The sequence below is a fragment of the Stenotrophomonas panacihumi genome, assembly GCF_001431645.1.
In the GTDB taxonomy this organism is placed as follows: domain Bacteria; phylum Pseudomonadota; class Gammaproteobacteria; order Xanthomonadales; family Xanthomonadaceae; genus Stenotrophomonas_A; species Stenotrophomonas_A panacihumi.
The window spans coordinates 1-49,040 of the sequence record NZ_LLXU01000087.1 but is presented as its reverse complement, the minus strand read 5'-3'; the positions used below and the strand labels follow the sequence as shown (position 1 = coordinate 49,040).

Sequence of the window (49,040 nt, the reverse complement as noted above, 5' to 3'; positions counted from 1 at the left end):
GATGTCGAGCGACGGGGCGGCTACGGGCTTGGGCTTGGGCGGGGCGAACGCCGGGTCGGCATCCATCTCGGCGAGCATGGCGGCCATGTTGGCGTCGAGGTCGAGCGCTACCGGTGCAGGCGCGGCTTCAACCGCGACCAGGGGCGCCTGTTCGGTCGTGGCCGGTGCCGCGCCCGCAGGGGCATCCAGCGTGGCATCGGCGGTGACATCCGCGGCATCGACGGCCATCGGCGCATCGGACGCCGCCGCCGCCACGGGCGCAGCCGCCGGCACCGCGTCGGCCAGCAGGTCGAGCAGGTAGTCATCCAGGGCTTCGACGCCGTTCATGCCGCCTGCTCCATCGCCTGCGCGTCCTCGGCCAGGATCCACTCCAGCGCACGGCGATAGGCCGACAGCCCGCGGCCCGGGTATTCGCCCGGCGCGCCCGGCTGGGTGAGCGTCTCCACCGCGCAGATGCGCGTGTCCACCGGGATGGCGTCTTCCCACACGCGCTCGCCGTAGCTGTCCTGCATCTGCTTCAGCGTCTCGGTGCCGGCGCGGGTGCGGCGGTCGAACAACGTCGGCAGGATCGACACCGGCAGCGGACGGCGACGCGAGCGTTCGACCATGTCGGCCGTGCGGCTCATGCCGGCCAGGCCGTGCAGCGCGAGCGGCTCGGCCTGGGTCGGGATGACCAGGCGGTCGGCCGCGGCCAGCGCGTTGATCATCAGCAGGCCCAGCGTGGGCGGGCAGTCGAGCAGGATGTAGTCGTGGTGCCGCGCGTGGCGGGTCAACGCGTTCTGCAGCGCCAGGCCCAGGCCGGGCTGGTTGGCGCTGCGGCGTTCCAGCGTGGCCAGCGCCGTCTGCGCGCACACGTAGGACAGGCCCGGGATGCCGCTCTCGCGCAGCAGGCCGGAGAGATCGGCCGGCGGCGTGGAGAACAGGTCCAGCACGCCCTTCGGCGGCGGATCCAGCGGCACGCCGAAGGCGCGGGTCAGCGAGGAGTGCGGGTCCAGGTCGATCAGCAGCACGCGATGACCGAGCGCGGCCAGGCCACGGCCCAGCGCGAGGGTCGTGGTGGTCTTGCCTACGCCACCTTTCTGGTTGGCGATCGCCCAGATGCGCATCAGTTCACTCCTTCGGTCACGGCAGGAGCCACGGCAGGACCGTGGCCCGGATTCAACGGGCCGCCCGCCACCGGGACCGGGGGCAGGTCGGGGCCGGCCTGCAGTTGCGGCGGTGCCGGGGGTTCCGGCGCCAGGTTCGCTGCCGAGTCGGCGAGGATGATCAACACCACCCGCCGGTTGGCATTGCGGCCAGCCTCGGTGGAGTTATCGGCACGCGGTCGGAATTCTCCATAGCCCACCATCGCCAGACGGCCCGGGCTCAGGCCCTGGTCGGCGAACAGATGCACCACCGAGGCCGCGCGCGCCGCCGACAGCTCCCAGTTGGAGGGGAACTGCGAGGTGGCGATGGGCTGGTTGTCGGTGTAGCCCTCCACGCGCACGCCGTTCGGGGTCTGCCGCAGCACGTTGGCCAGCAGCGAGAGCGTCTGACGCGCGCTCTGGTCCAGGCTCGCCGAGCCGGTGTTGAACAGGATGTCGCTGTGGATCTCCACCTCGATCCACAGTTCCGAGCGGCGCACGCTGATCAGGTTCTTCTCGATCAGCGGCGACAGCGCCTGGCTCAGCTGCGCGCTCACCGCGTCGAGCTGGCGCTGGGCGCGGGCGAGCTGGTCCTGGTTGCGCAGCGACACCGGCATGCGCATCTGCGAGGCCATCGAGGGCAGCAGGGTCGGGTCGGGGCTGGGCGAGGGCGCGGTCGGCCCGCTCTTGGCGCCGGACTTGATCGGCGAGGGGCGGTCCCAGTTGGCGCCCTGCAGCTGGTTGTTGCCGACCTGCACCGGGTTGATCGTGCGCGGCGCGCCGCCGAACGCGGCGGTGAGCGCATCGGCCATCACGCGGTACTTGCCTTCGTTGAGCGAGGAGATGGCGTACATCACCACGAAGAAGGCCAGCAGCAACGTCATCAGGTCGGCATAGGGGATCGCCCAGGCCTCGTGGTTGGCGTGCTCTTCGTGGGTGTGGCGACGACGGGCCATGGCTCAGTGCAGGTAGCCGTTGAGCTTGGATTCGATGTTGCGCGGGTTCTCGCCCTGGGCGATGGCGATCAGCCCCTCGATGATCATCTCGCGCTCGCCGCTGCTGCCGTGGATGACGCTCTTGAGCTTGGCGGCGATCGGCAGGAACAGCAGGTTCGCCGAGGCGATGCCGTAGATGGTGGCGGTGAACGCCGCGGCGATGCCGTGGCCGAGCTTGCTGGGATCGGCGAGGTTCTTCATCACCGCGATCAGGCCCAGCACCGCGCCGATGATGCCCAGCGTCGGCGCGTAGATGCCCATGCTCTCGAACACGCGCGCGGCGGCGAGGTCGTGCTTCTCCTGCTGCTCGACCTCGATCTCCAGCATGCGCCGCATCTGCTCCGGCTCCACGCCGTCGACCAGCATCTGCAGGCCCTTGCGCAGGAACGCGTCGTCCTGGCGGGTGACCTGGCTCTCCAGGCCGAGCAGGCCCTGGCGGCGGGCGATGTTGCTCCATTCGACGATCTGGTTGATCAGCTCCTCGCGGTCGCTGGCCGGCGGGCTGAACACCCAGCCCACGATCTGGAAGGCGCGCTTGAACACCGCCGGGGCGGTGTGCAACAGGATCGCGGCGATCGTGCCGATAATCACGATCACGAACGCGGCCGGCGACCACAGCGAGGCGATGCCGGCGCCCTTGAGCACGCTGCCGCCGACCAGGGCGGCCAACGCGAGCACGATTCCAGTGAGGCTGAGCTTGTCCATGAACCGGTTATCGGCGGCAGGCGGCCGCGCTTGAAGGTTTAGTCGGCGGGGGAGGACGAGCGTCACAGTTCCGGGTATGCGGGTTCCGTCCGGGAAGGTGGCGTGGGAAGCTCGGCGCGGGGATGTGCCGGGGATGGACGATGGATACGAAGACGGGCCGGCGTGCGCGCTGGCCGGCTTATCTGCTGTGCGTGCAATGGGGCGTGGGGGCGCTCGCGTTGTGCTGCACGGCGTGGTGGGGAGAATTGGGCGCGGGCGGCTGGGCGATCTGGGCGCTGATGGCGGTGGCGGCGGTGGCGCTGGTGGGCTGGTTCACCGGCCGGCGCTGGGGGCCGCGGCTGGCGATGCTGCAGTGGGCGGTGCAGATCCCGGTGCTGGCGACGGGTTCGTTCCAGTATTTCCTGTGGTTCGGCTTGCAGCTGCACCTGAAGATCGAAGTGGGCTCGGCGCTGCTGGGGGTGAACATCTATGCGCTGGCCTTGCTGCTATGGACGGCCTACTTGCAGCAGCAGGTCGCGGGCCAGGCGGCTGCGAAGCGCCCGGGCATGCCGGCGGTGGCCAAGGCGGAAGGGTGAGCGATAGATTCGCGGAAAGGAACGGACATGGAATTCGTGGCTCAACTGCTGTTCGAGCTCGTCCTGCAGGTGGTGATGGAGCTGCTGGTCGAACTGGGCGCGCATGGCCTGAAGGGCAAGCGGCCACCGCTGCACCCCGCGGTGGCATTCGGGGTGTACGTGCTGCTCGGCGCGGGGAGCGGGGCGTTGTCGGTCGTGTTTTTCCATCAACGGTTCCTGGAGGAAGCTTGGGCCGCCTACGCCAACCTCCTGTTCACCCCGCTCGCCGTGGGCGCGGTGATGGGGGCCATCGGCGCATGGCGGCGTCGTCGCGGCGACAGCCTCGTGCGGTTGGACCAGTTCCTCTATGGCTACACGTTCGCGTTGAGCTTTGCGCTGGCGCGGCTGTGGCTGTCGGCGTCGTCATGACGCCTGTCGATGCGGAATGTACCGACAGCGATGTGCGCAGGTTTCCGCTTGAGCCGAGGGTTTCCGCTCAATAGGCTGACCTCCATCGAAGCAGGGCATGAAGCTATGGACTGGGACGCGTTGTACAAGAGCATCGACATCAGCAAGGATCAGCATGTTTCCCCGACGTTGAATGGCGGTTGGGGCGTGCGCCGCACGGGCACCAAGAAGTGTTACCGGGTGTACCGCACCAAGGCCGAAGCCTTCCGTCATGCGACCGAGATTGCCCGCCGCAAGCGCGTGCGCCTCATCGTCCATGACCAGCGCGGCATGCTGCAGGAGTGGCGAGATTTCGCAGAGGGGCCGCGTGCACGCTGGCATCGGGTCTTCGAGCGCTGAGGACAGCGTTTTCATCAACTGCCCGTTCGACGCCGCTTACCAGCCGCTGCTGCAGGCCTTGCTGTTCACCACGGTCTATCTCGGGCTGCGGCCGCGCATCGCGCTGGAGCGTTCGGATTCGGGTGAGTCGCGCATCAGCAAGATCCTCGAACTGATCCGGGAATCGCGCTATGCCATCCACGATCTGTCGCGAATGCAGGCCCGGGAGGCGGGAGAGTACTACCGGCTCAACATGCCGTTCGAGCTGGGGCTCGATGTGGGGTGCAGGCATTTCGGCACGGACGCACTCGCGCAAAAGCGCTGTCTGATCATGGAGTCGGAGCGCTATCGCTACCAGGTGGCACTGTCTGACTTGGCGGGCTCCGATATTGCCGCGCACGAAGACGAGCCCCGGCGGGTGGTGACGGAAGTCCGGAATTGGTTGGCGATGCAGTGTCGGCCAGGCGCGCCCGGGCCCACCGAAGTCTGGGGCGCTTATGCGGATTTCAGTACGTGGTACAAAATGTCGCTGACATGCCAGGGCTTCTCTGGCGAGGACGCATCGGACCTGCCGGTCCCCGAGCTATTGCACAGCATCCGCCGGTGGCTCGAACTGCCTGCTTGAGGCCAGCACCCGTCAGCCTCAATCGCTGGCGCGCAACCCGTCCACGTCCAGGATCAACGCCATTCGCCCATCGCCGATCAACGTCGCGCCGGCATAACCCGGCAGTCCGCGCAGTGCCCGCGGCAGCGGCTTGATCACCACTTCCTCGCGGCCGCGGACCTGGTCCACCACCAGCCCGAAGCGGGCTTCACCGGCCTGCAGCAGTACCACCGTCAGCAATGCGGCCGGCGAGGGCTCCACGCCCAGCCAGCGGCGCAGGTCGATCAGCGGCAGGGTGTGCGAACGACGGTCCAGCACCGCGCGGCCGTCGAACCAGCCCAGCGAGGTCTGCGGCGCGTGCAGCACTTCCACCACGCGGGCCAGCGGCAATGCGTAGACGTGCTCACCGGCCTGCACCAGCAGGGTCGGCAGGATGGCCAGGGTCAGTGGCACGCGGATCATGAAGCGGCTGCCACGGCCCAGCTCGGACTGGATCTGGATCGTGCCGCTCAGCTCGCGGATGCGCGATTGCACCACGTCCATGCCGACACCGCGGCCGGAGATGTCGGTGACTTCGGCCTTGGTCGAAAAGCCCGGCAGGAAGATCAGGTGCAGGCATTCGTCGGTGCTCAGCCGCGCGGCGGCCTCGGCATCGATCAAACCCTTCTCGCGTGCCTTCTCGCGCAGGCGCTCCGGGTCGATGCCGGCACCGTCGTCCTGCACTTCGATGCTGACGTAGTCGCCTTCCTGCTGCGCCGACAGCCGCACATGGCCACTGCGCGGCTTGCCGGAGGCCTCGCGCAGCGCGGGCGATTCGACGCCATGGTCGATCGCATTGCGCACCAGGTGGACGAGCGGGTCGGCGAGCGCTTCGACCAGGTTGCGGTCCAGCTCGGTTTCCGCGCCAATCAGTTCCAGGTCCACTTCCTTCTGCAGCGAACGCGCGACGTCGCGCGCCACCTTCGGGAAGCGTGAGAACACCTTGCCGACGGGCTGCATGCGCGTGCGCATCACCGCCGATTGCAGGCGCGCGGTGGCAATGTCGAGCGTGCTGACCGCGCGGTCCAGTTCCTCGTCGCGCAGGCGCGTGCGCAGCGTCTTCAGACGGTTGCGCGAAAGCACCAGCTCGCCGATCAGGTTGACGATCGCATCCAGGCGCTTGGTATCCACGCGCACGGTGTGTTCGACTTCCGCGGCCGGCTTGGCCGCGGCGGCGGCTTTCGGCGCGGCCGGGCTCGCCGCCGCCGGCGACGGGCTCGCCGGCAGGGCCTTGGCGCCCGGCGCCGCGTCGCCGTGCAACGCATCGAGCAGGTGTTCGAACTCGTCTTCGCTGATGAGATCGCCCCCGCCCGCGGCGGCAGCCACCGGGGTGGCGATCACCGGTGGCGCGCCATGCGCGTCGAACTGCGCGATCAGCGCCGGCGGCGCGTGCGTGGGTTCACGCCCGGCCGACACCGCATCGAGCATCGATTGCAGGTAGTCCAGCGACTGCTGGGCGGCATCGAAATGCTGCGCCAGCAGGGTGATCTCGCCCGAGCGCGCCTTGCCCAGCGTGTCTTCCGCCGCGTGGCACAGTTCGACCATCGCGTGGATCGCCAGGAAGCCGGCGCCGCCCTTGAGCGTGTGGAAGCCGCGGAACACGGCATTGAGCTGGTCCGCGTCTTCCGGTGCCTGTTCCAGCGACACCAGCTGTTCGCCGAGGCGGTCCAGGATCTCCTGGGCCTCGATGATGAAATCCGCTGCGATGTCGTCCGGCACGGCACTCATGGTTTACAGCCCCAACGTGGAAAGCAGGTCGTCGGCGTCCACCTGCGAGACGGCGTGGCGATCCAGGCCGCTCACGGCCGGGCCCGCCAGGCCACTCTTCTCGCCCGGGGTTTCCTTGGGCGGCAGGCCGAGCGCGCCGAAGCCCTCGTGGACGCGGCGCACGATGCCGGCGACGCGGCGGATGATCTGGCCGGTGAGGTCCTGGAAGCTCTGGGTGAGCGCCATCTCGGTCAGGTTGTGGCGGATCTTCTCGAGCAGTTCGGTCTGTTCGCCCTGCAGGCCGCCGGCGGCGAGCTGGTCGGCCAGCTTGCGGCATTCCTCGGCCAGGTCCAGCGTGCGGTGGCTGGCCTGTTCGGTCATCGCCACGACGTGGTCCAGGCGCGCGCAGGCGTCATCCAGTTCGCCGGCCTCGGTCGGCACGGTCGGCAGCTCGCCCAGCGCCTGGCCGAGTTCGCGGGCGAGCCGGCTCAGGCCCTGCATCATCGGGCGCGTGCGCCATGCGGCGAGCGTGTCGATTTCCCGGCGCCAGGCACTTTCATCGCCGCTTTCCAGCGCATCCAGTGCCCCCTGCAGCCGCTCGATCAGCAGCCGGCGCTCTTCCTGGGCGTCGATCGTGGTCATCAGGCGGTGGCCGTCAGGCGTTCGAAGATCTTGCCGAGCTTCTCTTCCAGCGTCTGCGCGGTGAACGGCTTGATGATGTAGCCGTTCACGCCGCTCTGCGCCGCTTCGATGATCTGTTCGCGCTTGGCCTCGGCGGTCACCATCAGCACCGGCAACGTGCGCAGCTTCTCGTCGGCGCGGATCGCCTTGAGCAGCTCGATGCCGGTCATGCCCGGCATGTTCCAGTCGGTGACGACGAAATCGAACGGGCCCGAACGCAGCGCGGCGAGGGCGCTGTTGCCGTCCTCGGCCTCGGCGGTATTGGTGAAACCCAGATCGGCGAGCAGGTTCTTGACGATGCGACGCATCGTCGAGAAGTCGTCCACGATCAGGATCCGCATGTTCTTGTTCACTTCAGGCTCCAAAAGCGTTGGGAAGGGGAAGGAAGGGAAAGGTAGCCGCCAAGCATACGGTGCTGGCGCGCGTCGATCCCGGTTCCGCGTTCCGTTTCATTACTCGTCGTCTTCCACGCCGGCATCGGCCAGCTCGAAGGTCTTCAGCCGTCCGCGCAGGCGCACTACCGCCTGGCCGTGGATCTGGCACACGCGCGATTCGCTCACGCCGAGCACGGCGCCGATTTCCTTCAGGTTCAATTCCTGCTCGTAATACAGAGACAGCACCAACTGCTCGCGCTCGGGCAACTGGCCGATGGCCTTGCCCAGTTCGCGCCCGAACTCGCCGCGCTCGAACAGCTGCTGCGGGTTGGGGCCGCCGCGGGCGATGGTGTCCAGCTCGCCGTGGTCTTCCACGCGCGACTCCAGGCTCAGCACCTGGCCGCGCGCGGCGTCTTCCATCAGCCGCAGGTATTCGGGCAGCGGCATGTCCATCGCGGCGGCCACCTCGGTGGCGGCGGCGGCGCGGCCGGTGCTCTGCTCGATCTTGCGGATCGTGGCGGCGGCATCGCGCGCGCGGCGGTGTACCGAACGCGGTACCCAGTCGCCCCGGCGGATCTCGTCGATCATCGAACCGCGGATGCGGATCGAGGCATAGGTCTCGAACGAAGCGCCCTGTTCGGCGTCGTAGGAGCGCGAGGCTTCGATCAGGCCGATCATGCCGGCCTGGATCAGGTCGTCGACTTCCACGCTGGCGGGCAGTCGCGCGGCCAGGTGGTGGGCGATGCGGCGCACCAGGTCGGCGTGCTGGGTGACGCAGTCGGTCGCGTCGCTGGCACGCTGCACGGCGCGGTACTGCGCGGCGGCGTTCATGCCGCCACCCCGCGCTGGATGATGCGCTCGACGAAGAACTCCACGTTGCCGCGCGGCGCGGTGGGGGCCTGCCAGCGCGAGGTGCGGCGGGCGATCTCGGCGATCGCCTGCGCCGACGGGCTGGCCGGGTAGGCCTTGATGACGGGTTGCTGGCGCTGCACCGACAGGCGCAGCCAGTCGTCCTGGGGCACGTGGCCGAGGTAGTTCAGCGAGACATCGCCAAGGAACTTCTCGCACACGCGCGAGAGCTTGTCGTACAGCAGGCGGCCCTCGTTGGGGTCGCGCACCATGTTGGCGACGATCTGCAGGCGGTCCACGCCGCGTTCGCGCGAGAGCACCTTGATCAGCGCGTAGGCGTCGGTGATCGAGGCCGGCTCGTCGCAGACCACCACCACGGTGTCCTGCGCGGCCTGGCAGAAGGTCAGCACGCTGTCGGTGATGCCGGCGGCGGTGTCGATGACCATCACGTCCAGGTCGCGTTCCAGTTCGGAGAACACGTTGACCAGGCCGACGTGCTGCGCCGGGGCCAGTTCGGCCATGTGCCGGCGGCCGGAGGCGGCCGGTACCACCAGCACGCCGCCGGGGCCTTCGAGCAGCACTTCTTCCAGCGTGCAGCGGCCGGCGATCAGGTCGGCCAGGGTGAACTTCGGCGACAGGCCGAGGACCACGTCCAGGTTGGCCAGGCCCAGGTCGGCGTCCAGCAGCAGGGTGCGCTTGCCCATGTCGGCCAGCGCCACGGCCAGGTTCGCCGACAGGTTGGTCTTGCCGACGCCGCCCTTGCCGCCGGTCACGGCGATGGTGCGCACCGGGCCCAGGGGCTCGCTACGGGTCGCACTCAGCGGGAAGGCGTTGGTCAGGTGGGCGTATTCACGCGACGGCATGGTTCTGCTCCGGAGTACAGGGCTTATCGGCAGCGCGGCGCAAATCTTCAAGGCGCAGCACCAGGCTGGCCGCATTGGCCCGGTGGAGGTCGTCGGGGACGCGCTGGCCGTCGGTGACCCAGGTGATCGGCAGCTGGTGGTCCACGACCACCGACAGGGCGCTGCCGAAGCGGCCGGTCTCGTCCAGCTTGGTCAGCACCACGCCCTGCGGGCGGGCGGCGGCGAAGCGGCGGACGACCTCGTCCAGGTCGGCGAAGTGGGCGTTGGCCGGCAGCACCAGCAGCGAGGTCACCTGGCGCGCGCCGCGCAGCCAGTTGAGCTGGGCGGCCAGGGCGCGGTCGCGCTGGCCCATGCCGGCGGTGTCGATCAGCACCAGCTTGTAGTCGGCCAGGCGCTCGAGCAGTTCGATCAGGCCCTGGTCGCTGTCGGCTTCGTGCACGGCGATGCCGAGCTGGCGGCCGTAGCTGTAGAGCTGTTCGCGGCCGCCGACGCGCTGGGTGTCGGTGGTGACCAGCGCCACGTCGCGCGGGGCGTGCTCGGCGGCGAAGCGCGAGGCGAGCTTGGCGATGGTGGTGGTCTTGCCGGCGCCGGTCGGGCCGACCAGGGCGATGACGCCGCCGGTCTGCAGCGGATCGATCGGGGCGATCGGCAGGCGCTTGGAGAGCAGGCCCAGCATCAGCCCGCGGCCACGCGGCAATTCGGTTTCCGGCGGGATCTGCAGGGCGATGTCGCGGGTGAGGCCGTTGTCGAAGCCGTAGTCGTCCAGCAGCTCCAGCGCCTGGGCGCGCACCGGCGAGCCACGCAGGCGTTCGTCGGTGAGGCGGTTCATCTCGCGCTCGATCATCTGGCGCATCAGCGCCAGCTCGTCGCGCAGCTGCGCCAATTGTTCGTCGCTCTGCGGCGCCGGGGTCGCCGGCACGGCGGCCAGCGCCGGGGCGGCAGGGGCCACCGGTACTTCCGGCGCGAGCGGCGCGGGCATAGCGATGCGCGGCAGGGTGGTGCCGAGGTCGAAGTCGTTGTCGGCGGCGGCTTCGGCGCGACGCTTGGCCGGCGTCGGCTGCTCGTCCGCCTGCGTGGCGATGGCCGGGGCGGCCACGGCGGGCGCGGCGGCGCGCGGGGCGGCGGCCTGCGCGAAGGTGGCGAAGATCTCTTCCGGAATGCCGCCGGCGGCAGCCTGCTCCAGCGCCGGCATCGGCGGCACCGGGAACACGGCGCGCTGGCCGGTCGAGGTCGAGGCCGAGGTCGTGGCGGTGGCGCGGGCCGGCTGGCGCTCGGCCATCGCGGCGATCAGCGCGTCGGCCGGCGAGGGCGTGCGGCGCGCCGGCGCCGCGGCGGCCTGGGCGATGGCGGGGGCCGGCTCGGCCTGCACCTGCGGCGCGGTGGCGCGTGCGGGCACGATGGCCGCGGTGGCCTTCTGCTCGGCGCGGGCGTTGTCGAGCGCGCGCATCACCAGTTCTTCGTCGTAATTGCTGGCGGCGACGATCTCCACGCCTTCGTCGGTACGACGGTTGGACAGGATCACTGCGTCCGGGCCGTGCTCTTCGCGCACCAGGCGGAAGGCGGTGCGCATGTCGGGGGCGACGAAGCGTTTGATTTTCATGTCAGGGCCGGAAGTGGTGTTCGGGTTCGGTGTTCGGGGTTACTTCGCTTTCAACTGCCATCAACTGATCGTGCCGACGAGCTTGAGCCGCTTGTCCTCCGGCACTTCGCCGTAGGCCAGGACCGACAGCGAGGGCACGCTGTGGCGGACCAGGCGGGCCAGGGCGGCGCGGACCGTTCCCGGTACCAGCACCACCGCCGGCTCGTTGCGCGCCTCTTGCTTGCCGACGCACTCGGCCAGGCTCTGGTGCAGGCGCTCGGCGAGGCCGGGTTCCAGGGCCACGCCGTTGCCCTGCGTGGAGTCTTGCAAGACGCGTTCCAATTGCGGGGCCAGGGTGAATACCGGCAGCTCCGGCGACATCCCGGCGATCTCCTGGACGATGAAACGGCCCAGCGAAGTGCGCACGGCGGCGGTGAGCGCGGCCGGGTCCTGGCTGTGCGGGGCGTGTTCGACCAGCGCCTCGACGATCTTGCGCAGCTGGCGGATCGGGATGCGCTCCACCAGCAGGTTCTGCAGCACGCGCACCACCACCGAGAGCGGCAGCGCCTTGGGCGTGAGGTCTTCCACCAGCTTGGGCGCGCTCTTGGTGAGCGTGGCCAGCAGCTGCTGCACTTCCTCGTGGCCGAGCAGTTCCGGGGCGTGTTCGCGGATCAGGTGCGACAGATGCGTGGCCACCACCGTCGCCGGGTCCACCACCGTGTAGCCCACCGATTCGGCATGGGCGCGCTGGTGCGGCTGGATCCACACCGCGTCCAGGCCGAACGCCGGATCCTTGCCGGGAATGCCGTCCAGGGCGCCGAGCGCGCCGCCCGGGTCCAGCGCCAGTTCGCGGTCCGGGTGGATCTCGGCGGTCGCCACCGGCACGCCGTGCACCAGCAGGCGGTAGGCGGTGGCGCTGAGTTCGAGGTTGTCGCGGATGTGCACCGGCGGGATCAGGAAGCCGATGTCCTGGGTGAGCTTGCGGCGCACGCCCTTGATGCGCGCCATCAACTCGCCACCCTGGGCCTTGTCCACCAGCGGGATCAGCCGGTAGCCGACCTCCAGGCCCAGCGGGTCGATCGGGCGCAGCTCGTCCCAGCTCAGTTCGGCGGTGGGCGAGGGCGCCGCGCCCGGGGCGCCCGGCGCGCGGGTGGCCGCTTCCGGGCCGTTGCCCTCGGCATCCACCGGCCCGCGCTTGTGCAGCTTCCAGGCGACGAAGCCCAGGATCAGCGCCAGCGTCAAAAAGGCGACATTGGGCATGCCCGGCACCAGGCCGACCAGGCCCAGGATCGCCGCGGCCACCGCCAGTGCGCGGTGCTGGCCGAACACCTGGCCGACCATCGCCTGGCTCATGTCCTGCGCGCGCGAGGCCCGCGTGACCAGCATCGCCACCGCCGAGGACACCAGCAGCGCCGGCAGCTGCGCCACCAGGCCGTCACCGATGGAGAGCAGCGTGTAGGTGGAGGCCGCGTCGGCGAAGGCCATGCCGTGCTGGAACATGCCCACGGCCAGGCCGCCGAGCAGGTTGATGAACAGGATCAGGATGCCGGCCACGGCATCGCCGCGGATGAACTTGCTGGCACCGTCCATCGCGCCGTAGAAGTCGGCTTCCTCGCGCACTTCCTCGCGGCGGAGCTTGGCTTCCTCGCGGGTCAGCAGGCCGGCGTTGAGGTCGGCGTCGATGGCCATCTGCTTGCCGGGCATGGCGTCGAGGATGAAGCGCGCGGTCACTTCCGACACGCGCCCGGCACCCTTGGTGATGACCACGAAGTTGATGATGGTCAGGATCGCGAACACCACGATGCCGACCGCGTAGTTGCCGCCGATCACGAACTCGCCGAACGCGGCGATGACCTTGCCGGCCGCGTCATGGCCGCCCTGGCCGTGCAGCAGGATCACGCGGGTGGAGGCCACGTTCAGCGCCAGGCGCAGCATCGTGGTCATCAGCAGCACGATCGGGAAGATCGTGAATTCCAGCGGCCGCTTCACGTACACCACGGCCAGCAGCACCATCAGCGAGATGGCGATGTTGAAGGTGAACAGCGCATCGAGCACCGGCGCGGCCAGCGGCACGACCACCATGGCCAGCATCGCCAGCACCACCAGCGGCGCGCCGAGGCCGCCGCGGATCAGTTCCATCACGCGGCGGGCGTTCATCGGTTGCGGCTGGGCGCTCATGCCTGTCCTCCGGGCCTGGCGAACTCATCCATGTCGATGGGCGGCAGGTCCGGCATCGGGCCGGCGCGCCAGGCCCGCAGCTGGTAGACGTAGGACAGCACCTGGGCGACGGCCGAATACAGTCTCACGGGGATTTCCTTGCCGAGTTGGGCTTCCCGATACAAGGCGCGTGCCAAAGGCGGCGCCGAGACGATCGCCACCCGGTGGCGCTCGCCGGCCTCGCGGATGCGGAAGGCCATTTCGTCCACGCCCTTGGCCACCACCACCGGGGCGCGCATCTGCCCGCCCTCGTACTTGAGGGCCACGGCGTAGTGGGTGGGGTTGACCAGCACGACGTCGGCGGTGGGCACCGCTTCCATCATCCGGCGCTGGGACAGCTGCATCTGCATCTGCCGGATGCGGCCCTTGACCTCCGGGCTGCCCTCGCTTTCCTTCATTTCCCGCTTGATCTCCTCGCGGGTCATCTTCAGCTTCCGCAGCCAGTTCCACTTCTGGTACGGCGCATCCACCGCCGCCAGCAGGGCCAGCGCGCCGGCGGTGGCCAGCAGCAGGCGCATCGTGAAGCCCAGGCCATCGACGATGGCCGCTTCCAGCGGCTGGTTGAGCATGGCGCGCAGCCCGTCCATGCCATGGACGATGACCAGCCCGGCCGCGGTGCCGACGAAGGCCACGCGCAGCAGGGACTTCAACAGCTCGGCCGCGCCCTGGCCGCCGACCAGCCGCTTCACGCCGCTGATCGGGTTGAGCTTGCCGAAGTTCGGGGTGAACGCCTTGGTGGAGAAGCGCAGGCCGCTCATCGCCACCGGGGCGATGGCGCCGGCCAGCATGCACAGCGCGGCCAGCGGGGCCATCACCCACAGCAGGTCCAGCAGCAGCTCGCCGAAGTGGCCGAACAGGGTGTCCGGGTGCTGCCATAGGTCCGGGGCGGGGGTGAGCGCGGTCTGCATCCAGCCGCGGGCACCGGCGGCCAGGCTGCCGGACATCGTCAGCAGGGCCACCACGCCGGCACCGAACACGGTCGCCGTCGCCAGTTCGCGCGAATGCGGGACGTTGCCCTGTTCACGGGCCTCGCGCAGGCGTTTGGCGGTAGGGAGTTCTGTGCGTTCGGCGCCGTCTTCGTTCTCGGACATCGGTCAGGCAACGGGTGGGTTGCCTGCTGTCCTGCAAGGGGCGTGCCGGGCGGGTCAGGGCGTGGTGGCGGAGGTCCAGTCGGCCAGCCCGGTCTCACTGCCGCCGGGGAGGGGTTCGTCGATCTCGATGCGGTTGCGCCCGCCGTGCTTGGCCCGGTAGAGCGCCGCGTCGGCCCGCGCCAGCAGCTGGCCGACCGTCTCGCCTTCGCGGTACCAGGCCACGCCGATCGAGCAGGTCACTTCCAGCACCGCGTCTTCCACCGCGTAGGGCGTGCCGCAGATCGCGTCGTGGAGGGTGCGCAGCCGGCCGTGCGCGTGCGGCGACAGGCCCGGCATCACCGCCAGCAACTCTTCGCCGCCATAGCGGCCGACCTGGTCGCTGCCACGCAGGCAGGCGTCGAGCCGGCGGCCGACCCGCGCCAGCACCGCGTCGCCGGCGAGGTGGCCGTAGACGTCGTTGATCTGCTTGAAGTAATCCAGGTCGATCAGCACCACGGCCAGCGCCTCGCCATCGCGCCGCGCCTGTGCCACGCACACCGCCATCGCCTCGAGGATGCCGGCGCGGTTGAGCAGGCCGGTCAGTTCGTCGTGGGTGGCCTTGATCGCCAGGCTGGCGCGCGCGGTTTCCAGTTCCTGTTTCTCGCGCTGCAGTTCCTGGGTGCGTTCGTCCACCAGCCGCTCCAGCTCGCGCTCGCGGGCGAGCAGGCGGCTCACGCGCCAGCGCAGCAGGCCCAGCACCGCGGCGAAGGCGAGCAGCACGTAAAACAGGATCGCCAGCGGGCTGCGCCACCACGGCGGCAGGACCTCGAAGGCCATTCGCACCGGGTTGCTCAGCTGGCGCTGCCGCAGGTCTTCGGCCTGCACTTCCAGTTCGTAGTGGCCCGGCGCCAGGATCGGGTAGACCAGGTGGTCCTGCACGGTGGTGATCCACGGGCCGGTCGGGTCGTTGATGCGGTAGCGGAACACGATGCGGTCGCTGCCGCCCGCCGCGCCCGGCGTGGAGAGGTCGATGTCCAGCGGCTGCTCGGACCACAACAGCGAGGCGCCCGGCAGCACCGGCTGCTCGCCGCGGCGGATGCGCGACAACTCGAGCTTCAGCGGGCGCGGCGCGAACAGCGCGGCCGGGTCGAAGATGCGGCTCAGGCCGCGGCTGGAGCCGATCCACACCGCGCCGTCGCGGTCCTCGAAGAAGGCGTTGGCCGACGTGTCATCCCACAGCAGCCCTTCGGCCTGGGTGACGCGGATCCAGTGCCCGTCGCGCAGCAGGTCCAGGCCCTGGCTGCTGCCCAGCCACAGCCAGCCGCGGCTGTCGTGGCGCAGGATGAAGGGCATGATCCGCGACACCAGCGGGTCGTCCACCCGTTCCACCGTGAGGCGGTTGCGGGCTTCGTCCATGCGGCCATGCCACAGGCCGGCGTCGTTGAGCGACAGCCAGATGCCGCCGTCCGGGGCGATGGACATGCGCGAGAAGTCCTGGCTCGGCAGCGCGCCGGTGACTTCCACGCGGCGCCAGTGGCCGTCCACGCGGCGGTACAGGCCGGCGCTGGAGACCATCCACAGGCGGCCGGCGTCATCCAGGTGGGCGTCGTCGAACGAACTCACCGGCAGTTCGCGCTCGCGCACCGGGTGCGTGCTGCCCGGCGCAAGCGAGTAGACGCCGCGGCCGGTGACGATCCACAACACGCCCTCGCCATCGAACAGCACCACGCGCACGCCGGCCGGCACTTCGGCGATGTCGCGCGTGCTGCCATCGAGCGGGTCGCGGCGCGCGATGGCGCCGGAAGAACGGCCCAGCCAGACCGCGCCATCGGCGGCGTTGGCCATGCTGATGGTCTGCTGCAGCGGCCGGCCATCGGCGAGGTTCCAGGGGCGCATGCGCCGGGATGGCGCGTCCAGCACGTTGCTGCCGGCATCGCCGCCGACCAGCAGTTCGCCCTGCGGCGAACGCAGGATCGACCAGGTCGGCGCGGCGGCCAGGCCCTGGTTCTCGTCCCAGTGTTCGATGCGGTCATAGGCCAGCCAGCGCTGCACGCCCAGCCCGCGCGTGCCGATCCAGAAGCGGCCGTCGCGCTGCACCAGGATCGGCCCCACCAGCGGGGTGATGTCCACGCCCTGGCTGCGCGAGAACAGCCGCCAGTGGTCGCCTTCCCAGCGCACCAGCCCGCCGTTGGCGCGCGTCACCACGCGGCCGCGCGGATCCATCGCCAGGTTGGTCGCGCCGGAGAGCATGGTGAAGCTGCCGCCGGACGGGGCGGGGTGGTCGATGAAGCGGTTGCGCCCCGGCGGCAACGACAGCACGTGGTCGCCGCCGCGCACCCACAAGGTGCCGTCGCGGGCGCGCAGGATCGCCTGCAGGCGTTCGGCGGGCAGCCCCTGCGCGGCGCCGAACGGCGTGATGCGGCCGTTGATGTCCACGCGGCACAGCTGCGTGCCGCACGCCACCCACAGCAGTTCGCCTTCGGCCATCAGCGCCTCGCCCACCGGCGGCAGGGCATGGCCCTCCCAGCGCAACGGGATCGGTCGCACCTGCCAGCCCCCCTCGCCGGGCGTGATCCGCAGCAGCTGGTGGTGGCTGACCACGACCACGCCGTCTTCCTGCGCCACCAGCGTGTTGCCGTTGTCCAGCTGCAGCGGGCGGCCCTGCCACTGCACGCTTTCAAAGCGTGTCGCGCGGCGCACGTACAGGCCGTTGGACGTGCCGACCCACAGGCGCCCGGCGCTGTCCTCGGTGATCGCGCGCACGTACAGGCTGCTGATGCCCGCTTCGTCGCTGACCAGGTGGAAGCGTTCGCGTTCGTAGCGATGCAGGCCCAGTTCGGTGCCGGCCCACAGCACGCCCTGGCGGTCCTCGTAGAGCGTGCTGACCGACAAGCCTTGCAGGCCCTCGGCCTGCGCATACGCGCGGAAGCTGTAGTTCTGCGCCACTGCCGGCAGCGTCAGCAGACAGGCCAGCGCGCATGCCCAGCGCACAGCGCGGATCACGGCCGTGGTGCGTCGGGTGAACGGGTGCGGCGAGGTGGCCACGTGACTGCGAAAACTCCCCGGAAACGGCGAATCCCCTCCCCGGGAATCGTCCGCCATGGATATCGGCCGCCGTGCCCGGAACTGTAGGGCGGCCATCCGGGCTCAGGGCGTGAGTTGGCGCGCGGCGTCGAAGGCCGTATCGAACAGGCGTTGCACCGGCGGCCCCATTTCGTTGGCCAGCGTGGCCAGCAGCACCAGCCCGAGCAATACCGAGACCGGCAGGCCGAGCTGGATCGGATTGAGCGCCGGCGCGGCCTTGGCCAGCGCGCCGAAGGCCAGGTTCACCGCCAGCATCGCCACGACCATCGGCAGGGCCAGGGTGAGCCCGCCGCGCAGCACCTGCAGGAAGAACGTCGGTGCCACTTCGGCGAAGGCGTGCGCATCGGGCAGGGCGGCGCCGATCGGAATGGCCTTGTAGCTGTCCACGATCAGCGCGATCAGCGCCAGGTGGCCATTGGCGACGAAGAACAGCAGGCCGAACGCCAGGTAGAACCACTGCGCGACCACGCCGGAGGTGACGCCGCGCAGCGGGTCGGACATCTGCGCGAACGACAGGCCGGTGCTCTGGGAGACGATTTCGCCGGCCAGCGCGCCGGCCTCGAACACCAGCTTGAGCATGAAGCCGATGCTCACGCCGATGGCCAGCTCGCGCGCCACCGTGAGCACCACGGCCGCATCGAAGCCATTCCACGCCGGCACCGGCGGCAGGATCGGCGCCAGCGCCATGGCCAGGGTGCCGGCGATGGTCACGCGGATGCGCTTGGGCACGGCCTTGGTGCCGACCAGTGGCATGGCGGTCAACACCGCGCCGATGCGCAGCATCGTCCACAGCACCGCGCCGATCATCGCGAATGCGCGCTGGCCGTCGATCACCATCTGGGTGGCGGCATCCACGGCGTGGCTATCCGATGAGGTGGGGGATGCGCTGGAACAGCATGGTCGTGTACTCGACCAGGTGCGCCAGCAGCATGCTGCCGGTGGCGAACAGCACGGCGGTCAGCGCCACGGCCTTGGCGATGAAGGCGATGGTGGGCTCGTTGATCTGCGTGGCGGCCTGGATGACGCCAATCACGACGCCAACGACCAGTACGGCCAACAGGATGGGGCCGGCCAGCCAGAGGACGGTGACCAGTCCGCCGCGCAGTTCGGTCAGGGCGATTTCGGGACTCATGCCCGGGACGATGCAAGGGCGGTGCCAGTCGGCCGCGACGGCGGGACGTCGCGCCGAAGGCTTCAGGCCAGGATCCCGGCATCGCTGCGCGGCAAGGTGCCCGCCAGTCGTACGTAGCGGACGTTCAGCGACATGATCTGTTCATAGCGCAGGACGAAGTAATCGCCGGCGATGTCATGGACGCGCACGCGTGCCGTGCGCCGATCCTTCGCGAGGGCGCGTCGCTGGACGGCTTCCAGCACCAGCCGGTCCAGCTTGCCCTCGGCGTCGCAGTAGTAGTCCACCAACGAGCCGACGTACAGCACCGGCTCGCCGGCAACTTCCACGACCGCCGCGATGGAGATCAGGTCGGGCACCTCGTCGCCTGTGAAATCAGCGCCGCTGAGCAGGTAGTACCAGGGGGCGCGGCGGAACCGGAACAGCCATGCGACAGGCGAATCGCTCTGATCCAGGTGCCAATGGATGATGAGCCGGCGCACGAGGGGCGTGAGCCATGCGGCGGCCAGGAGCTGCGAGACGAGATAGCAGGCGATCTGACCCACCTGGGCGTGCGCCTGTGCAATGGCTTCGGCTTGGACCGCGGGGGCGGAGGACAGCAATCCGAGCAGGATGCGCAGGTCGAGATGTCGTCCGGCGAGCGCGCAGGCGCCGAGCCAGAGCGCATGCATCAACACGGACCAGAGCACCCCTTCAGCCACGACCGTGCCGAAAGGCGAGTAGTCGAGTTTGTCCCGCTCCGCCAGCTTGACCTGCGAGCGGCATATGAAGCCTGGCAGCAGGACGAGGAAGACGACCAGGGCCGGCAGCGCGATATTCACGCGCTTGGCCGGATCAGGAGGCGCGGGGGACGTAGACCGGCGTCAGGCGGAGGGTGCGCTGCGTGGTCTCATCCCTGATCTCGATCACCACCGGCGCGGCATCCTGCCGCGTGTCATCGGAGGCGAGGAAGCGGCGTAGCTGCGCCAACCCGTTCGGGTCGGCGAGCACCTTCTTGGCAAGTGGACTCTTGAGGACTTTCATGCGGCGAATCTTGCACACCGCAATTGCCCCTTCAAGCGCGCAACTGCATCAATCGCTCAAACCGCGTTGAAGCTCGCCGCCAGCGTGCCCACCACCAGCACCCAGCCGTCCACCAGCACGAACAGCAGGATCTTGAACGGCGCCGACACCAGCATCGGGGAGAGCATCATCATGCCCATCGACATCAGCACGCTGGCCACCACCAGGTCGATGATGACGAACGGGATGAAAATCAGGAAGCCGATCTCGAACGCGGTCTTCAGCTCGCTGGTCACGAACGAGGCCACCAGCACCGGGAAGGGCACGGCGTCCGGGCCGGCGTACTTGCCGTCGCCGGCCATGCCCGCGAAGGTCATCAGGTCGGTCTCGCGGACCTGGGCCAGCATGAAGGCGCGCAGCGGCTGGGTGGTGAGCGTCCAGGCGGTCTGGAAGTCGATCTGGTTGTTGAGGTACGGCTGCAGGCCGCTGCTCCACATCTTTTCCCACACCGGCATCATCACCAGCGCGGTGAGGAACATCGCCAGGCCCACCAGGATCTGGTTGGACGGCGTCTGGCCGGTGCCCAGCGCCTGGCGCAGCAGGCCCAGCACGATGGTGATGCGGGTGAAGGCGGTGAGCACCAGTAGCATCGACGGCAGCAGGGTGATCGCCGTCATCAGCAGCAGGGTCTGCAGCGGCAGGCTCACCGGCTGCTCGCCGATGCGGCCCACGGTGACGTTCGGCAGCGCCGGCAGCTGGCTGCTGCCGCCCACCGGGGCAGCAGCCGGGGCAGCAGCGGCTTCGATGTTGACCGGCGCGGCCGCCGGCGCGGCAAAGGCGAAGGCCGGGCACACGGCTAGCAGCAGGATCAGCAGCAGGCGCAGCGCGCGGGTGGTACGGAACGGCAACATGTTCATCGGTCCTTGCGCAGCTTCTGGGCGAGCAGCTGGGCGAAATCGGGCAGTTTCTTCAGGTCGGGCAGGCTCGGCGGCGGCGGGGACGGCAGCGGGGCGTCGAGGCTGTGCAGGGCATTGATGCCGCCGGCGGTCACGCCGAGCAGCAACTGCTGGCCACCCACTTCCACCACCACCACGCGCTCCTTGGCGCCGAGGGGCAGGCTGGCGACCAGCTTCAGGCCGGCGGCGGGGCGGAACCCGCTGCCGGGCATGCGCTTGAGCAGCCAGCCCAGGCCGACGATCAGCCCCAGCACCAGCAGCAGCGCGAACACCGCGCCGAACAGGCCCGGCGAGCTCGGCGCATGGTTGCCGACCTCGCTGGCCTGCCGGGCCACCGGCGCGGCCGCCTGGCCGACCGCCAGCAGCGCGTGCGCCACTGTGTTCAACGCAGTCTCCGGATGCGCTCGCTCGGGCTGACCACGTCGGTCAGGCGGATGCCGAAGCGGTCGTTGATCACCACCACCTCGCCGTGCGCGATGAGGGTGCCGTTGACGTAGACGTCCAGCGGTTCGCCGGCGCCGCGCTCCAGTTCCACCACCGAGCCCTGGTTGAGCTGCAGCAGGTTGCGGATCGGCAGGCGCGCGCGGCCCACTTCCAGCGACAGCGTCACCGGCACGTCGAGGATGACGTCCAGGTTGAGGTCGGCGGTGGCGTTCTGTTCCTCGGCCAGCAGCTGTTCGAACTGGGCGGCCTGGGCGATTTCTTCTTCGGTCATCATGGCAGCAGGTCCTGCGCTTTGCGCAAAGTCGGGGTGCCGGGCGGTTGCACGGCGGTGATCTTGATGGCGTTCTTGCCGTTGGCGACGCCGAATTCGCCGGTGAACAGCGGGATGTTCTCCACGCACAGCGGCACCTGGGACGGCAGCTCGATCGGCAGCACGTCGCCGACCTTCAGGTTGGTGAGCTGGCGCAGGCTCACGCGCTTGGAGGCCAGCACGCTGGAGAGCGTGACCTCGGCCACGTTGAGCTGCTCGCGCAGCATCACGTTCCAGCTTTCGTCGCGGTCGTTGCGGTCGCTCTGGATGCCGGCGTCGAGCAGTTCGCGGATCGGCTCGAGCATCGAGTACGGCAGGGTGACGTGGATCTCGCCGCCGCCGCCTTCCAGCTCGACATGGAACCGGCACACCACCACGTATTCGCGCGGGGTGACGATGTTGGCGAAGTGCGGGTTGATCTCCGAGTTGATGTACTCGAAGTCCACGTCCATCACCGGCGCCCAGGCTTCCTTGAGGTCGGCGAAGGTCTGCTTGAGCAGCAGCTGGATCACCCGCATCTCGGTGGCGGTGAATTCGCGGCCTTCGATGCGCGTCGGGTAACGGCCGTCGCCGCCGAAGAAATTGTCCACCACGGTGAACACCAGCGTCGGCTCGAACACGATCAGCCCGGTGCCGCGCAGCGGCTTGAAGCGGATCAGGTTCAGGTTGGTCGGCACGTACAGCGAGTGCATGTACTCGTTGAACTTGACCAGGTCGATGCCGCGCACGGACAAATCGGCCGAGCGCCGGATCAGGTTGAACAGGCCGATGCGCCACAGGCGCGCGAAGCGCTCGTTGACCATCTCCAGCGTCGGCATGCGGCCGCGGATGATGCGGTCCTGGCTGGCGAGGTCGTAATTGCGCGCCTCGCCCGGCGCGGCGGCGGCCGGCGCGGTATCGACGGCGCCGGAATCCACGCCGTGCAGCAGGGCATCGATCTCGTCCTGGGAAAGCAGGTCGTTGACGCTCATCGGCGTGGCCTTACTGGGTCACGAAGCTGGTGAACAGCAGTTCGTCGGCGCTCTTGCTGCCGGTCTCGGCCTGCATGAGCTTCTGCACCTCGGCCAGCGAGGTGGCCTGCAGCTTTTCCTTGCCGGCGCGGTCGGCGATCTCGGCCGGCAGCACCTGCGAGAACAGCATCAGCAGGCGCGCGCGGATCGCCGGCGCGTTGGCTTCGAGGTTCTTCAGCGCGATCGGGTCGCGGGTCATCAGCTGGACCTCGACCTGCAGGTAGCGCGGGCCGTCCACCGGGCCGTTGAGGTTGACCACGAACGGCGGCTCCATGGCGAAGTACTGCGCCGGCGCCGGGAGCGCCTTGGTGGCGGGGGCGGCCTTGGCGGCTTCGGCCTTCCCGGCCTTGTCGTGGCCGGCGAAGTACCAGGCACCGCCACCGGCGGCCGCGGCGGCCACCACGGCCACGCCGGCGATCAGCACGATGGGCTTGCCGGCCTTCTTTTCCTTGGCTTCGGCTTTCTTGTTCTTGTCGGCGGCTGCTGCCACGGGAAACTCCAATGAAACGGGCTGCCCATGCAGATGCAACGCGCGTGCCATTGGCGGGGTGGCGGTTTTCCGGCGGGTCGGGCCGCGCGGTCGGGGACATCGGCGTGCCGGTGTCGGGGAATCCCTGTCGGCGCGGCCTCAGCCGCGACAGGTTTCCGTCGATGGGGTCTCCAGGCGGGCCAGGTCGCGGCGCAGGCCGCTCCTGAAGGAGGGCGGCGAGGCCACCCGGCTTCAGGACGCCCCAGGGTCAGGCGTACGCGTCCAGCAGGCCGCGCGCCCTCAACACCGAGGCCGGCACCACCACGCTGGCGGTGTCCTCGCTCGCGCCATCGGCCAGGCCATCGAAGCCGCTGGACGAGGCGGAGCCGTCGTTGCGCTGGCCCTGCTGCTGGGCGCCCACATCGGCATGCGCCAGCTGGAAGCCGTGCTCGCCGAGCATGTCGCGCAGGCGCGGCAGGCTCTGTTCCAGCGCCTGCCGGGTCTCGACATGGCTGGCGGTAAAGCTGGCGTGGACCTTGTCGCCGTCCATCTGCAGGCGCACCTCGACCGGCCCCAGGTCGTTCGGAGTGATCTTGATATGCGCATGGCCGATCTTCTGCTCGGCCAGCCAGGTCAGGCGCGTGCCGACGGCGTCGTCGAAGCCGTCGCCATTGAGATCCGGCGTCGGGGTCGGGCTGGCGCTGAACACCGCGGGGGTGTCCTGCACGCGGGCGCCGGCCGTGGTCGTGTGCGGCAGGGTCGGCAGCACGAAGGTCGGGGTATCGATGGCGGGCGAATCGCCGTCGCTGCCCGCGGCGCTGGCGCCGCCAGCCGCCAGCGTGGCGGCGGCGAGCGCGGCCAGGGCAGCGGCATCGTCGGCGCTGGCCGCCGTGGCGGCGGTCGCGGCGTTGGCCGCGCCGGCCAGGCCGGGCAGGGCGATGGCGCCGGCCGGCAGGGCATTGGGCATCGCGGCGGCGGCATCGGCCTGCGGCTGCCCGGCCAGCAGCGGGTTGGCGGCGGTGCCGCCCAGCGCCGCGGCATCCGGCGTGGCCGTCGTGGCGGTCGGTTGCAGCAGCATCAGGCCAAAGCCGCCCAGGCCCGGCGGCGGCCAGGTGCCCGGCTCGCTGCCGGTGGATTCGGTCTTCTCGCCGGCTTCGGCGCTTGCGGTGCTCTGTTCGGCGCTTTCAGCGGCGTCGTTCTGCGGGCGCTGCGGGCTGTCCTTGCGGCTGCCCGCCTCGCTGCGCTGGGCACGGGCCTGGCGCTCGTCCTGGCCCTGCGCGCGCGTGCCGTCGTCATCGTGCTTCTGGCTGTCGTCGTCCTGCCGCGGCTTGGCGGTCTCGCGTTTGGCGGGCTGGCTGCGCGAGGCTTGCTGCGTCGAGTTCGCCTGCTGCTGCGCGGGGTTGTTGAGCATGCTGGCAAAGCTGCTGCGCTGCGCGCCGGTGTCGTCCTGCGCGGCATCGTCGCGCGAGACGAAGCCCTCGTCCTTCAGGCCGGAAGCGCGGGCGGCGGTGTTGAGGATCGACAACGGGTTCAAGCGTCGTCCCCCGGCTCGGCGGCCTGCTGGTCCTGGCGCGCGCGGCGCGCGCCGAGGTCGTCCATGTCGCGCTGGTCGCGGCGTTCCACCACCTGGCGCTCCTGCGCGCGGTAGCTGGCGGCCAGCTGTTCGAGCACCTGCTTCTCGCGGCTGGCCAGCAGCAGGCGCGCGCGTTCGGCTTCCACGCGGGCGCGGTTCTGGTCGACGGTGCGCATCTGCTGCTCCACCGCGCTGTCCAGGCGGTCGAGGAAGGCGCGGCGGTTGGTCAGCTGCGCCGGGCTGGTGGCGGCCATCTGGCTGCCGGCGTACTCCTCGGCATAGCGGCGCAGCTCCTCCAGGCGGGAGACGTGCGTGTCCAGGTTGCGCTGGCGCTCGGCCAGGTCACGGGCGACTTCGTCCTCGTGTTCCTGGGCGCGACGCAGCAACGGGTCGATCCGGCGGGATTGCATCATGGTTCATTGCCTGTGGGGATCGGAGCGGCCGCCCGGCGGCGGCCGCGGGAAAAACAGGAAAGCGACGGCTTACGCATGCGCGGCCTCCGTCTCGACCAGCCGCTTGAGCGCGGCCTGGCTGTGCGGCAGGTCGGCGGCCTTGGTGACGTCCTGGCCGAGGAATTCGAGGATCTGCGGCCAGCGCTCCAGCGCCTCGTCGGTGACCGGGTCGTTGCCGCGCTGGTAGGCGCCGATGGCGATCAGGTCGCGGTTGGACGAGTACGCCGACACCAGCCGCTTGAGCTTGCGGATGCGCAGGCGCCACGGTTCGTCGGCGATGTCCTGCACCACGCGGCTGACCGACGATTCCACGTCGATGGCCGGGTACAGGCCGCTGTCGGCGACGCGGCGCGAGAGCAGGATGTGGCCGTCGAGGATGGCGCGCGCGGCATCGGCGATCGGGTCTTGCGGATCGTCGCCCTCGGTGAGCACGGTGTAGAAGGCGGTGATCGAGCCACGCCCGGCGGCGCCGTTGCCGGCGCGTTCCACCAGCGCCGGCAGCTTGGCGAACACGCTCGGCGGATAACCGCGGGTCGTCGGCGGCTCGCCCACTGATAGGCCGATCTCGCGCTGCGCCTGCGCGAAGCGGGTCAGCGAATCCATCAGCAGCAGGACGTTCAGGCCCTGGTCGCGGAACCATTCGGCAATCGCGGTGGCGCGGTAGGCGCCATGCAGGCGCGCCAGCGGCGGCCGGTCGGCCGGGCTGGCGACGACCACGGCGCGGCGCAGGCCTTCCTCGCCCAGGGTGGTCTCGACGAAATCGCGCACTTCGCGGCCGCGTTCGCCGATCAGGCCGACGACGATCACGTCCGCCGCGGTGTAGCGCGTCATCATGCCCAGCAGCGTGGACTTGCCGACGCCGGAACCGGCGAACAGGCCCACGCGCTGGCCGCGGCCGATCGGCAGCAGCGCGTTGATCGCGCGCACGCCCACGTCCAGCGGGGTGGTGATGGGTTCGCGGGCCAGCGGGTTGATCGACACGCCGGCCATGGAGGTGCTGCCTTCGCCGCGGATCGGGCCCTTGCCGTCCAGCGGCACGCCGTCGCTGTCGATGACGCGGCCGAGCAGGCCTTCGCCGACTTCCACGCCGCCGCGGCGGCGCGAGGGAACCACGCGCGCGTTCGGCAGCAGGCCATGCAGTTCGGCGCTGGGCATCAGGTAGGTACGTTCGCCGGCGAAGCCGACGACTTCGGCATCGACCCAGCCGCCATCGACGACTTCGACCTTGCAGGTCGCGCCCATCGGGGCTTCGCAGCCGACCGCTTCCAGCGTCAGGCCGACGGCGCGGCGCAGGATGCCTTCGCGGATCAGGCCACGGCCGTTGGCCGGGTCCAGCCCGAGTGCGCCGAGCCGGGTGGCCAGGCGCAGGTCGCGCGCGGCGTTCCATTCGGCGGGCAGGGCGGTGGGTAGCAGTTGCGCGTTCACAGGCCAGCCCCCGCCTTGCGCATCACCGTTTCCAGCGCTGCCCGCAGGCGCGCTTCCAGGGTGCCGTCGATGCGCACGCTCTCGGCGTGTACGCGCAGGTCGCCGCGGCTCAGGCCGGTGTCGGCGGTGAGGCGTGTGCCCGACATCAGCGACAGCAGCGGGGTGAGGGCGGCGATGTCGTCCGGGTGCAGGCGCACTTCCACGTCGCGGCTGCTGCCGCCGACGGCATCGACCGCTTCGCTGACTAGGTCGGAGAGCAGCACCGGGTCGGCCTCGTAGGCACGGCCGACCAGGCTGCCGGCGATGCGCACGGCCAGCTCGCCGAGCGCGCCGACCACTTCATTCTCCAAACGGGCCAGCGGGCGGCTGAAATTGTCGAGGATGCCTTCGATCTGCGCGGTGAGCCGGCGCACCTCGGCCTGGCCCTGGGCGAAGCCTTCGGCGTGCCCACGCTCCAGGCCTTCCTGGCGCGCGGCTTCCTGGATGGCCTGGATTTCCTGCAACGTCGGCGGCTTGGGCGGGGGCGGGGCCTCTTCGACCGGCGCGTGCACGGCGTCGGCGGTGACCACGTCCAGCGACGGGGCCAGCCAGCGCACCACGTCCTCGCCGAGGATCGCGCTCATACCATCGCCTCCGAGCCGCCGCCGCCGAGCACGAGGGTGCCTTCGTCAGCCAGGCGGCGCACGATGGTGAGGATTTCCTTCTGCGCCGCTTCCACGTCGGACAGGCGCACCGGGCCACGGGCTTCCATGTCCTCGAGCAGGATTTCGGCGGCGCGCTGGGACATGTTGCGGGTGATCTTCTCGCGCACCTTCACGTCGGCGCCGCGCAGCGCCAGGCCCAGCTTCTCGCCGGACACTTCGCGCAGCAGGGTCTGGATCTCGCGGTCTTCCAGCTCGATCAGGTTGTCGAACACGAACATCTGGTCCTGGATCTTGCTCGCCAGCTCCGAATCGACCTTGCCGATCGCCTGCAGCACGCCCTGGTCCTGCCCGGTATCGAGGAAGTTGAGGATGTTGGCCGCGCACTTCACGCCACCCAGGCTGGATGACTTCAGGTTCTGGTTGCCGGCGAACTGGCGCTCCATGATCTCGTTGAGCTCGCTCAGCGCGTTGGGCGGGATGCCGTCCAGCGTGGCGATGCGCAGCAGCACGTCGGCGCGGGTGCGCTCGGGCAGGTTCTTCAGCGCCTCGGCCGCCTGGTCGCTGTCTAGGTGCGCCATCACGATGGCGATGATCTGCGGGTGTTCGTTGCGCACCAGGTCGGCCACGGCGCGCGGGTCCATCCACTTGAGCGTGTCCAGGCCGGTGGTGTTGCGGCCGAGCAGGATGCGGTCGATCAGGCCGGAGGCCTTCTCCGCGCCCAGCGCCTGGATCAGCACGTTGCGGATGTAGTCGTCGGCGCCCACGCCCAGCGAGGTCTTGCCGGCGAGTTCGCCGTTGAATTCGTCCATGACCTTCTCGACCTGCTCGCGGCTCACGCCGCTCATGGTCGCCATGGCGATGCCGATCTTCTGCACCTCCTTGGGGTCCATGTGCTTGAGCACTTCGGCCGCGTCCGCCTCGCCGAGCGAGAGCAGCAGCACGGCGGCGCGCTGGACGCCATTGAGCGCGGGCATGTCAGGCTTCACTGGCGACCCATCCCTTCACGACCTGCGCGACACGCTTGGAATCGGCCTTCACCGCCTCGCGCGCCTGGCGCAGGCGGTCTTCGTAGGCGTCGGAGGGCAGGGCGATGGCCGGCTTGCGGTCGATGCCCAGCTGCGCGGTGTCCTCTTCCAGGCCCGGCAGCAGCGAATCTTCGTCGTCGAGCATGCGCACGTCCGCGTTCTGCGGGGTGCCCGGCTCGTCCTTCCTGCGGCGCCCGGCCGGGGCCGGGCCGGTGATCGAGCGCAGCGCCGGGCGCAGCACGCCGAACAGCAGGGCCAGCACCACGATGGCGCCGAGCAGCAGGCGCGCGCCGTCGCGCACGCGCGGGTCTTCCCACCACTTGGGGCCGGCGTCGGCCTCGGGCTTCTCGCGCACGAACGGGGCGTTCATCACCGACACGGTGTCGCCGCGTTCGGCGTCGAAGCCCACCGCCTGCTTGACCAGCGATTCGACCTTGGTCAGCTCGGCCGCGCTGAGCGCCTGCTCGGTGACCTTGCCCTTGGCGTCCGGGCGCGGCACGTGGTCCACCAGCACCGCCACGCTGACGCGCTTGATGCGGCCGGCCGGCTGGCGGGTGTGCTGCAGGGTGCGGTCGAGTTCGTAGTTGCGGGTGGCGCTCTTGGCGTTCTCGGTGGGCGTGGCGGCCACGGCTTGCTGCGCGTTGGCCACATTCGGCGCGGCGCCGTTCGCGCCCGGGGCGGCCGCCGGCGGGGCCGGCTGGCCCGGGTTGGTGGCGCCCGGCGGGGTGTTGCTGGTCGCGCCGGGCACGCCCTGCGGGCCGGCGGCGCTGGTGCTGTTCTCGCTGACCTGCTCGCTGCGCAGCTTCGGCGGTTCGCCGTTGAACAGCTCGCGCGCTTCCTCCACCACCGAGAAGTCCATGTCCACGCTGACTTCCGGGTTGACGCGGCCGGCGCCGGTCAGCGGCTCCAGCAGTTCGCGGATGCGCTGGTTGTAGGCGCTTTCCTGGCGGCGCACCTGGTCGAACTGGGCGGCGTTGAGCGCCGCGTCGCTGTTCGGGTCGGCGATGGTGAGCATGCGGCCGCTCTGGTCGACCACGGTGACGCGCTCCGGCGCCAGGTCCGGGATCGAGGAGGCGACCAGGTGCACGATGGCGTCCACCTGGTTGCGCTCCAGGCTCTGGCCACCGCGCAGTTCCAGCACCACCGAGGCGCTGGCGACTTCGCGCTGGCGGGTGAAGGCGCTGGGCTTGGGGATGGCCAGGTGCACGCGGGCGTCGCGCACCGGGCGCAGCGTGGTGATGGTGCGCACCAGCTCGGTTTCCAGCGCGTGCTGGTAGCGGGCGTTCTCGACGAACTGGCTGACGCCGAAGCCCGGGTCGCGTTCCATCAGCTCGAAGCCCAGGCGGCCGCTGTCGGTGAGGCCGGAGCCGGCGAGCTTGAGGCGGGCATCGTGCAGGTTGGCTTCCGGCACGGTGATGCCGCCGGTGGCCGGGTCGAGCTTGAAGGGGATGTTGGCCGCGCGCAGCAGGTCGGTGGCCTCGGCGGTGGCCTTCTCGTCCAGGCCGGTGTACAGCGCGGTGTAGCCGGGCTGCTGCGACCAGAAGAACACGGCCAGGCCGGCGGCCACGGCGATGGCGATCATCGTCATCAGGCCGAGGCGGCGCGTGATCTGCAGGCTCTGGATGCGGTCGAACCAGCCGCCGGCCTTGTCGGCGCCCTGGGCGAAACTGTCCTTGGTGAGTGCGAGTGCCATCCGGTATCAACCCTTACAACGGCATGTTCATCACGTCCTGGTAGGCCTGGACGAGACGGTTGCGGACTTCCACGGTGGCGCGGAAGGCGATCTGTGACTGCTGCGAGGCGACCATGACGCGCGCGAGGTCGGCGCTGGGGTCGCCCATTTCGAAGGCCTTGGCGAGCGCGCCGGACTTCTGCTGCGCTTCGTTGACGCCGGACAGGGCGCCGCGCAGGGTTTCGCTGAAGCTGGCGCCCTGGGTGCCGCTGGCCGCTTCGCTGCCGGCCAGGCCCTGGATCGCGGTGGACTGGCCGACATCGGCGGCCGGGCCCAGCGCAGCCGAGCCCATCTGGCTCTGGTAGCTGCGGATCTGCGACAGGATGGAGGTGATGGAATCGCTCATGGGAACGGCCAGGACGACGGTCGCCGTTCACGATGCAATGCGTGTGCCAAAGCGGTGTCGGTTTTCCGGCGGGGGCCGGAATGGCGGGGTTGGGATCCCCGCCGCTGGCCAAGTGGCTACGGCAGCCAGGCCGCCCGCCAGTCGTCCAATCCTTCGCCGGCCAGCATCCAGTCCCGGTGCACGGCCTCGCGCAGCGCATCCCCCGCCGCGGCGCGGGCATCGGCGTCGGCCAGCTGCTCGCGGATCGCCGCCACCCAGTCCTGGTGGCGGTTGCGCACCCGGGTGACCGGCAGCGCGCCGCGATACGGCTCGATGTCGCTGGCCACGACCGGTACCGCGCAGGCGCCGTATTCGAGCAGCCGCAGGTTGCTCTTGCAGGCGTTGAAGCGGTTGTCTTCCAGCGGGGCGATGGCCAGGTCCAGGTGCAGGCGGGCCAGTGCGCGGGCGTAGTGCGCGATCTCGGTGCCGGGATGGAACTCGCGCACATGGGGTTGCAGCGCCGGCGGGCACAGGCCCATGAAGACCCAATCGACCTCGTCGGCCAGCGTGCGCACCACCTCGGCGATCATCTCCAGGTCGCCGGTATGGCTGATGCCGCCGGCCCAGCCGACGCGTGGACGCGGGCCGGCGTTGCGGCGCGGTGGCGGCAAGCGGCTCCATGGGTTGGGCGGAAGGCGGTTGTACGCGACGCGGATATCCGGATGCAGCCCGCCCAAGGCCTCGGCCAGCGCCGGGGTCGAGACCACGAGGCGATCCGCCAGGCTCAAGGCCCGCGGCAGGCTGCGCCGGATGTCCGCGGGCAAATGCGCGCGATGCACGCTGCGCGCCGGCAAGTCGAGCAGGTAGTCGTCCAGTTCGTAGACCTTCAGCGCACGCGAGTGGCGCGGCATCGCGGCGATGCGGTCGAGGTCGGCCTCGCCCACGCGGCGCTGCAGGATCACCACGTCCGGATCGATGCGCGACTGCTCGACGATGTCGAGCAGGGTGGCGTGCGCGAGGCCTTCGGCGCTGCCCGCTTCCTGCAGGGCAGCCAGCGGGTACAGCACGCGGTACTGGCCGCTGCCCTGCGCGTCGGCGGGATGGGCGAGCACGCGGGGTTGCGGGCGATGCGGCAGCGGCTGCCAGGAGTAGGCCGATTCGCCGAGGCGGAAGCCGCCCGGCACATCCAGCCGCAGCGCCGGGTGGTAGCCCGGGTCCTGGGCGATGCGCGGCAGCCAGCGATCCAGCAATGCCTCGCGCGCCTGCGCCGGCAGGGTCGGGACATCGGCATGCAACAGCAGCGCGTCAGGCGCGCAGACCACGCGGTAGCCATGGCCGCTGGCGCGCAGGCACAGGTCGACGTCGGCGCCAGCGCCCGGGAAGGTGTCGGCATCGAAGCCGTCGAGTTGTTCGAACAGTGCCCGCTCGATCAGCAGGCAGCGATCGGACACCGCCGCCGTGCCGTGCGCGACGCGCAGCCGGCCGAGGTAGCCGGGGGCATCGATGGCCTCGCCGGCGAACGCACCGATCGTCCCATCGGCCAGGCCCGCCAGCAGCCCGGCCTGGGTCACGCGGCCTTCCGCCGACACGGTACGTGCGCCGGTGATACCCACTTCCGGGCGCAAGCCGTGTTCCAGCAGGGTGTCCAGCCAGTGCGGCTGCACGATGGCGGCATCGGCGCGCAGGAAGAGCAGCTGCTCGCCGCTGGCCTGGCTGGCGGCGAGGTTGGCCGCGGCGGCGTGGGCGAGGGCGTCATCCAGGGCGAACAGGCGCAGGCGCGCATCGCCGATGGTCGAGAGTTGCTGCATCCACTGCGCGGCCGCCGCGTCGGCGCCATTGCCGACCAGCAGCACTTCGTAGGCCGTGTAGGTGGTCTTTTCGAGCAGGCTGAGCAGGCAACGCTGCAGCAGCGCAAGCGGCACGTGCGCATCGGCGATCAGCACGATCGATACCTTCGGGGTACTCGCGTGGCCGTAGGCGGGCCGGAACAGCCCGGGCCCTACGCACTCCACGCGGGCCTGCGCATGACCGCGACGGTGCAGGTGCGCGGTGATTACCGCCCCCTGCAGGGCGTCGTCGTTCGGGACGGGATCGGTGTAGAGCAGCGGCTCGGGCAGGTGGGCGAGATCGCCGCTGCCGTGTTCGGCCAGGCGCAGGATCATGTCCAGGGCCAGGGCCGTGGCGTCGCCCGCCCAGGTCGGGTCGAAACCGCCCAATGGCAGCAGCGCGGCGCGGGCGAACAGCCAATGCCGCGCCATCGCCGCCGGATGGCCGAGCAGCAGGTCCGGGTCGAAATCCGGACGCAGCACCGGCGAGGGCGGATTGAAGCCGCCACCGCGATGCCATTCGTCGGCGAACAGGGCGCGCAGCGGCGGCGCTTCGGCCAGTGCCAGCGGCAGGCGTTGCATCGCCCCGGTGCAGAACACGTCGCCGGCCGTGGCGTGCAGGAGCCAGTCGCCGGCGTCGGCGCGCACCAGCAGGGCATTCAAGGCATCGGCGAGCGACCCTCCGCAGGGCCAGGGCTTGATCCAGCCGGCGGTGCCGGGGGGCAGCACCTCCACGCCCCATAGCCAGACCTGCAGCGGGGCGTAGCCGTCGATATGGAAAGCCAGGCTGTCGAGGCTGGCGGCGAGGGTGGCGGCGTCGGCGTCGCGCGCATCGAGCAGGATCGACAGCGACGGGCGGCCGTGCGCGTCGAGATAGGCCTCGGCCAGCGGCTGTTGCGCGGGCAACAGCCGGCGTTGCCGCTGCCATTGGATAAGCTGGCCGCGCACCCGCGCGCGGTCCTCGGCGTGCGCCAGTGCCGACAGCAGGTCGAAATCGATCGCCGCGGTCGTGCCATCCAGCGGCGCGACGGTCACGCGCGCCTCGCCGTCGTCGTCACTCCAGCCCAGGGTGCGCAGCGAGCGCTGGAAGTCGTCCAGGCCACGTTCGCCGATGCCCGGCCGCTCGCGGCCGAACTGGCTGAATTGCGCGGTGGAGACGCGGAAGTCGCTGAGCGGCGCGGCCAGGTAAGCCAAATCGCCGTGCTGCAGCAGCTTGGTGTACATCGCCAGGTCGCCGAACCACTGGATCGGTTGCCCGTCCAGGTCCATCAGGCGCTCGCCGAAGGCGGCCAGGTCGGTGCGCCGGCACATCACCGCGCTCGGCTCGCCGATGAAGTTGTGCGGATGCTGGCCGAGGAAACGCACCAGCGCGCGGCCTTCCAGGCGCGTGTCGGCGGGGAAGATCGGTGCGGTGTGCAGGGTGTCGGGCAGCGTCTTGCCGCGCGCGTCGATGCGGCGGCGTCGCGAGGTCACCAGCGCGACATCCGGATGGGCACGCAGCACCGCGGCCTGCGCCGCGATGCAGTCCGGGTGCAACACGTCGTCGTCATAAAGGAACTTGATGAACTGGCCGCGGGCCAGCGAGACGCAGCGCGCGCCATTGCGTGATTCGCGCAGGCGCTCGGGGTTGGCGTAGTAGCGGACGGGGAACGGGACCGTCGCGGCGAACGCTTCCACGAGGTCGCGCACCGCATCGCCGGGGTGGTCGTCGCAGACCACCAGTTCGATCGCGCGGTAGTGCTGCGCGGCCACGCTGGCCAGCGCGGCCTTGAGGAACACCGGCTTGAAGGCCGGCATGACCACGCTGACCAGCGGGCCGTCCAAGGGCAGGGAAACAGGCAAGGTGGAAGTCATCGGTACAGCAGATCGAGCGCATCGACGTCGAAGACGGGGATGCCGTGGTGGCGGGAGACTTCCAGGCGTTCCGGGAAGTGGTTGTCGATGAACAGCGCCGGCGCGCGGATCGCCGAGGATTTGGGTTCGCCCTGTCGCAGATGCACGATGTCGTCGAACAACCCCGGCGCGATGCGCGCGGCAGCCAGCGTCCGCGCGATGTCGCCGGGATGGCGGGTCAGCAGGACGAGGCGCTTGCCGAGTTCCAGCAGCCGGTAGGCCAGGCGCATGGCCGCCGGGTTGGCGATGCCGTTGCAGAAGACGGTGTCGTCCAGGTCGAAATAGCAGGTGTCGAAGGCGTAATCGAGCACGGCATGGTGTTCGAGCCGGCGTTCCAGCACATGCAGGCGCGGCTCGGCGAGAATCCGCACGTCACGTTCGAGGAAATCCTGCACCGCCAGCAGCGGCAAGTTGACGCCCGCTGCGCGCGCCACCGTCGAGCCGGTCGACAGCCGGCAGCTGAACTCCAGCAGTTTCCAGCGTCCTTGCGCGTCGCGCCGCAGTTGCAGGAACCACGGCCCGCGCAGGACCAGCCGCGCGTTGATCGCCTCGGCGATCGCGCTGACGGTGGCGTCCGCCGGCAGCGGCCGCGAACGCATCGCGATGCCGCCGACCACGCGCTCGCGGCTGCGGGGGCCCACGTACAGCAGGCGACGATGGCGGTCGCTGAAGCAGTCGACGCTGATCTCTTCGCCCGGCAGGTATTCGGTGACGAGCGGTTGCGCCACCGCGGCCATGGCCTGCGCCAGCGTCGCGGCATCCTCGGCGCGCGCGAAACCCTGGCCGCCCTGTCCCGCATCCGGCTTCACCGCCACGGGCCATTGCGTAACCGCCGCCGGGTCGTCGTGGCGGCGTGGTGTCCAGCCGGTATGGGCGAAGGTATCCAGGGTGGCGCGCTTGCTGCGCGCGATGCGGCAGGCTTCCGGATCACCGTTGGCCAATACCGCGCCCCACGACGCGATGCGCGGCGCCAGGTGGTCCTGCACGCTGTCGTGGGTCGCGAACACCAGCTCGATGCGCCATTCGGCGAGCAGCGCCTGGAAACGCGCGTCGAAGTCCGGTGCGTCCAGCGACGGAAGGCGGGCATGCCGCGCGAAGGCCAGCGCGCCATGGTCGTCGCGGCTGCTGGCGCCGTGCAGCTGCACATGCAGCGAGCGCTCCAGCGCCCGGCCGATTTCCTGCCCGACCTCGGTGCCGGACGGGAACACCAGCACGCGCACCGGACCGCTCGCGCGGGCGGCGACCGGCATGGATGGCCGCAGCGCGGGCACGGCGTGGTTCACTCGGACGGCGCCAGGTGATGGTCGGCGAAATACTGGGAAATCGCCTCGCCCATGCGCGGGTCGCGGTAGAACAGCACGTAACGCTTGCGCGGCCCGGCGCCCCGCGTGGCGTTGGCCGGCGTGCGGAAATCCACGCGCATGCCGAAGCGGCGGCATACGGCCTGGAGCGAGCGCCCCGAGTGATACGCCGTGTGGCCCAGGCTGAAGGGGTAGCTCAACCGTTCCAATGGCGCGCCGTCGGCGAGGTTGGTGCTGGCCACGACCACGCCGTCGTGGCGAACCTTCGAGAACAGGTGGGCGAAATCCGTCTCCAGGTCCACGAAGTGTTCGATCACTTCCGAAGCGATCACCACGTCGAAGGCCTGCCCGCGCGCGTCGTGCGGGACGAAGTCCTCGACCTGCTGGAAGTTGGCCATGTCGCACAGGGCGACGCGCCGGAACGGCAGGTCGCGCGCGATCAGCACGTGGTCGCGTGACAGGCCGGCGCCGTAGACCAGCAGTTCGCCACTGCGGTCGGGCGCGTAGCGGGCCAGGAGGTCGGCGGCCATGCCGGCCATGCGGTATTCGCGGCGCGGGCGCAGGCCATCGCCGGTGCGCGCGCTTTCGCCCGGGGTACTCGGGCCGTCGAAGCCCTCGGCGCGATAGTCATGGCGGTTGTCGGGATTACTGACGAAGCCACACGCGCGGCAGGTCAGGAAACGGAAGGCGAGCTGCTCCATGCCGGGGATCGCGCAGGCCACCGTCTCGGCGTCCACCGCGGTCGAATGGCAGGCCGGGCAATACGCTTCCTCGCCAGGGGCCGGTGGGGCTTCGTTCCAGGCGCCATCGGCCACGCGCTGCAGCTCGCGCCCGAAGGCGTTGGCGCGGGTGGCCGAGGGGCTGATGAAGTACTCGCGCGCCCGCCGGCGCGCGCCGGCCAGCGGGTCGTCGCCGCCGAGCACGCGCGCCAGCTGCGCGGCGAGTTCGTCGGCCGTGGCGAAGGTGTAGGCGTAGTCGGCGTGGCTCATGTGGCTGCTGACCACGCGGATCGGGCGATCCTTCGGCACGTAGACGAACAGCGGCCGGTCCAGCGCCAGGCACTCGGAAACCGTGGCGGAGATATCGCAGATGAAGACCGCGTCCGGGGCGAGCAGGTCGGTGAGCTTGCCGTGGCGCTCCAGGAAGGTCAGTGCTCCCGCCGGCAGCCCCGCGCGCGCGACGATGCGCTGGTCGATGTCGAGCAGGGCAGGCCGGGCCGCGCCGGTCAGCGGGTGCAGTTTGGACACGATGGGCAGCCCACCCTGGGCATGCGCGGCGCGCAGCAGCTCCGGCGCCAGCGCCAGCGAGGAATAGTCCTGCTCGGCGACATAGCCTTCCCAGGTCGGGATGTAGACGATGCGTTGCGGCGGCGCGGCGGTGGCCGCATCGGCGGCGTCGAGCAGGATGCCGGCATCGGGGCGGCCGATGATGCGGAAACGCAGGCCGCTGGTATCGAAGTCGGCGCGGGCGAAGCGGTCGATGTGCGCCTGTCCGGCCACGTAGACCTCATCGTAGGCCTTGAAGCCGCGGTTCATGCTCGAGCTCTTGTCGCTGTCGCCATGGCCGAGGAACACGTGGCGGCCGCCACTGCAGCGCAGGAACAGGTTGTTGTTGGCGGTGTTGGCGACGTAGTAGAAGCCGCGCAGCGACGGGTAGGCGGCGATCAGCTTGTCGACGTCCGCCGAATCCTTGACCAGGCAGACCTGCAGCTGCGGGTAATCCAGGCACAGCTGCTCGTACACGTCCATCATCCGCGCCACCACGATGAACTCGTGGCCGGCATGCTCGAACAGCGAAAGCCACGGCTTGATGTGGTCGATCGCACCCCCCTTGAGCGAGGCGCCGGTATGCAGCAGGAACACCGGTGCGCGCGCGCCTTCGGGCAGCGTGCGCGCCGAATGCGGGTTGTGCTTCTTCAGGTAGGCAAGGCAGCGCTCGAACACGTTGCGGACGAGCGGAACGCCGATCTTCTTGTGCAGCATGGAAGGTCCAGGGGTCATGGGGTCATCCCAGCGCCACGGCGCGGATGCGGTGGCCGGAGTGGCGCTGCTCCGGGGGCGGCAGGCGACGGAATTCGCCGTAGACCGCTTCGAGGTAGCGCTCGGCCTGCGCCGGCGCGCGGAAGCGGCGGCCTTCGAACGTCACCCAGCGGCCTTCGCCGAAGACCTCTGCCGGCACCACCTCGCGGCGACCGTACAGGCCGTAGAGGTTGCCGACGCAGGCGCTGCGGGCCGCATCGCCGCGCGCGACCAGGCGCTCGTAGACGCGGTAGAGACGTTCGGCCGGGCACAGCCGGCTGGCCAGCGAGAGCAGGGCGAAGCGCAGCCGCCGTGGCGCGGCGACGCGATGCGGGTAGTAGCCCTGCTGCTTGTTCATGGTCCACGCGCGCATCAGGGCGATGGCGCGGAACAGCAGGTCACGGCGTGGGCCGGGCGCGGGTACGGCGTCGAGGGGGAACACATCCACGCCGATCCCGCGGTCGAACGGGCGCGCATAGTCGATCACCAGGCGCGAGCGCGCATCGCGCACCACCAGGAACGGGTAGGGCGTATCGGCATCACGGCTGGGGTGGATCGCGCGCAGGCCGTGCGGCAGCGTGTCGAGCAGTGCCAGCAGGCGCGCATAGTCCGCGCGCGGCAGGGCGATGTCGATGTCGTCATCCCACGGGATGAAGCCGCCATGGCGCAGGGCCCCGAGCAGCGTGCCGCCGACCAGGTAGTAGCGCAGGCCGTGGCGCTCGCAGAACCCTGCCAGCGCCTCCAGCACGGTGGCCGATCGCTGCTGCACGTCGCGCAGGGCGACGCCGCCGACGAGCGTCGCGGCAATGTCAGGCGTCGCGGCGGACATCGAACACCACGCCGGTCAGCGGGGAACAAAGCGCCTGCAGCGTGGCGCGGGCGACCACGTCCGGGTCGAGCAGGCTGTCGACCGGCTCGGCGCCGAAGTTGCGCACGCGCATCGGCGTGCGCGTGCGTTCGGGATTGATGCACACCACGCGGATGCGTTCGGCGGCCCATTCCTCGGCCAGCGCCTGGGTGAGGTTGACGACCCCAGCCTTGGTCGCGCTGTAGGCGGCGTAGAACGCGCGGCCACGCGTATAGGAACTGGAGGCGAAGTTGACCAGGCAGCCCTGGCTCTGGCGCAGGTACGGGTGCGCGGCCTGGGCAAGCGTGAACGCGCCGGTGAGGTTGGTGGCGATGACCTGTGCCAGCTCGGCGGCATCGAAGCTGGTCAGCGGCTTGCGCACCAGCAGCGCGGCCGAATTGATCACCGCGGCGATGCGGCCTTCGCGCGCGGCGATGCCGACGAGCAGGGCCTGCACGTCCTTGGCGCGGGTGATGTCCACGTTGGCGCAGCTGCGCCCGGCGCGGTGCACGCGCGCGCCGTGCGCCTCGGCCAGCGTGGCGACGGCAGCCCCGATGCCGTAGGAGGCGCCGACCACCACGATCACCTGGTCGCGCAGTTGCGCCAGCAGCGCGTCGTCGCGCGCGGCCTGCGTGCCACGTGTCTGGATCAGCTTCTCGGCGATGTACAGGTCCACGCCGTCGGTGATCTTGAGGTTGGACGGCGAGCCGGCCACGGTGGCGATGTCCACGTGCGGCAGTTCGCGCCGGACCACGCCGCAGTCGCAGGTCACCCCCGACAGGCCGCGCGCCGTGCCCAGGCGGTAGGCCTCGCGCAGCACGCCGAGATGGAAGCCCTGCGGCGTCTGCCCGCGGCGCAGCCGGCTGCGTTCGGGAATGTCGTGGATGTGGCCGTGCGGGCCGACCTCGACGATGGTGTCGCTGGCCGGCACCACCACGTCGACCGCGGCATGCTGCCGCAGCGCCAGCAGGCAGCGTTCGAGGATGTCGCGGTCCAGCAGCGGGCGCGCGGCGTCATGCACCAGCACGTGGCAGTCGTCGGCGTCGGTATCCAGCGCGGCCAGCGCCGCGGCGGTGGAGTCGGCGCGGTCGCGGCCGCCCAGCACCACCTTCTCCAGCTTGCGCCAGCCGCTGCGCATCGCCGCTTCCCACACGGTGTCCTCGTGGCCGGGCGGGACCACGACGAGGATGCGGTCCACCGCCTCGCAATGCTCGAATACCTCCAGGGTGTGCTCGATCACCATGCGTCCGGACAGCTTGACGAACTGCTTGGGCAGCTCGCTGCCGAAACGGGTGCCCTGGCCGCCGGCGAGGATCACCGCGATCACCGGCACGCGCGCGGGCAATGCCGCATCCACTGCGTGCGGCTGGACCAGTGCGTTCATGCGGCCTGCTCCAGCGTGGCGGCGCCGAGCATGTCGCGCACGGCGGCCGGCGGGTTGTGCATCAGCACGTCGATCATCGACAGTCCCGGGAAGAAGGGGCCTGCGCCACCCTGGTGATAAGGCGCGAGCCGCGGTTGCAGGAAGTAAAGCCCCACGCCGGCCTGGCCGAAGGCTTCCGGCGAATACAGGCCGCGGCCGCCCGGCGGGTTGTGGTAGCTGCGGGCGTCGAGCGCGTGGCACAGCGCCAGGATGCGTGCCTGGCCGCGACCGGGCACGCCCAGCGTGGAGGCGGCGTCGCTGCGCAGCGTCAGGCCGAGATAGGCGAACACGCCGTTGATGGACGCCGCGCATACGCGGGCGACGTTGCCTTCGCCCACTGCCCAGGCCGACGCCACCAGCTGGCGCACGGGCTCGAAGTACGGTGCACGCGCATAGCCGTGCCGCAGCTGCTCCAGGAAGCGCGTCAGGTTCCCGGCGAAGGCATGCTCGGCGATGCTGCGGTTCTGGCTGGCGCGCGCCACTGGTAGGGTGAAGCGGTGCGGCTGCCCATCCAGCAGCAGCTGGTTGCGATGGATGAAGCCGCGGGTGATGAAGGCCGCATCGTCGAGGAAGACGAAACGATCCACCCCCGCCGCGAGCTGGTAATAGCCCAGGTAGGGGAAGAAGTACGGCTGCATCGCCGCGAGTTTCATGCCGCGACGGCCGCCACGTCGGCGACGGCAGGCGCCGCGGCTTCGGCGGGGATCGCCGCGGCCGGGGCCTGCGGCTCGCGGCCGGCGAGCCTGACCAGTTCGCAGATCCGCTCGACCTGGGCATCGGCCAGGTCCGGGAAGATCGGCAGGCACAGGATGCGCAGCGAGGCCGAACGCGCGACCGGCAGACGTTCCGGGTCGGCGGAGGGCAGGCCGCGATACATCGGGAAATCACTGATCAGCGGATAGAAGTAGCGGCGCGCGTGGATGCCGTGCTCGCGCAGGTGCTGGTACAGCGCATCGCGGCCGATGGCGAAATCCGCGTCGACCAGGATCGGGAAATAGGCGTGGTTGGCGCGCGCGCCATCGCCACGCGGCGGCATGCAGGTGATGCCCGGCAGGCCGGCCAGCTGTTCGCGGTACATGCGATCGATCTGCGCGCGCCGCGCCAGCGCCTGGTCGATGTGGCGCAGCTGCAGCAGGCCGAACGCGGCGTTGATCTCGCTCATCTTGCCGTTGATGCCCGGCGCGACGACGGTGGTCTCGTCGACGAAGCCGAAGTTCTTCAGGTGGCCGATGCGGCGGTAGGTGCGCGCGTCCGGGCAGATGATCGCGCCGCCCTCGAAGGTGTTGAACACCTTGGTGGCATGGAAGCTCAGCACGCTCAGGTCGCCGTGGCGCAGCACCGAGCCGCCGGTGTCCTCCACGCCGAAGGCATGCGCGGCGTCATAGATCACGCGCAGGTTGTAGGTCTCGGCGATGCGCTCGATCTCGGCGGTATCGCAGGGGTTGCCGTAACAGTGCACCGGCATGATCGCGGTGGTCTGCGGGGTGATGGCCGCCTCGATCTTCGCCGGGTCCAGGTTGAAGGTGGCCGGGTCCACGTCCACGAACACCGGCTTGATGCCGTTCCACAACAGCGAATGCGCGGTGGCGACGAACGAGTAGGGCGTGGTGATCACCTCGCCGGTGATCCGCAATGCCTGCAGCGCGGTGACCAGCGCCAGGGTACCGTTGGCCATCAGCGCCAGGTGCTCGACCCCGAGGTAGTCCGCCAGCGCCTTTTCCAGCTGGCGATGCATGTCGCCGCAGTTGGTCAGCGTGCCGCTGGCCCAGACCTTCTCCAGGTAGGGCATGAACTCGGCCAGGGGCGGCAGCAACGGGCGGGTGACGGGAATCGGCATGGCGGCCTCGACGGAAGTGTCGGGATTCCGACAGCCCGGGAAGGCGGACGGTCCCGCCGGATGTGATGCAATCCGTATGCCAGAGGGCCGCGGGACCGCGCTCAGCCCGCGGTGGACGCTTCTTCCACCCGGCCATCCACGAGGGTGCGCCAGATGCCTTTCCAGGGCTGGATCAGGCCCGCGTCACGGCGCCGGCGGATCTCGTCGATGGCCGCGCGAATGTCGTCGAAGGGCACGCCTTCCAAGTCGCGCGGGTGGTACTGCCACCAGCGCAGGTCCAGCAGTTCGTCCACGACGGGTTGCGGGAAGCGCAGGCGGATGGCGCGCGCCGGCACGCCGCCGACGATCTCGTAGGGCTTCACGTCGCGGCTCACCACCGCGCCGGCGGCCAGGATCGCCCCATGGCCCACCTTGACGCCCCGCAGCACCTGCACGCCGGCGCCGATCCAGACGTCATGGCCGATCACCACCGGCGCCTTGACCTGGGTTTTCATCCGCGCATGGAGCGCGTCGGCCACGCGGCCCACGTCCGGGTCATGCCAGCCGAAGCGGTTGGGGTTGTACTGGAAGCTGGAGGTGCCCAGCCAGTCGACCGGATGGTTGAGGTCACCGATCTTCACCTCGGCCGCCACCGAGCAATAGCGGCCGATGGACTTCAGGCCCTTGAGCCGGCCGGAGACGAAATAGGTGAAGGCGCCGATGCTGGCGTTGCACTGCACGCCCAGGCCGGCGACCACTTCCACCGGCGCTTCATAGCGCAGGCGGTTGCCGGGGTTCTGTCGATAACCGGGTCCGAGCTTGAGCCCGTGCGCGGAGAAATCGTCCATGCGCGCCCGGCCAGCCTCAGCCCGCCAGCTCGGTCTGCTCGCGGTCGATGCCGTACTTGCGCAGCTTCTCCACCAGCGTGGTGCGGCGCAGGCCCAGCAGCTGGGCCGCGTGCGCGACCACGCCCTGGGTACGTTCCAGTGCCTCGTTGATCAGCGCCAGCTCGATGCTGGCCATGTGGCCACGCAGGTCGATGCCGTCGTCGGGCAGGTTGGCGCCGCTGTTGGCGGCTTCGGCCGGGGCCTTGTGACGCTCGTGCAGCGGCGCGGCCACGCTGGCCTGGGTCGCGGCCAGCGTCGCCACCGGGGCCGGGGCGATGTGCTCGGGCGCCGGCTGGAAATCGCCGCGATAACGCGCCGGCAGGTCCTGCACGCGTACCAGTCCGCCCGGATGCAGCACCGCCAGGCGCTCCACCAGGTTGGTCAGTTCGCGCACGTTGCCCGGCCACTCGTAGCTGCGCAGCGCCTGCAGCGCCTCGTCGGCGAAGCGGACCTCGCCGCGGCCGGTGCGCGCCAGCTGCGCGGCGATGGTCTGCACCAGCACCGGCAGGTCGTCCACGCGCTCGCGCAGCGACGGCATTTCGATCGGGAACACGTTCAAGCGGTAGAACAGATCCTCGCGGAACAGCCCTTCGCCGATGCGTGCTTCCAGGTTGCGGTGGGTCGCGGCAATCACCCGAACGTTGCAGCGGATGGTCTGCCCGCCGCCGACGCGCTCGAAGCTGCGCTCCTGCAGCACGCGCAGCAACTTGACCTGCATCGGCAGGGACATGTCGCCGATTTCATCCAGCAGCAGCGTGCCGCCCTCGGCCATCTCGAAGCGGCCCTTGCGCGCGGTCAGCGCGCCGGTGAAGGCGCCTTTCTCGTGGCCGAACAGCTCGCTTTCCAGCAGGTCCGGCGGGATCGCGCCGCAGTTGATCGCCACGAACGGTCCGTCGCGGCGCGGCGACTGCTGGTGGATGGCGCGCGCCACCACTTCCTTGCCGGTGCCCGATTCGCCCAGCACCAGCACGGTGGTGTCGAACGCGGCGACCTGGTCGATCAGCCGGCGCAGGTGCACCACCGCCTCGCTCTGGCCGGTGGGGCCGGTGTCGGCCTGCGCGCCGGCCTGGTGTTCGGCGTCCAGGCGCTTGAGGCTGGCGCGGCGCAGCAGCGCTTCCAGCTGCGCATGGCGCAGCGGCGTGTCCAGCGGCCACACGTTGGCCTCGTGCAGGCCGTGGGTGGCGGCGAACGCATGCGCGTCGCCTTCCATCAGCAGCACCGGCGGCGGCAGCTTGGCCTTGGCCAGCCAGTCGAAGAAACGCGTTGCCTGGGAGGCATCGTCGGCCGAACCCACGAGTACCGCCATCCATTCATCATGGCGGTGGCGTTCCGGGTTCAGGTCCGCGCCGTCGGTGACCCAGCGCGGGTTGAAGTCCATGAATTCCAGCAGCGAGACGGTGCGCTCGGCGCGCACGGCATCGCTGTCGATCAGCAGGATGCGGGACTCACTCATTACCAGCCTCCGACAGGCCCTCCAGGATCGGCATGACTTCCTGGATGTAGGACAGCTTGCTGACGAAGTTATCCGCACCGGCGCGAAGCGCATGTTCACGGTGCTCGGCGTCGTCGAAATGGCTGGCGATGACGATGTACGGCGGGTCGTCCTGGGTCTTGATCAGGCGGGTGGCCTGCAGGCCGCCCATCTCGGGCATGGCCAGGTCCATCAGCACCACGCGCGGGCGCAGCGATTCGGAGCGTTCGATGGCTTCCAGGCCATTGCCGGCGCTGCCCACGATGTCCAGCCACTCCACCTTGCGGAAGTGGCGCATGGCGGCGTTGATGAAGCCTTCGTGGTCGTCGACGAGCAATACGGTGAGTTTGTTCACAGGTCCTTCCTCAGCCGGCGCGGGCCAGCAGCGGCTTGTGTTGGCGACGGCGCTCGCGCGCCGGGGCGATGTCCAGTTGCTCACGATACTTGGCTACGGTCCGCCGCGCGACGTTGACACCCTGGCGGGCGAGCAGGGCGGCGATTGCCTCGTCGGCCAGCGGGCGGGCGGCCGGCTCGCTTTCGATCAGCCGGCGCACCATGGCCTTCACGGCCTGGCCGGAGACGCTGGCGCCTTCCAGGCGCACGGCGAAGAAGTGCTTGAGCTCGAAGGTGCCACGCGGGGTCTGCAGGTACTTGCCGGTGGTGATGCGCGAGATGGTGGACTCGTGCATGCCGATCTCCTCGGCGATTTCCTTCAGCGTCAGCGGGGCCATGGCCTCCTCGCCGCGGCTCAGGAAGGCGGCCTGGTGCTCGACGATGGCGCGGGTGGCGCGCAGCAGGGTCTCGTAGCGCATGGACAGGCCGCGGGTCAGCCAGCGGGCCTCCTGCAGCATGTCGCGCAGGGCCGGGGAGGCATCGCCGGCCTCGGACAGGGCGCGCTCGTGCATCGGGTTCAGGGTGACGCGGTGGGTGGTGGCCGGGTTGAGCGCCACGCGCCACTGGCCGTCGGCGTGCCAGGCGACCACGTCCGGGATCACGGCGTGTTCGGTGGCGGGCAGCAGGGTCTCGCCCGGGCGCGGCTGCAGCGAGAGGATCAGGCGCACGGCTTCGCGCACGTCGGCTTCTTCGGCGCCCACGGCCTGGGCCAGGCGGGCGTAGTCGTGGCCGGCCAGCAGGTCCAGGTCGCTGGCGAGGATGCGCCGGGCCAGCGGGCGGCCGGGCACCTGGCCGGGCAGGGCGGCCAGCTGCGCCAGCAGGCATTCGCGCAGGTCCTGCGCGGCCAGGCCGGCGGGGTCGCCGGCCAGCAGGCGCTGGCGCACGGCCTCCACGGTGTCGGCATCCACGTCCAGGCGGGCGCTGGCCAGCAGGGCCAGCTCGTCGCGCGGGGCGGTCAGGTAGCCGGCGTCGTCGCAGTGTTCGAGCCAGAACGCGGCCACCGACAGGCGGCGCTCGTCCAGTTCCAGGGCCAGGGCCTGCAGCACGCGCAGCTGCGGGTCGGTGGACTCGCCAGCGGCGACGCGCTGCAGGCGGTCGTCCTCGCCGTCGTTCCAGCTGCTGCCGGCCACGTCCCACATCGAGCTTTCGGGCAGTTCGTCGAAGGCGGCCACTTCCAGCTGCACGGTCTCGGCCGGCGCGTCGTCGGCGTCCTCGGCCTGGGCGTCCTCCAGCTCCAGCAGCGGGTTGTTCTCCAGCGCGCGGCGGACTTCCATCTCCAGCTGCAGCCCGTCGAGCTGCAGCAGGCGGATGGACTGCAGCAGCTGCGGCGTGAGGTGCAGCTGCTGGCCCAACTGGGTGGACAGCGTCGGCTTCATGGCAAACCCCTTCGACATTCCCCGGCGCGGTCGCGCCTTGGAACACATCTTGCAGGAGGGGGTGACGGCTTTTTAATCGGGATGTGCCTGTCCACGGGCATGGTGTTCCCGACGGTGTGTCAGGACTTTCCCGACTTTGACAAGAACTGCGACGGGTTCACGACAGCGGCCGGACGGGCCGGCCCGGGCCCTTACACCAGCTCGTTATGGTGCTTGGCGGCCAGCAGGACCAGGTCGTTCGCGCGCCGGCAGCCCAGCGATTCCATCATCCGCGCGCGGTGCGTCTCCACCGTCTTCACGCTGATGCCGAGGTCGGCGGCGATTTCCTTGTTGCTCTGCCCGCGGCCGATTTCGCGCAGGATCTCGCGCTGGCGCGGCGACAGCGCCGCGATGCCCACCGGCTTCTCGCGCCCGAGCATCGGGGCGATCATCTTCGAGGAGATCTGCGGGCTCAGGAACACCTGCCCGTTGGCCGCGGCGCGCAGGGCCAGTTCCAGCTCCAGCGGCGCGGCATCCTTCACCACGAAACCGCCCGCGCCGCGATCGAGCGCGTCGCGCACGTGCACCGGGTCGTCGTGCATGGACATCATCACCACGCGCGTGCGCGGGGCTTCGCGCAGGATGTCGCTCATCGCATCCAGGCCGCTGCGGCCGGGCAGGGAGAGGTCCATCAGCACCAGGTCGGGGCGATGCAGGACCGTCAGGTCCAGGGCCTGGCGCGCGTCGCTGGCCTCGCCGACCACATCGATGCCCGCGAAGGTCTGCAGCAACCGCGACAGACCTGCGCGCACCAAGGTGTGATCGTCGACGATGATGACTCGCACTGAGGAAGGGCCTGCGGCTGAATGAATCGGCGGGATTTGCACCTTAGCCGAGCCGGGGGCCGTCGCCAACCATGCGGTCGGGCGCCTGGCCTCAGGCCGGGTCGGGCCGGGCCCGCCGGGCCTCGGCAATCTGGCGGCGGTGCAGGCGGAACAGGTGGCGTTCCAGCGCGGCCTCCAGGCCGGGATCGAGGGCATCGAACTGCAGCCACAGGAAGCAGCCGCCGGTGCCGCTGGCGGCCTCGGCCAGCACCGTCACCGGCAGCTCGATGGCTTCGGGCAGCCATTCGCCCGGCTGCAGCGAGAGCACGCCGGCCGCGCCGGGCGTGGCGCCGCTGCGGCCACCGGTCTCCAGGCGCATGCCGCGGCGCGACCAGCGCACCGGGCGCAGCGGCAGGTCGTCACCCTGCTGGCGCGCGAGGCGGCCGAGCAGGGCGAGCATGAGGTCCAGCTTGGCATCCATGCGCTGCACGATCAGCGGCAGCTCGCCGCGTTCTTCGTGGGAATCGTCGCTGCGCAGGTCCTCGACCTGCGCCAGGCTGCGCAGCAGCGCCTCGGCCGCGGCCTGGCGGCCGGGCGCGCTGCCCACGCGGAACGCCACCGGCATCGCCAGTTCGGTGCTCAGCGTGTCGTCGAACAGCTGGCTCTCCGCGGCGTGCAGGATGTCGGTCATTACAGGGCTCCGGCCCGCAGGTAGGCCCGGGCGGCGTGGCTGGAGCGGCGATTGTGGCGCAACGCCACGCTGGCCGCCTCGCGGCGCGCGCGCATGTCGGCCATGGCGTCGGCCTGCAGGTGCAGCAGTTCGCCCAGGGCCTCGCGCGCGGCGGTGCCGTGCGTGGCCAGGTACTGGCGTAGGTCCAGGTCGTGCTCGCGCACCAGTTCGGCCGCGCGCGCGTCGTCGTCGATGGCCAGGGCGGCGCGCACTTCGCGCAGCTGGCGCTGCAGGTATTCCAGGGAGGGCGCGGCAGTGCTCACGACGCCGCCGCGATGCCGCGCTGTTCCAGTGGAATCGCGTTCCAGGCCGAATCGATCTCGCCCAGCAGGGTCAGCGATTCGACCAGGCCGGCCTCGTCGTTGTGCAGGTTGGCTTCGGTCAGGCGCTGGATGACGTATTCGTAAAGCGCGGACAGGTTGCCGGCGATCTCGCCGCCCGCCTCGTGGTCGAGCGAGCCGTTGAGGTGGCCGACGATCGCGCATGCTTCGCCGATCGCCTTGCCCTTGCGGGCCTGGTCGCCCTGCGCCAGGCAGGCCTGGGCCAGGCGGATGCGCTGGCAGGCGCCGGCGAACAGCAGCGCGACGAGCTTGTGCGGATCGGCGTCGGTGACGCTGGTGGAAACGCCGACCTTGCGGTACTGCTCGGCATACTGGCGGCTGGAACCGTACATGCATTGCTCCTGGCGGGGCCTGGGGCGGCGCGTCGCCGGCTGTCCCCCCGGCGTGCGCGGGGCGGCCCGCGGTGTTGGTGATGATCCTTTATCGGCAGGATCCGGCCATCACTTGAGGGCCGCCGTCAGCTGCTGGAGGAAGAGGCCAGCTGCTGGGTGAGGTAATCGCTGGTGGTCTGCATCTGCGCCACGATGGTGTCCATGGCGGTGAACTTGGCGGTGTAGCGGGTGGTGGCCTCGTCCATGCGCTTGTCCAGGTCGTCCAGCTGCTCTTCCAGGTCCTTGATCTGCGCGTTGAGGCTGTTGGTGCGCAGGGTGATGGAGCCGTTGGTGGAGTTGAGGTTGCTGTCGAGCATGCTGTTCAGGCCCTTGCCGACGGTGCCGTCGCTGCCGAACAGCTTCTGCGCCGCGCTGGGGTCCGCGGCCACGGCGGTCTCGAACTTGGTCGCATCGAAGCTGAGCGAGCCGTCGGTGGCGATGCTCACGCCCATCGCCTTGAGTTCGCTCACGCTGCCGCTGACCTGGCTGCGCAGCTGGGTCTGCAGGCCGCGCACCATGGCATCGCCGGTGAGCGCCGAGGCGGTCTGGGTGTCGGCGTTGTAGGAACTGGAAGACTTCAGCACCGTCACCACGGCGTTGTACGCACTGACGAAGGCGCTGATGTTGGTCTTGATCGAGGTGTTGTCCTTGCCGATGGACAGGCTGTAGGGCGTGCCCTCGTTGGCCTTGGTCAGGTTCAGCACCACGCCGGGGATGAGGTCGGCGACCGAATTGCTGCTGGAGGTGCGCTCGAAGCCGTCCACGCGCACCAGCGCGTCCTTGGCGGCCACGGTCTGGGTGAGGCCGGTGCTGCCGTCGGCGGCCGGGTAGGTGAGGGCGGACAGCCCGCCGTCGCCACCGCTGGTGGTGATGGTCATCGCGCCGGCGGTGCCGGTATCGGCGGCGGTGAGCACCAGGTGCTGGCCGTCGTTGGCGGTGACCACGCTGGCGGTGACGCCCTTGCCGCCGGCGGCCTTGTTGATGGCCGCGGCGACATCGGACAGCTTGCTGCCCTCGGGGATGGTGACGTCGAGCGAGTCTTCCGCGCCGTCGCCGTAGGTGATGGTGAGGGTGCCGTCGCCGACGACCTTGTCGCTGGCGTATGCGCCGGAGGTGAGCTTCTGCCGTTCGGCGATGTTCACCACTTCCACGTTGTAGCTGCCGGCGGTGGCCGAAGTGGTGGCCGTGGCGGTGAAGCCGGCGCCGTCGCCGACGGTGGCCTTGTAGGCCTGGCTGTCGATGCTGGTGGTCAGCGTCTTGAGGGCGGTCTGCAGGTTGGCCATGCCGCTCTTGATGGTGCTGATGGCCGAGAGCTGGGCGGACGCCGCGGTGCCGGCGTTGTTGATCCGGGTTTCTTCCGGCTTGCGGTCGGCGGCGACGAGGTTGGCGACCAGGGTCGGGATGTCCAGGCCGGAGCCGATCTGATAAAGCGACGACGAAGCCATGCGGATTCTCCTGACCTGTGGGGTGATCGCCCGCGGGGGCGCGGCACCGGATAACGGGAATAGCGGCCGCGGGCCGCCGGGCTTGAGGGCTGCGGCGGCGCCTTGGGCGCGACTGGGTTTCTGATGCAAGAGCTGTGCCGAGGGGGTGTGTCGGTTTGCTGGCGGTTGGTAGCTCTGACTTACGGTGCGGGCGCCGACCTGGCGGGTAGGGTCGTCACGGCTCGGGCGGACATCCTGTCCGACTCGCCGCACGCGGGCCATCCATGGCCCGCTGACGCCCCTACCCGCCAGGTCGGCGCCAGGCGCTTCATTTTTCACGCTTCGATCGGAGCCGCGCCGGAGAGTGGGAGGGGGAAGAGCAAAAGCAAAAGC

Annotated in this window: 48 protein-coding genes and 1 pseudogene; 4 read left to right on the top strand and 45 right to left on the bottom strand. The window is 70.2% G+C overall.

The window, feature by feature from the left end; all coding sequences use genetic code 11:
* The 4 genes and pseudogenes from ARC20_RS11330 to ARC20_RS11315 form a co-directional block, all read right to left on the bottom strand.
* Window positions 1-327, bottom strand: a pseudogene (locus ARC20_RS11330) (chemotaxis protein CheW); the annotation flags it as partial.
* Window positions 324-1,106 (bottom strand): ParA family protein, encoded by a 783-nt coding sequence (locus tag ARC20_RS11325; protein ID WP_057647148.1) that lies wholly within the window; start codon window positions 1,104-1,106, stop codon window positions 324-326. The gene ARC20_RS11325 and the pseudogene ARC20_RS11330, both read right to left, overlap by 4 nt.
* Window positions 1,106-2,080 carry a flagellar motor protein MotD gene (motD, locus tag ARC20_RS11320; protein WP_057647146.1) on the bottom strand — a complete coding sequence of 325 codons (975 nt, stop codon included), beginning with the start codon at window positions 2,078-2,080 and terminating at the stop codon, window positions 1,106-1,108. The genes ARC20_RS11325 and motD overlap by 1 nt, the downstream gene beginning before the upstream one ends.
* A 3-nt stretch (window positions 2,081-2,083) precedes the next feature.
* Entirely contained in the window at window positions 2,084-2,824 is a 741-nt protein-coding gene (locus ARC20_RS11315; RefSeq protein ID WP_057647143.1) for a flagellar motor protein, read from the bottom strand.
* A gap of 140 nt (window positions 2,825-2,964) precedes the next feature.
* Between ARC20_RS11315 and ARC20_RS11310 the strand changes: the two genes are divergently transcribed.
* The 4 genes from ARC20_RS11310 (at window position 2,965) to ARC20_RS11295 (ending at window position 4,789) form a co-directional block, all read left to right on the top strand.
* A complete protein-coding gene (locus tag ARC20_RS11310) occupies window positions 2,965-3,399 on the top strand; it encodes a hypothetical protein (RefSeq protein WP_146165862.1) in 435 nt (144 codons plus the stop codon).
* 27 nt (window positions 3,400-3,426) lie between these two features.
* Window positions 3,427-3,807, top strand: coding sequence for a hypothetical protein (locus ARC20_RS11305; RefSeq protein WP_057647139.1), 381 nt, complete (start codon window positions 3,427-3,429; stop codon window positions 3,805-3,807).
* A gap of 120 nt (window positions 3,808-3,927) precedes the next feature.
* Complete coding sequence (locus tag ARC20_RS11300; protein WP_237642570.1) at window positions 3,928-4,185, top strand: DUF2188 domain-containing protein; 258 nt, start codon at window positions 3,928-3,930, stop codon at window positions 4,183-4,185.
* Window positions 4,154-4,789 (top strand): hypothetical protein, encoded by a 636-nt coding sequence (locus tag ARC20_RS11295; protein ID WP_202595443.1) that lies wholly within the window; start codon window positions 4,154-4,156, stop codon window positions 4,787-4,789. Before ARC20_RS11300 ends, ARC20_RS11295 begins: the two co-directional genes overlap by 32 nt.
* Window positions 4,790-4,807: 18 nt before the next feature.
* On the opposite strand, the gene ARC20_RS11290 is transcribed toward ARC20_RS11295, so the two are convergent.
* The 41 genes from ARC20_RS11290 to fliD form a co-directional block, all read right to left on the bottom strand.
* The gene (locus ARC20_RS11290) at window positions 4,808-6,535 is read right to left on the bottom strand and encodes a chemotaxis protein CheA (RefSeq protein WP_057647135.1); all 1,728 of its coding nucleotides are present in this window, start codon (window positions 6,533-6,535) and stop codon (window positions 4,808-4,810) included.
* Window positions 6,536-6,538: 3 nt separating this feature from the next.
* Window positions 6,539-7,156: a protein phosphatase CheZ gene (locus tag ARC20_RS11285; protein ID WP_108143506.1), complete on the bottom strand. Its 618-nt coding sequence runs from the start codon at window positions 7,154-7,156 to the stop codon at window positions 6,539-6,541.
* Entirely contained in the window at window positions 7,156-7,548 is a 393-nt protein-coding gene (cheY, locus tag ARC20_RS11280; protein WP_057647133.1) for a chemotaxis response regulator CheY, read from the bottom strand. The genes ARC20_RS11285 and cheY overlap by 1 nt, the downstream gene beginning before the upstream one ends.
* Before the next feature lie 99 nt (window positions 7,549-7,647).
* Entirely contained in the window at window positions 7,648-8,400 is a 753-nt protein-coding gene (locus ARC20_RS11275) for an RNA polymerase sigma factor FliA (protein WP_057647131.1), read from the bottom strand.
* Complete coding sequence (locus tag ARC20_RS11270; RefSeq protein WP_057647129.1) at window positions 8,397-9,281, bottom strand: MinD/ParA family protein; 885 nt, start codon at window positions 9,279-9,281, stop codon at window positions 8,397-8,399. Before ARC20_RS11270 ends, ARC20_RS11275 begins: the two co-directional genes overlap by 4 nt.
* Window positions 9,268-10,881, bottom strand: coding sequence for a flagellar biosynthesis GTPase FlhF (gene flhF, locus ARC20_RS11265; protein ID WP_057647127.1), 1,614 nt, complete (start codon window positions 10,879-10,881; stop codon window positions 9,268-9,270). Before flhF ends, ARC20_RS11270 begins: the two co-directional genes overlap by 14 nt.
* 60 nt (window positions 10,882-10,941) lie before the next feature.
* Window positions 10,942-13,017 carry a flagellar biosynthesis protein FlhA gene (flhA, locus tag ARC20_RS11260; RefSeq protein WP_181360157.1) on the bottom strand — a complete coding sequence of 692 codons (2,076 nt, stop codon included), beginning with the start codon at window positions 13,015-13,017 and terminating at the stop codon, window positions 10,942-10,944.
* A gap of 17 nt (window positions 13,018-13,034) precedes the next feature.
* The gene (gene flhB / locus ARC20_RS11255) at window positions 13,035-14,168 is read right to left on the bottom strand and encodes a flagellar biosynthesis protein FlhB (RefSeq protein WP_057647123.1); all 1,134 of its coding nucleotides are present in this window, start codon (window positions 14,166-14,168) and stop codon (window positions 13,035-13,037) included.
* 54 nt (window positions 14,169-14,222) lie between these two features.
* Entirely contained in the window at window positions 14,223-17,150 is a 2,928-nt protein-coding gene (locus tag ARC20_RS11250) for a ligand-binding sensor domain-containing diguanylate cyclase (protein ID WP_057647157.1), read from the bottom strand.
* 144 nt (window positions 17,151-17,294) lie between these two features.
* Window positions 17,295-18,086, bottom strand: a complete 792-nt coding sequence (gene fliR, locus ARC20_RS11245; protein ID WP_057647121.1) for a flagellar biosynthetic protein FliR — start codon at window positions 18,084-18,086, stop codon at window positions 17,295-17,297.
* 7 nt (window positions 18,087-18,093) lie between these two features.
* Window positions 18,094-18,363: a flagellar biosynthetic protein FliQ gene (locus ARC20_RS11240; RefSeq protein WP_057647119.1), complete on the bottom strand. Its 270-nt coding sequence runs from the start codon at window positions 18,361-18,363 to the stop codon at window positions 18,094-18,096.
* A 62-nt stretch (window positions 18,364-18,425) separates the two neighbouring features.
* On the bottom strand, window positions 18,426-19,181 hold the full coding sequence (locus tag ARC20_RS11235; protein WP_057647117.1) for a hypothetical protein: 756 nt from the start codon (window positions 19,179-19,181) through the stop codon (window positions 18,426-18,428).
* Between the two features lie 13 nt (window positions 19,182-19,194).
* Entirely contained in the window at window positions 19,195-19,383 is a 189-nt protein-coding gene (locus ARC20_RS11230) for a hypothetical protein (RefSeq protein ID WP_057647114.1), read from the bottom strand.
* A 56-nt stretch (window positions 19,384-19,439) separates the two neighbouring features.
* Window positions 19,440-20,273 (bottom strand): flagellar type III secretion system pore protein FliP, encoded by an 834-nt coding sequence (fliP, locus tag ARC20_RS11225; RefSeq protein WP_057647155.1) that lies wholly within the window; start codon window positions 20,271-20,273, stop codon window positions 19,440-19,442.
* 2 nt (window positions 20,274-20,275) lie between these two features.
* Window positions 20,276-20,683: a flagellar biosynthetic protein FliO gene (fliO, locus tag ARC20_RS11220; protein ID WP_081418160.1), complete on the bottom strand. Its 408-nt coding sequence runs from the start codon at window positions 20,681-20,683 to the stop codon at window positions 20,276-20,278.
* Between the two features lie 17 nt (window positions 20,684-20,700).
* Complete coding sequence (gene fliN / locus ARC20_RS11215; RefSeq protein ID WP_425478510.1) at window positions 20,701-21,036, bottom strand: flagellar motor switch protein FliN; 336 nt, start codon at window positions 21,034-21,036, stop codon at window positions 20,701-20,703.
* On the bottom strand, window positions 21,033-22,043 hold the full coding sequence (fliM, locus tag ARC20_RS11210) for a flagellar motor switch protein FliM (protein WP_057647107.1): 1,011 nt from the start codon (window positions 22,041-22,043) through the stop codon (window positions 21,033-21,035). The genes fliN and fliM overlap by 4 nt, the downstream gene beginning before the upstream one ends.
* Before the next feature lie 10 nt (window positions 22,044-22,053).
* Window positions 22,054-22,623, bottom strand: coding sequence for a flagellar basal body-associated FliL family protein (locus ARC20_RS11205; RefSeq protein WP_057647106.1), 570 nt, complete (start codon window positions 22,621-22,623; stop codon window positions 22,054-22,056).
* 196 nt (window positions 22,624-22,819) lie between these two features.
* On the bottom strand, window positions 22,820-24,085 hold the full coding sequence (locus ARC20_RS11200; RefSeq protein ID WP_146165863.1) for a flagellar hook-length control protein FliK: 1,266 nt from the start codon (window positions 24,083-24,085) through the stop codon (window positions 22,820-22,822).
* Window positions 24,082-24,537, bottom strand: a complete 456-nt coding sequence (gene fliJ, locus ARC20_RS11195; RefSeq protein WP_057647101.1) for a flagellar export protein FliJ — start codon at window positions 24,535-24,537, stop codon at window positions 24,082-24,084. Before fliJ ends, ARC20_RS11200 begins: the two co-directional genes overlap by 4 nt.
* A 69-nt stretch (window positions 24,538-24,606) precedes the next feature.
* Window positions 24,607-26,001, bottom strand: a complete 1,395-nt coding sequence (fliI, locus tag ARC20_RS11190) for a flagellar protein export ATPase FliI (protein ID WP_181360155.1) — start codon at window positions 25,999-26,001, stop codon at window positions 24,607-24,609.
* Window positions 25,998-26,624, bottom strand: coding sequence for a FliH/SctL family protein (locus ARC20_RS11185; RefSeq protein ID WP_057647099.1), 627 nt, complete (start codon window positions 26,622-26,624; stop codon window positions 25,998-26,000). Before ARC20_RS11185 ends, fliI begins: the two co-directional genes overlap by 4 nt.
* Complete coding sequence (gene fliG / locus ARC20_RS11180; RefSeq protein ID WP_057647098.1) at window positions 26,621-27,619, bottom strand: flagellar motor switch protein FliG; 999 nt, start codon at window positions 27,617-27,619, stop codon at window positions 26,621-26,623. The genes ARC20_RS11185 and fliG overlap by 4 nt, the downstream gene beginning before the upstream one ends.
* A 1-nt stretch (window position 27,620) precedes the next feature.
* Window positions 27,621-29,363, bottom strand: a complete 1,743-nt coding sequence (gene fliF, locus ARC20_RS11175; protein WP_057647096.1) for a flagellar basal-body MS-ring/collar protein FliF — start codon at window positions 29,361-29,363, stop codon at window positions 27,621-27,623.
* Window positions 29,364-29,376: 13 nt separating this feature from the next.
* Entirely contained in the window at window positions 29,377-29,748 is a 372-nt protein-coding gene (fliE, locus tag ARC20_RS11170) for a flagellar hook-basal body complex protein FliE (RefSeq protein ID WP_057647095.1), read from the bottom strand.
* A 116-nt stretch (window positions 29,749-29,864) separates the two neighbouring features.
* Window positions 29,865-33,407 (bottom strand): glycosyltransferase, encoded by a 3,543-nt coding sequence (locus ARC20_RS11165; RefSeq protein WP_237642569.1) that lies wholly within the window; start codon window positions 33,405-33,407, stop codon window positions 29,865-29,867.
* Window positions 33,404-34,729 carry an ATP-grasp domain-containing protein gene (locus ARC20_RS11160; RefSeq protein WP_202595442.1) on the bottom strand — a complete coding sequence of 442 codons (1,326 nt, stop codon included), beginning with the start codon at window positions 34,727-34,729 and terminating at the stop codon, window positions 33,404-33,406. The genes ARC20_RS11165 and ARC20_RS11160 overlap by 4 nt, the downstream gene beginning before the upstream one ends.
* The gene (locus ARC20_RS11155) at window positions 34,726-36,729 is read right to left on the bottom strand and encodes a methyltransferase domain-containing protein (protein WP_057647092.1); all 2,004 of its coding nucleotides are present in this window, start codon (window positions 36,727-36,729) and stop codon (window positions 34,726-34,728) included. Before ARC20_RS11155 ends, ARC20_RS11160 begins: the two co-directional genes overlap by 4 nt.
* A gap of 22 nt (window positions 36,730-36,751) precedes the next feature.
* Window positions 36,752-37,594 (bottom strand): LicD family protein, encoded by an 843-nt coding sequence (locus ARC20_RS11150; RefSeq protein ID WP_057647090.1) that lies wholly within the window; start codon window positions 37,592-37,594, stop codon window positions 36,752-36,754.
* Complete coding sequence (locus ARC20_RS11145) at window positions 37,575-38,996, bottom strand: bifunctional cytidylyltransferase/SDR family oxidoreductase (RefSeq protein ID WP_057647089.1); 1,422 nt, start codon at window positions 38,994-38,996, stop codon at window positions 37,575-37,577. Before ARC20_RS11145 ends, ARC20_RS11150 begins: the two co-directional genes overlap by 20 nt.
* Complete coding sequence (locus ARC20_RS11140; protein ID WP_081418155.1) at window positions 38,993-39,688, bottom strand: WbqC family protein; 696 nt, start codon at window positions 39,686-39,688, stop codon at window positions 38,993-38,995. Before ARC20_RS11140 ends, ARC20_RS11145 begins: the two co-directional genes overlap by 4 nt.
* Complete coding sequence (locus ARC20_RS11135) at window positions 39,685-40,872, bottom strand: DegT/DnrJ/EryC1/StrS family aminotransferase (protein WP_081418154.1); 1,188 nt, start codon at window positions 40,870-40,872, stop codon at window positions 39,685-39,687. Before ARC20_RS11135 ends, ARC20_RS11140 begins: the two co-directional genes overlap by 4 nt.
* Window positions 40,873-40,973: 101 nt before the next feature.
* The gene (locus ARC20_RS11130) at window positions 40,974-41,699 is read right to left on the bottom strand and encodes a CatB-related O-acetyltransferase (protein WP_057647085.1); all 726 of its coding nucleotides are present in this window, start codon (window positions 41,697-41,699) and stop codon (window positions 40,974-40,976) included.
* 16 nt (window positions 41,700-41,715) lie between these two features.
* Window positions 41,716-43,191 carry a sigma-54 dependent transcriptional regulator gene (locus ARC20_RS11125; protein WP_057647083.1) on the bottom strand — a complete coding sequence of 492 codons (1,476 nt, stop codon included), beginning with the start codon at window positions 43,189-43,191 and terminating at the stop codon, window positions 41,716-41,718.
* Complete coding sequence (locus ARC20_RS11120; RefSeq protein WP_057647081.1) at window positions 43,184-43,564, bottom strand: response regulator; 381 nt, start codon at window positions 43,562-43,564, stop codon at window positions 43,184-43,186. The genes ARC20_RS11125 and ARC20_RS11120 overlap by 8 nt, the downstream gene beginning before the upstream one ends.
* A 10-nt stretch (window positions 43,565-43,574) precedes the next feature.
* Window positions 43,575-44,978 carry an RNA polymerase factor sigma-54 gene (rpoN, locus tag ARC20_RS11115; RefSeq protein WP_057647078.1) on the bottom strand — a complete coding sequence of 468 codons (1,404 nt, stop codon included), beginning with the start codon at window positions 44,976-44,978 and terminating at the stop codon, window positions 43,575-43,577.
* Window positions 44,979-45,169: 191 nt separating this feature from the next.
* Window positions 45,170-45,802 carry a response regulator gene (locus ARC20_RS11110; RefSeq protein WP_057647075.1) on the bottom strand — a complete coding sequence of 211 codons (633 nt, stop codon included), beginning with the start codon at window positions 45,800-45,802 and terminating at the stop codon, window positions 45,170-45,172.
* A gap of 91 nt (window positions 45,803-45,893) precedes the next feature.
* Window positions 45,894-46,472: a PilZ domain-containing protein gene (locus ARC20_RS11105; protein WP_057647073.1), complete on the bottom strand. Its 579-nt coding sequence runs from the start codon at window positions 46,470-46,472 to the stop codon at window positions 45,894-45,896.
* Window positions 46,472-46,774 (bottom strand): hypothetical protein, encoded by a 303-nt coding sequence (locus tag ARC20_RS11100; protein WP_057647070.1) that lies wholly within the window; start codon window positions 46,772-46,774, stop codon window positions 46,472-46,474. The genes ARC20_RS11105 and ARC20_RS11100 overlap by 1 nt, the downstream gene beginning before the upstream one ends.
* Window positions 46,771-47,184 carry a flagellar export chaperone FliS gene (gene fliS, locus ARC20_RS11095; RefSeq protein WP_057647068.1) on the bottom strand — a complete coding sequence of 138 codons (414 nt, stop codon included), beginning with the start codon at window positions 47,182-47,184 and terminating at the stop codon, window positions 46,771-46,773. The genes ARC20_RS11100 and fliS overlap by 4 nt, the downstream gene beginning before the upstream one ends.
* A 125-nt stretch (window positions 47,185-47,309) precedes the next feature.
* Entirely contained in the window at window positions 47,310-48,668 is a 1,359-nt protein-coding gene (gene fliD, locus ARC20_RS11090) for a flagellar filament capping protein FliD (RefSeq protein WP_057647066.1), read from the bottom strand.
* Window positions 48,669-49,040 lie beyond the last annotated feature (372 nt).

What these genes read in the sequence shown, in the direction of transcription:
- ARC20_RS11275 (WP_057647131.1), bottom strand. Translation starts at nt 8,400, where the DNA reads ATGAACGCCGCCGCGCAGTACCGCGCCGTGCAGCGTGCCAGCGACGCG.
- motD (WP_057647146.1), bottom strand. Translation starts at nt 2,080, where the DNA reads ATGGCCCGTCGTCGCCACACCCACGAAGAGCACGCCAACCACGAGGCC.
- ARC20_RS11125 (WP_057647083.1), bottom strand. Translation starts at nt 43,191, where the DNA reads ATGAGTGAGTCCCGCATCCTGCTGATCGACAGCGATGCCGTGCGCGCC.
- ARC20_RS11155 (WP_057647092.1), bottom strand. Translation starts at nt 36,729, where the DNA reads ATGCTGCACAAGAAGATCGGCGTTCCGCTCGTCCGCAACGTGTTCGAG.
- fliS (WP_057647068.1), bottom strand. Translation starts at nt 47,184, where the DNA reads ATGTACGGTTCCAGCCGCCAGTATGCCGAGCAGTACCGCAAGGTCGGC.
- fliJ (WP_057647101.1), bottom strand. Translation starts at nt 24,537, where the DNA reads ATGATGCAATCCCGCCGGATCGACCCGTTGCTGCGTCGCGCCCAGGAA.
- ARC20_RS11165 (WP_237642569.1), bottom strand. Translation starts at nt 33,407, where the DNA reads ATGACTTCCACCTTGCCTGTTTCCCTGCCCTTGGACGGCCCGCTGGTC.
- ARC20_RS11315 (WP_057647143.1), bottom strand. Translation starts at nt 2,824, where the DNA reads ATGGACAAGCTCAGCCTCACTGGAATCGTGCTCGCGTTGGCCGCCCTG.
- fliF (WP_057647096.1), bottom strand. Translation starts at nt 29,363, where the DNA reads ATGGCACTCGCACTCACCAAGGACAGTTTCGCCCAGGGCGCCGACAAG.
- ARC20_RS11205 (WP_057647106.1), bottom strand. Translation starts at nt 22,623, where the DNA reads ATGGCACGCGCGTTGCATCTGCATGGGCAGCCCGTTTCATTGGAGTTT.
- ARC20_RS11290 (WP_057647135.1), bottom strand. Translation starts at nt 6,535, where the DNA reads ATGAGTGCCGTGCCGGACGACATCGCAGCGGATTTCATCATCGAGGCC.
- ARC20_RS11105 (WP_057647073.1), bottom strand. Translation starts at nt 46,472, where the DNA reads ATGACCGACATCCTGCACGCCGCGGAGAGCCAGCTGTTCGACGACACG.
- ARC20_RS11230 (WP_057647114.1), bottom strand. Translation starts at nt 19,383, where the DNA reads ATGAAAGTCCTCAAGAGTCCACTTGCCAAGAAGGTGCTCGCCGACCCG.
- ARC20_RS11325 (WP_057647148.1), bottom strand. Translation starts at nt 1,106, where the DNA reads ATGCGCATCTGGGCGATCGCCAACCAGAAAGGTGGCGTAGGCAAGACC.
- ARC20_RS11305 (WP_057647139.1), top strand. Translation starts at nt 3,427, where the DNA reads ATGGAATTCGTGGCTCAACTGCTGTTCGAGCTCGTCCTGCAGGTGGTG.
- ARC20_RS11140 (WP_081418155.1), bottom strand. Translation starts at nt 39,688, where the DNA reads ATGAAACTCGCGGCGATGCAGCCGTACTTCTTCCCCTACCTGGGCTAT.
- fliP (WP_057647155.1), bottom strand. Translation starts at nt 20,273, where the DNA reads ATGTTGCCGTTCCGTACCACCCGCGCGCTGCGCCTGCTGCTGATCCTG.
- ARC20_RS11150 (WP_057647090.1), bottom strand. Translation starts at nt 37,594, where the DNA reads ATGTCCGCCGCGACGCCTGACATTGCCGCGACGCTCGTCGGCGGCGTC.
- ARC20_RS11270 (WP_057647129.1), bottom strand. Translation starts at nt 9,281, where the DNA reads ATGCCGTCGCGTGAATACGCCCACCTGACCAACGCCTTCCCGCTGAGT.
- flhA (WP_181360157.1), bottom strand. Translation starts at nt 13,017, where the DNA reads ATGAACGCCCGCCGCGTGATGGAACTGATCCGCGGCGGCCTCGGCGCG.
- ARC20_RS11285 (WP_108143506.1), bottom strand. Translation starts at nt 7,156, where the DNA reads ATGACCACGATCGACGCCCAGGAAGAGCGCCGGCTGCTGATCGAGCGG.
- flhB (WP_057647123.1), bottom strand. Translation starts at nt 14,168, where the DNA reads ATGTCCGAGAACGAAGACGGCGCCGAACGCACAGAACTCCCTACCGCC.
- rpoN (WP_057647078.1), bottom strand. Translation starts at nt 44,978, where the DNA reads ATGAAGCCGACGCTGTCCACCCAGTTGGGCCAGCAGCTGCACCTCACG.
- flhF (WP_057647127.1), bottom strand. Translation starts at nt 10,881, where the DNA reads ATGAAAATCAAACGCTTCGTCGCCCCCGACATGCGCACCGCCTTCCGC.
- ARC20_RS11130 (WP_057647085.1), bottom strand. Translation starts at nt 41,699, where the DNA reads ATGGACGATTTCTCCGCGCACGGGCTCAAGCTCGGACCCGGTTATCGA.
- fliM (WP_057647107.1), bottom strand. Translation starts at nt 22,043, where the DNA reads ATGAGCGTCAACGACCTGCTTTCCCAGGACGAGATCGATGCCCTGCTG.
- ARC20_RS11310 (WP_146165862.1), top strand. Translation starts at nt 2,965, where the DNA reads ATGGATACGAAGACGGGCCGGCGTGCGCGCTGGCCGGCTTATCTGCTG.
- fliD (WP_057647066.1), bottom strand. Translation starts at nt 48,668, where the DNA reads ATGGCTTCGTCGTCGCTTTATCAGATCGGCTCCGGCCTGGACATCCCG.
- ARC20_RS11185 (WP_057647099.1), bottom strand. Translation starts at nt 26,624, where the DNA reads ATGAGCGCGATCCTCGGCGAGGACGTGGTGCGCTGGCTGGCCCCGTCG.
- ARC20_RS11240 (WP_057647119.1), bottom strand. Translation starts at nt 18,363, where the DNA reads ATGAGTCCCGAAATCGCCCTGACCGAACTGCGCGGCGGACTGGTCACC.
- fliE (WP_057647095.1), bottom strand. Translation starts at nt 29,748, where the DNA reads ATGAGCGATTCCATCACCTCCATCCTGTCGCAGATCCGCAGCTACCAG.
- ARC20_RS11135 (WP_081418154.1), bottom strand. Translation starts at nt 40,872, where the DNA reads ATGCCGATTCCCGTCACCCGCCCGTTGCTGCCGCCCCTGGCCGAGTTC.
- ARC20_RS11145 (WP_057647089.1), bottom strand. Translation starts at nt 38,996, where the DNA reads ATGAACGCACTGGTCCAGCCGCACGCAGTGGATGCGGCATTGCCCGCG.
- fliG (WP_057647098.1), bottom strand. Translation starts at nt 27,619, where the DNA reads ATGCCCGCGCTCAATGGCGTCCAGCGCGCCGCCGTGCTGCTGCTCTCG.
- fliN (WP_425478510.1), bottom strand. Translation starts at nt 21,036, where the DNA reads ATGATGACCGAAGAAGAAATCGCCCAGGCCGCCCAGTTCGAACAGCTG.